Genomic DNA, 57,671 nt, shown 5'->3' on the forward strand with positions numbered 1-57,671 from the left:
GGCTAAAGGCTAAAGGCTAAAGGCTAAAGGCTAAAGGCTAAAGGCTAAAGGCTAAAGGCTAAAGGCTAAAGGCTAAAGGCTAAAGGCTAAAGGCTAAAAATTGAAATCCCCCTTAAACTTAAATGCAAGCTTTTTTTGCCCTTCGCCCTTCGCCTTTCGCCCTTCGCCCTTCGTCTTTCGCCTTTCCACCACTCAAATCCGAGTCGTCTGTGCGCGATTTTACAAACTACACACTTGTTTCTTTGTTAATCAAAAAATAAACCGCCGGAATCACCAGCAACGAAAACAAAGTCGACGCAAAAATACCGAAGATAAAACTCCATGCCAGCCCGGAAAAGATCGGATCGAAGATAATCACAAACGCACCGAACATGGCCGCCCCGGCAGTCAAAAATATCGGACGCAAGCGTATCGCGCCGGCTTCAATCAGGGCTTCCGCCAGCGTCACATCGGCACGGGCGCGAATACGTTCGATAAAATCGATCAGGATAATCGAATTGCGCACCACGATCCCCGCCAACGCAATCATGCCGATCATCGCGGTGGCGGTAAAATAAATCGGGTTCGGGTAACCGGCAACAGGCGCAGCAAATAGGTTAAGCAGCCAGAAACCGGGCATGATGCCGATCACGGTCAGCGGAATGGCGATCATCATCACCAGCGGTACGCTCAGCGATCCGGTTTGCCCGACCAGCAGCACATAGATCATCACCAACGCGGCCGCAAAAGCCAAGCCAAGATCGCGAAACACATCGACGGTGATTTTCCATTCGCCCTCGCCCGCCAATTCGGCTGTATAGCCTTCCGGCAACGGGCGTTCGTCGAGCACGTCATTCAAATCGAAAACCGCTTCCACGGGGCTGCGTCCGGCCATTCCGGCAATCACGTAATTCACCCGTTGCAGGTTCTTGTGGAAAATAACCGGGTCTTCGTGTTCGATACTGGCGCTGCCTATTTCGCTTAACGGTATCAAAGCGCCCTGTCCGGTTTTAACGCGCAACGCCAGTAAATCGGCGACAGACGAGCGTAGTGCGCGGGGCAGTTGCAGGGTGATTTCCAGCGGTTGGCGTTCGCTGTCCAAATGAACGATGCCGACGTTCCGGCCTGCGGCGGCGATGCGCAAGGTTTGGGCAACTTGCTCGACGCTGATGCCGGATAGCGCGGCTTTTTCACGGTCCAGGTGAAAATGCATCTTGTCGTGCTGCGCTTCGGAAAAATCATCGACATCGACCACGCCTTCGGTTTTTTCCATATCGGCCCTGACCCGTTTGGAGACCGCGATCAAGCTGTCAATACTGGCTTCAGGCGGGCCGTAGACTTCGGCGACCAGATCGGAAAGCACCGGCGGCCCCGGTGGAATTTCTGTAATCTTGAGGTTTGCGCCGTATTGTTTACCGATCCGCTCTATTTCGGGCCGTATGCGCAACGCGATTTCGTGCGACTGCTGTTCGCGCCGGTCTTTAGCCAACAAATTGATCCTGACCTCGCCGACGTAACCGCCGCTACGCAAATAATAGTGGCGAACCATGCCGTTAAAGTCCATCGGCGCGGCAAGACCGGTGTAGGTTTGATAATCGGTGACTTCGTTGACGGTCGCAAGATAACTGCCCAGGGCGCGCGCGACTTCATCGGTCTGCTCCAGCGTCGAGCCGCGCGGCATGTCGATCATGATTTGCAGCTCGTTTTTATTGTCGAACGGCAATAACTTGAGCGGAACGGCTCGGGTAACCGCCAGCAGGGTCGAAGCCACAAAAGCCACCAGCACAATCAGCAAAAATAATTTGGCACGCCCCGAGGTTTCAAGCAAAGGCCCGAGTGCGGCGCGGTAAGTCCGGTAGATGAAAGTCTGTTTAAGCTCCAACGGCGCTTCGTCGCTGTGACTGTGATATTCGCTTTGCAGCAGCTTGAAACTCGCCCACGGCGTCACGGTAAAGGCGACGATCAACGAAACGATCATCGCTATCGGCACGTTGAAAGCCATCGGCGCCATGTACGGCCCCATCATGCCGGTGATGAAAAACATCGGCAGGAACGACACGATCACCGTGAAAGTCGCCAGAATGGTCGGCGGCCTGACTTCGTCGACCGCCGTCAACAACGCTTGCAGCGGCGATTCCTTCCGCAGTTTATAGTGCCTGTGGATGTTTTCGACATCGACTATCGGGTCGTCCACCAGCAGGCCCAGCGACAGGATCAACGCAAACAAGGTGACGCGGTTGATTGTGTAACCGGAGAGATAGTCCAGCAACAAAGTCAGCGCCAGGGTCATCGGTACGGCGATGGACACGATGAACGACTCTTTAAGCCCCAGCGAAAAAGCCAGCAGCACCACGATAATCACGATCGCGAAACTCAAATGCTTAACCAGTTCGTTGACTTTATGGTTGGCGGTTTCGCCGTAATCGCGGCTGATGCTCATCAAGACATCTTCGGGGATCAGCGTACCGTGCAGCTTTTCCGCCGTGGCGATAACGGCTTCGGCGACATCGACGGCATTGCTGCCTTTACGCTTGGCGACGGCAATGGTGACCATCTGCCGCTCTTGCCCGGCTTGCGGCTTGTTGCCGGTAGCCTTGCCAACCGTGGGCAAAGCATCGACGGCAGGGCCAAAGCCGATGCGGGTGTAATGATCGACATCGGCCGGGCCGTCTTCAATGCGCGCCACATCGCGCAGGTAAACAGGGCGTCCTGCAACGCTCTTGATGACGGTCGCGCCCACTTCGTCCGATGACTCAAAATGCGGCCCGGCTTCCAGCAGAATTTCACGGTTGCCGCGTTCGATGCTGCCGACTTGCAGATTCACGTTGGCATCGGCCAGGGCTTGGGTTATTTCAAGCAATGTCACATCATGCGCGGCCAGTGCGGCGGGATTGGCGTAAATCGATACCCGCCGCTGTTCGCCGCCGACAACCCAGCTTTTACCGACATCGCCGACGCTCCTAAGGGAAGTAATCAGCTCGTCGGCGATACGCCGCAAGGCCATCGAATCGTAATTATTGTTCTGCGCGGAAAGCGTCAGCAACACGATAGGCACGTTATCGATTTCGACCGGCGACACTTTCCAGTGCGTTACACCCGGAGGAATCAGGTTCTGGTTGGACATCAGCCTGTCCCAGGTCTTGACCAAGCTGTCTTCAAAAGATTGGCCGACGAAATAACGCACGGTAACGACCGCCGCACCGGGCCTGGAAATGGAATAGACATATTCCACGCCTTCAAGCTGTTTGAGCAGAACCTCCAGCGGCGTGGACACCAGCTTTTCAACTTCCTCGCTGGACGCGCCCGGATATTCGACCAGCACATCCATAACCGGCACGACAATCTGCGGGTCTTCTTCGCGTGGCGTCAGGATTAGCGCCGCCGCTCCGGCCAACAAAGAAATAATCAGGAACAGTATCGACAGCTGGGAGGTGGTAAAGATTTCGACAATCTTGGTCGTCAATCCACGCTTGGGATTTTGGTTTTGCAGCTCGTCCATTATTGCGCCTGCTGCGGATCAGTTAGGACGGTCTCGCCGGTATGCAAACCGGAAATGACTTCAATTTGATCGTCGAAGGCTTTGCCGGTTCTGATGTGGCGCATCTGTTGTCGACCTTCCGATAAGACTTTGACGACTTCCAGCTGGCCGATGTGTTGCACTGCACCGGCAGGGATCAATAAGGCTTCATGTTGACCGCAGGCTTGTTCCAGCCAGCCGAAATATCCCGGTTGCAGGCCTTCGATGGCAGGCAGCGCAATTTTGATCAGCTGGGTGCGGGTTTGCGGGTCGACTTCGGGACTGATCTCGTCAATTTGCGCACTTGTTGTTAAATCCAGGGTATCGATACGCACGTTGACGTTCATGCCGATGCTGTAACGTCCGGCGCAAGTGCTGGGCACGCCGGCTTCAAGCCTTAATTCTTCCGGTATCTGCAAAGTGACTACGGGTACGCCGGGCAGCCCCATGTCGCCGGGTTCTTTAAGGCGCTTAACGATAACGCCGTCAAAAGGAGCGACTAACAGCGTATCGGCCAGATGGCTCCTGATTTCCGTTACAGCACTTGATGCCTGATTTGCACCGGCTTGCGCCTCTTTTGCCCTGGCGACTACCGCATCAAAGTTTTCTCGGGTTGCCGCCTCTTTGCTGTATAGGCTGCGGGTGCGTTGTTCGTCTGCTTGGGCGCGGTTGGCCTGGGCGTTGGCTCCGGCCAGCGCGGCCAGAGCTGCATTTTCCTGTGCCTTAACGTCACGTTCGTCAAGACGGGCGATAACATCGCCTTTTTTGACTTTGTCGCCCGCATGGACCTTAATCTCGATAATCCGGGCCGTCATTTTAGGGGCGATATTGGCAACGGTTCTCGACTTTACCGTGCCGGGCCAGGCAAGAATATCGTCAACCTGCTTCTTTTCGACTACAGCCGTGCTTATTTGGGCGTTTGAATCGCCGGGCAACGGACTTGATCCGGGCGACACTTTACCGACAAAACTGCCTTGCATATAAAGCAACAATAGGATCAAAGCAAAAACGGCGGCGGAAATAGTGACGATTTTATTGGTATTTTTGAATTCGATGTGTGACATGAGATTTCCTTTATTTCCAGTCGCCGACAGCTTTTTTCAATGCAGCCTCAGCACTCAAAGCATCGTAATGCGCTGCAATCGTATTGGCGTGAGCTTTATTCCTGGCAACTTCAGCTTCGATATAGCGGGTGACGGTGACTGTTTCTGCCCGCCTTTCCTCATTAACGAGCCTTAAGGCTTCGTTAGCAGCCAGCACGGATGCTTCGGTGACGCGCAAACGCGCCAAGGCTTCTTCAAGTTTTAAATGAGCTATCTTCACTTCCTGTTCAACAGCCAGCTTGGTTTTTCGCTCGGTTTCACGGGCTTCTGCGGCTTTACGTTCCGCAGCGCTGACGCGGTTTTTGGTTTCCAACCCGGAAAACAAAGCCATTTCAACGCTGACTCCGGCGGTGACATTGTCTTTGTCGCTGGAAAAACCGGGATTTTGGCTATCTTGGCCGTAACTCACATAAGCATCGGCTTTAGGCAGATAAGCGCCCTGCTCGCTTTTTAACTTGGCCTGAGCTATTTCTACCTGATTGGCGGCCGCTTTAACTTCCGGGCGTTGGGTCATTGCGAGTCCAAGCAGGTCGTTAAACGATGTTGTCAGTTTCGGTTCCGGTAATTTTGAAGATGCGGGCGCAACCGTAAACGCTTGATCCGTTGGCAGACCGAGCAAGGTGGCGATGCCGGTTTTGGACAGCTCGATGCCGTTGGCTGCCCTGATCTCGGCGCTCTGCGCCTCAGCCAGCTGCACTTCCAGCGATAAAACATCGGATTTAAGTACGGTTCCCGCCTCGTACCTCAATTTTGTCTGCTTTAGCTCACTGGCGATTGCCAAAATGGAATCCTGGGCGACTTTATGCGCTTCCTGCGCGGCCAAGTAGGCGTAATATGAAGCGCTTACGGCTTCAATCAACGCATTGCGCACGGTTGAGCGCTCGAATTCAGCAGCGTCTATGCCCAGCTCCGCCGCTTTACTGTTCTGATAATCCTGCCCGCCGCGAAACAGCGACAATTTTCCTATGATTTCTGGGCGGAAATTTTGCCGGTATCCGGGATTGTTGATGTTTTGATCGGCGCTGTATTGCCTTTGCGCCACAATCATCGAAAAGACTTGTGCGGGATTATTGGAATGCTCATAGCCGACTTTGGCGATAACTTGCGGATAAAACGCCGACAGGGCTACGCCTAATTGGGCTTCTGCTTGGCCGATGCGTTCCGTGGCGATTTGCAGGTCAGGGTTGTTGGATAAGGCGTAATCAATAGCCTGATCCAGCGTAAAGGATTGGGCGACTGATTTTTCCTGCGCTACTTTATCGGCAGTTTTTTGAGACGACAGCTCCGCCAGGGCTGAACCGTTCGATAGCATGATTATCGGTAATAGAGTTAATGCCAGTTTGTTTTTAATGTCTTTAAGCATAATCTTCACTTACCTGTGCCAGGTTTAACACAATACCCATTAAGGTTTTTTATTCACCACGAAGAGCACGAACGACTTGCATGGATGCAGGAGGTAGAGCAATGCATGGAGCAATTGCCGAGAGCACGAAGGATTATGTTTTTCGCTTCCTATTTAAGGATGGACAAAAGTGGGGCCTAACCTGATGTCCCTCTATAAATTGGTAACCTGTTTTTCTTCGTGCCTTCGTGGTGAAAATAAACTATCCGCAATCAGAATGCACTGCCCGGCTTAACACCCAATTTTTTAAGTATGATTGCCATCGGGCAAAATCCCGTAAATGCCGATTGCAACAGGTTAGCGCCGACAAAAGCGGTGAACCATAACCATAATTCCGAATGATAATGCGCCAGCAGTAAACTGATCAAAATAAAACTGCCGGCAACGGCGAAAACCACGCGTTCAATAGTCATCTTACTTTCCTTTTAGCCGGACTACGCCTATTAATTTGAGCATTGCTCTTTCATAAAAAGGCTCACTGATGCCTTTGCGTATCTTACGCATGAAATATTTCTCGAAAATGATTTTAGCCAGATGCACCCATTTACCTTCGGCCGACCAGGTGACGTTACGCGGTGGGATTTGCGGCTTGGCTAGAAACGCCACCCCGGAATCGCCAAAATCGGCCAGACATAAAGCGTTCAGCGTTGCTTTGTGTGTCGGCTCTTTGCCGGCCAATTCATCGGCAATATTATGCGCGGTGGCGGTCACCATCGATTCGATCATATAGCCGGTTTTCGGCGCGCCAACCGGTACCGGCGTCGGTTCAATAGGCGGTATCGCAATGCAAACGCCGACGGAATAGATATTTTTAAAGGTACGATTGCGCTGGTGCTCATCGACTAAAACAAAACCGCGCGGATTGACCAAGCCTTCAACGCCGACATTGCGCACCGCATCGACGCCGGTAAAAGCCGGCAACATCATTGAATGTTTAAACGGCAGCTCATGTTTTTTCTTGTCTTTTCCGTCATCATCGACTTCAGTAACAAACATCATGCCGGGCTCGATTTTGTCGACCTTGGCGTTGGTTATCCATTTGATGGTCTTGTCACGCAAGGCGCTTTCCAGCATACCTTTGGTATCCCCGACACCGCCCAGGCCCAAATGGCCTATATAAGGTTCTGCGGTAACAAAAGTCATCGGCACTTGGTCGCGAATATTCTTTTTGCGTAATTCCGCTTCGAGAATCATTAAATATTCATACGCGGGGCCGTAGCAGGATGCGCCCTGAACCGCGCCGATCACAATCGGGCCGGGATTTTCCATGAACTTTTCCCAGTCTCCGACCGCAACCGCCGCATGATCGACATGACAAACCGATGAGGTATAACCGTCCGGCCCTAAACCGGGAACTTCGTCGAAGGCCAGACGCGGCCCTGTCGCAATGACCAGGAAATCGTAAGGAACAGCTGAGCCATCTTCCAGCTGCACCTGATTATTCACCGGATCGACTTTCGACGCCGCTTTTTGGATGAATTCTATGCCTTTCTTTTTCATCACCGGAGCCAACTCAATCTTTAAGTCCTCCGGTTTACGCCATTTGGGCGGAACCCAGGGATTTGACGGAACAAAATGGAAGGTCGGCGTATCGGAAATCACGATCACATCATGATTTTTTCCTACCGTTTCCTTCATTTCGTAGGCCATTGGTACGCCGCCAATGCCTGCACCTAAAATTACAATACGCGCCATGATACTCTCCTCATTCGATGTTATTACTGCATGCCTTGTGTTTTGCAATTGCCTTGGAGTGCTCTGCAACCTTTAACCGGTACAAACTGAGCAGCAAAAATAAACCGTAACCGATCAGGCAAAAGTACCGAAAAACTTAAAAAATAACTTTGTATATTAGGAAACATTAATAGACAATAACACAACCCAATCTTAGCACACAAGATTAATTGTTAGGGTAAAAACAAACTTAAAGTTTGTATTGTTTCTCCAAGTGTAATTTGTTCTAATCCAAGTTGCATTGGTTTACTTTGTTTTCAACGCCATTCATCTCAAGTTCTGATCTACAGAACTGCAACCCATAGGGGAAATTTATGATTTCAGAAGCCGTGGTTGATTTATCCCGCTGGCAGTTTGCAGCAACTTCTCTATACCATTTTCTGTTTGTTCCGTTGACATTAGGCTTGTCGTTTCTACTGGCGATTATGGAATCGACCTATGTGATGACCGGCAAGGAAATTTACAAGGATATGACCCAGTTCTGGGGGAAACTGTTCGGCATCAATTTCGCGCTGGGCGTCACCACCGGCTTGACCATGGAATTTCAATTCGGCATGAACTGGTCGTATTTCTCGCATTATGTCGGCGATATTTTCGGCGCGCCGCTTGCGATCGAAGGCTTGATGGCGTTTTTCCTGGAATCCACCTTTGTCGGCCTGTTTTTCTTTGGCTGGGACAAGCTAGGCAAAGGACAACATTTGCTGGTGACCTGGCTGGTTGCATTGGGAACCAACTTATCCGCCTTGTGGATTCTGGTCGCCAACGGTTGGATGCAAAACCCGGTCGGCGCGGAGTTTAACTATGAAACCATGCGCATGGAAATTTCCAGCTTTGCCGATCTGTTATTTAACCCGGCCGCTCAGGTTAAATTCGTCCATACCGTTGCCGCAGGCTACACCACGGCTTCCGTTTTCGTTCTGGGCATCAGCGCTTATTACATGCTCAAGGGCCGCGATGCGGCTTTTGCGCAACGCTCTTATACCATCGCCGCCGGTTTTGGCCTGGCTGCGATCCTGTCGGTCATCGTGTTGGGCGATGAAAGCGGCTATACCGACGGCGAAGTGCAAAAAGCCAAACTGGCGGCTATTGAAGCCGAATGGCACACTGTAGAACCGCCCGCCGCATTTACCGTCATCGGCATACCCGACCAGGAAACGATGGAAACCCATTACGCAATAAAGATTCCCTGGGTATTGGGCTTGATCGGAACCCGTTCCATCGATGAGCCGATTACCGGTTTGTCGGAAATACTGGAAAAAAACCGCCAGCGCATTCGTGACGGCATCAAGGCCTACTCATTGCTGCAACAATTAAGACAGGGTAGCAAAGACCCGATTGTCCGTGCCGAGTTCGACCACTACAAGCAGGACCTGGGTTACGGCCTGTTGCTCAAGCGCTATACCGAAAACGTGGTCGATGCGACCGATCAGCAAATAGAACAAGCGGTGCAATATTCGATACCCCGAGTCGTGCCTCTATTTTGGACCTTCCGAATCATGGTGGCTTGCGGCTTCATCATGCTGGCGATATTTATTTTTGCGGTCATAGCCAGCTCGATTCGTAAATGCAGGCAGAACTGGCTGTTGCGTTCCAGCCTTTATATTATGCCCTTACCCTGGATTGCCTCTGAAATGGGTTGGTTCGTAGCCGAATTCGGTCGTCAACCCTGGACTATTGCGGAAATCTTACCGACCTTCTTGAGCACATCATCCCTAACCGAACTGGACATATACCTGAGCCTGGCAGGCTACATCGGCTTATATACGGTATTTTTGATCATCGAAATGTTCCTGATGCTCAAGTTTATCAAGTTAGGCCCCAGCAGCCTGCATAAAGGCCGTTACCATTTTGAAATCGCCACTGGAGCATCACTATGATTTTCGATTATGAAACCCTGCGCCTGATCTGGTGGGCTTTGTTAGGCGCGTTACTGATCGGCTTTGCCATTACCGACGGCTTTGACCTGGGCGTGGCGGTCCTGTTGCCCTTTTTAGGCAAAAACGACACCGAACGCCGCGTGATTATCAATTCCATCGGAGCGACCTGGGAAGGCAACCAGATTTGGCTGGTAACCGGCGGCGGCGCGTTGTTTGCAGCTTGGCCTCTCGCCTATTCCGTGGCGTTTTCGGGATTTTATTTCGCCTTGCTGCTGACCTTGTTCGCGTTATTCTTAAGACCGATAGGCTTTGATTACCGCAGCAAACTGCCCAGCCCAAAATGGCGCAGCAACTGGGATATTGCGTTGTTTGTCGGCGGATTCGTACCGGCGCTGATTTTCGGCGTGGCGTTCGGCAACTTGTTGCAAGGCGTGCCGTTCCACTTCGATAACGATATGCGCATCTTTTATACCGGTTCGTTCTGGGCCTTATTAAACCCTTTCGCGTTGGCTGCTGGATTGGTGAGCTTATCGATGCTGGTTATGCACGGTGCGGTCTATTTGCAGCTAAAAACCGAGGGCGACATTAACCGGCGCAGTAAAAAAGTAGTCACTGTTTCTGCAATCACAACGCTGGCCGTTTTTGCTGTGGCGGGCATCTGGGTTGCCAATATCGACGGCTACCATATCACCACTGAAATCCTCCCTAACGCGCCGTCCAACCCGCTGACAAAAATGGTTTCTAAAGAACCGGGATTATGGCTGGATAACTATGCTCATTGCCCTATGTTGTGGGTTATTCCTGCACTGGCTTTTATCGCCGGAGCGGCAACCATCGTGCTGTCAAAAGCCGACCGCACGGGTCTGGCGTTTATAAGCAGCTCATTAACCTTGGCTTCGGTTATTTTAACGGCGGGCGTATCGATGTTTCCGTTCCTGATTCCGTCAAGCTCTGCTTTGAACAGTTCCTTAACCGTGTGGGACGCCAGTTCCAGCCTCACCACCTTAAAAATCATGTTCGGAGTGACGGTAATTTTCTTACCCATCGTTGTTGCTTACACCACTTGGGTATTCCGTGTATTGCGCGGCAAAATCACGCTGGAACACATTCAACAAAACGATCATACGGCTTATTAGGAGATTGCTATGTGGTATTTCACCTGGATACTTGGATTATTGCTGGCCTGCTCGTTGGGCATTATCAACGTACTGCGGCTGGAGGCTCAAGAAACATGGGATAGAGAACATATCCCCTTAGACCCGTTAACCCAGTTAATGACCAAGGACATGATGCTGGGACGGTTAAAGGAAAAAGTCGAGAACTCCAAACGCAACGGTTTTCCTTTTTCCATTCTCTTTATCAGCTTAAAGGATTTTAAAGCTAAAAATAATTTACCCGCTTTTGAAATGGACGCCATCTTACGCAACGTGGCCGACTGTTTTCAAGGAGACATCAGGGCGGGCGTCGATATTGCGGCAAGAATGGATGAACAGGATTTTCTTATTGCGATGCCGGGTTCTCCATTGAAAAAAGCCGAGGAAATCGCGGCGCAGATTAAAAATGAGATTTCAAAATGTATTAAAGCACCCGGCCTGGCTGTTGAAATAGCTACAGGAGTTGCGGAATATTCCGCACCCTCTGAAGAATCGGCAGCAACAACGGACGAAGTGGATGAATTGATCAGAATTGCAACGGCAAAAAGCGGCTCATAAATTAAATTCCAGCCTTTTAACAATGCGGCGGCAGAAGCACGCATCGCGGACGGGTTCACAACAACCCGTCCGTTTTAAGGTAACCTCATTGGACGATTATTCATGCGTAATAAAACCATTCTGATTCATAAATTCGGCGACATACTGGTCGACAGTTTTCACTATCTCGCATTATTCGGCATCGGCGCCACAATAGTCTGGTCAGCTGTTCATGATTATTTGGACATGATGCGGGCGGGGCACGCTCGTTTGGAAGAGATACTGCTGTTATTCATTTATCTTGAATTAGGCGCGATGGTCGGTACTTATTTTAAAACGCGTCGGCTGCCGGTACAGTTTCTGATTTATATCGCCATCACTGCATTATCACGCCATTTAGTCATTGATGTGCAAAAAGTAGCGGATATTTTCCATCTTTATTTATTGCTTAGCATAACCGTCTCGATTGCCATACTCAGCGGTTCTATCTTGATATTGTCTTACACTGCCAAACATTACGGTTGCCCCGAAGACAGTGAAATTAAAGACGAAAAGTAGAAACCTGTTTCGATTTATTTGTACGATTCATACAAAACGCCCCGTTCCATACTATAAACCACATCGACCACCCAATCCGGCCTCTCGGTGAGTCACCATGATCACGGTTTTATCCCTGGCAAAATCCGCAACGCTGTAAATACATCCCGCTCCGTATCACCATCCAAGCCTTCGGTCGGTTCATCCAGGATTAATACCGGCGCATTTTTAAGATAAAGCCGCGCCAAGGCGATACGCCGCGCCACCCCTCCCGACACTTAACCGATAAAGCTCTCCAACCCTGCGGCCTTAACGGCAGCATTCAGTTAATGTAGGCGGGCGACAGCTTTCGTTGCCCGACATTTTAACGCCAGAAGATGGAACGGCGGCGGTTAAGCCCAAAATTCGTCATCTTATTGAAGCTTGAGAGCGTCGGGCATAAACAGCATGCCCGTATCTACGGAACTAATAAATCGAAGTATGATTGTGATGGTTCGTAACGAGTAAGAATATGCCTGCCATATAAATAAAATACATATGATTTTCTTATATCTTCAACAGGATAATTGATTAATAATTCATGTAATCCTTTTGCTTTATTATTTCCTTCGACGTCAATAATTGCATGATTCGAAACAGTAAAATTATTAAGATCAAATGGAATATGATCAATATCTGATTGAACATCTTCTGTTTTCTTGAACTCCAAAATTGTTTCTATTATTTCAAAATTAATAGTTTGATGAAGCGTTGTCATATTTTATTTTCTGCAAGTTACAAGTTCAATTGAACCAGAAATCTTGATGCCTGGAAATAAAGGGGCAGGTCTTGCCTTGTGCATTTTTGTTTTTTGAGGAGATAAACCCCATACTTCGTATTATCAAATCATACCAGCTCATGTTTGATACACCTCATCATGACTACCCACATTAACCAAAATAATTTCCTGTTCGGTGATGATCATTTCCAGGGTTATCCGATAGCTGATATTGATCGATACCGAATGCAAAGCCGCCAACTTGCCTTTTAGAGGATGCAGTCGCAGTGACGGATGGTAAGGATTTTGGGCCAGCAACAGCAAGGTTTTGCGGTATTGCTCTTTCAATTCGGGGTGTTGCCGTGCAAAGCGCTTGGCGCGTTTTTTATAGCTGTCGGTAAAGATTAAGGCGTAGCTCATTCGGCGAATAGTTCGGCTACATGTTGATCCACGCTGTCTTTGCTGAACCGGCCCGCTGTAACATCCTGTTGCGCCTCATATAGCGCTGCTTCCAGTTCCATTTCGCGCAGATAATGGTAATGTTCGATTTTCATCACCACAAAGCTTTCTTTGCCGCGCACGGTTATAACGGCTTCCGGCTGATTCGCAAGGCTCTCTTCTAAACAGGCGATGCCTTTGGTTTTTAAGTCGTTTGCTGTAATCATTTTAATCACCCGATAAATAGTGCGATTGACTATATTCTTGAGAGTATTGTTTGTCAAATACCCCCTGTAAAAGTAAAAAGTTACAGCTCCCGCAAAACGCCCTGCTCCATGCCATAGACCACATCGACTAAGCCTAAGCCGGCCTCACGGTGAGTCACCATGATCACTGTCTTGTCCCTGGCAAAATCCGCCAACGCTGTGAATACATCCCGTTCCGTATCGGCGTCCAAGCCTTCGGTCGGTTCATCCAAGACCAATACCGGCGCATTCTTAAGATAAAGCCGCGCCAAGGCGATACGCCGCGCTTCCCCTCCCGACACTTTCACGCCGCTTTCGCCTACCCAGGTATCAAGACCTTCCGGTAGATAAGCGATAAAGTTTTCCAGTCCGGCGGCTTTAATCGCAGCATTCAATTCTGTTGCCGAGGCGTCCGGTTTGGCAATCAACAGGTTTTCTTTAATAGTCGCGGCAAACAATTGGCTGCGCTGGGACAACACGCCGAAACAGCTCATCAACTCATCGGAATCGAATTGCTTGATATTTTGTCCGCCTAATAACACACTGCCCTGCTCTGGATCGTAGTAACGCATTATTAGCTGCAACAAGGTGGTCTTGCCCGAGCCGCTAGGGCCGACGATGGCGATTTTACCGCCCTGCGGAATAGTCAGGTTGATGTTTTTCAGCACCCGGTCCTGCTGATCCGAATAGCGAAAGCTCACATCGTTTAACTGCAAACCATAACTGTCCGGCAATGCTATTGCCTGAGTTGGTGGGATAATTGTCGGCGGCATTTCTGTAATCTGCCTGATACGCCGCGCGGCTTTTTGGGTTTTCGCCAGCATTTGCATGGCTTGCGGCAACGGCGTCACCAGCTCGAAAGCCGCTGTCACGCAAAAGACAACCAACGCGGAATCCGCTCCCGATAACAGGCCGTCTTGAAATGCAATCGCCGCAAGCACCAGCGCCATCAATAATGTCACCTGCGACAGCAATAAGGTGAATGCCGATGAAACCGCCGACAAACGGTTGTTCCGGCGCTGGATGTCGATCATCAAATCGGAAAACTGCCCGAGCTTATCGCTAAATCGCCCGTAAGCCCGGTTGGCGATCAAATCCGCCAAGCCTTGGATCATATCGAGCTGCCGAATCCTGAAGTTTGCGGCCAATACGACGATTTCTTCCGCTCCTGCACGTCCTAGACGGTTAAAAACCCACGGCGTCCACACCGAAGCAATCACCAGCATCAAGCCGGTAGCCAAACTGATGACCGGCGCATAAAAAGCCAAAAAGACGGTAACGGCGGTTACGCCGATTGCCGCAACAATGGCTGGGGCCAACAATCGCAAATAAAGCGCGTCCAAAGCGTCAATATCCGCCGTCATCCGTGACAGCAAATCGCCGCTACGCATAGTCGACAAACGACCCGGAACCAGCGGAATAAGCTGCCGGAAAAACCAGCAGCGTATGCCCGCCAACACTCGGAAAGTCGCTTCATGGGTGACTACCCGCTCGCCGTAACGACCCAAGGTGCGGGTGATTGCCAGAGCGCGGATTTGCGCGGCGGGCAGCATAAAATTGAAAGCCAGCGTATTGCCGTCAACAGCGACCAATCCGGCAATCGCCGAAGCGCTGATAAACCAGCCTGACAGTGTCAGTAACGCGACAGAAGCGAATGCGGTCAGCAATGACAGGATAATCCCGCCTGATAACCAGCCGCTATGCGGTTTGAACAATTTCAGGAAAAACCATAAATCTTTCATGACACCAGCCGCCCTTGCTGCAATGCTATCCGCCTGTTCATTCGCTGAATCACGTCCGGGTCATGGCTGGCGATGATCAGAGTTTTATCGGCAAACAATCGGTCGATCACATCCAACAGCAGCGCTTTGTTGGCGGCATCGAGATTGGCGGTCGGTTCATCAAGCAGGATAATGTCGGCATTCTTTAAAAACACCCTGGCCAGCGCGATTCGTTGCACCTGCCCGCCTGACAGGCCATAGCCCCGCTCGCCGATCGGGGTCAGCAAGCCTTCCGGCAATTGCGCGCTGAATTCGGTCACTCCGGCCGCCTGCGCAGCATCAATAACGCGTTGTTCTGATGCATCCGGGTCGGTCAGCGCGATATTGTCTTTGATCGTGCCGTGGAAGATATAGGCGTTTTGCCCCACCCAGGCAATGGCTTTTGCGGCACACTCACGGTTAACGGGTAAGCCGTTAAGCAATACCCGGCCTTCGGTTGACGCCTCAAAACCCAATAACAGATTTAAAAGCGTCGTTTTTCCGGCGCCCGATTCGCCGACCAACGCAATTTTTTCACCGGCTGCAATGCGCAGATTGATGCCGGTTAAGACCTGCCGCTTGCCGTAAGATTTACTGACATTGTTAAATTCGATGAGATTCGCTAGTTCCCAAACTCCAGCTTGGGAACTAGGTGAGAGAAGCTCCAGCTTCCCGTCTCGCGAAGCTGCGACTTGCATGGATGCAGGAGGTAGAGCAACGCAGGAGCGGTTGCCGAGAGCTTCGCCCTCTGGGTTCCCAAGCTGGAGCTTGGGAACCAGCGTACAATCACTATCACTCGACGCCTCGGCGTCTTGCTCCAGTATCGCCAGGATTGCATCAGCCGCACCCAAAGCCGCAGCCCGGTCATGGTAATTGATCGCCAATTGCCTGAGCGGCATAAAAAACTCGGGGGCCAGCAGCAGCACGAACAGCGATTCGCCTAAGCTAATCTGCTCGGCCGGGCCGAAATGAACCAGTCCCAACAAGCCCAGCCCGACATATACGGCCACCAGCGCAACCGCTACCGCACTGAAAAACTCAAGAATCGCCGACGACAAAAACGCGATTCGCAATACCGCCATCGTTTTTTCCCGAAAACCGTCGGCGATCTTGTTGATGTTGGTTAACTCCCGGGTAGCCTGGCCGAACAGCTTTAATGTCTCCAACCCTTGCAAACGATCGAGAAAATAACCGCTCATTCTCGCCATCGCCAAAAACTGGCTGCGATTTGCGGAGGCGGCCCCCATGCCGACTAAGGCCATGAAAACCGGCACCAGCGGCCCGGTCACTAAAAAGATCAACCCGACCACCCAGTTGACCGGCATGACCACGCCAATCATGATCAGCGGCAATACCCCGACTATCATTTGCTGCGGCAAATAACGCGAAAAATAATTTTCCAGCGCATCGACCTGTTCCAAGGTAACGGCCGCCAGCTCGCCGCTTTGCCGTTGCTTGATCGCGGCAGGCCCCAGCGTTAAAAACCGGTCGAACAATCGTTGTCTTACCGACGCCCTGACTTGCGCCCCTGCCTCAAATCCCCAGGTTTGATGCAAATACACGCACACGCTACGCAGGATGAAAACCGCGGCCAACACCATGAACGGCGTGATTAAAGACGTCCACGGTAGTTTGTCGATAATGACGGCTTGCAGGATAAAGGCAAGCGCCGCCGATTGACCAATTACGCCCAAGCCGTTGGCAATGCCCGCAGCAGCGGCCAATAAAACAGGCTTGCGGACGGCTTTGCCTTGCTGTTTTAACCAAGCGGCGCAGGCTTTCTCTCTGGCCTTGTGTTTATCGAAATAGGCTTGATTTTCTGTTTCTGTCAGCTGCACTGGTTTTGCCACTTGTTTTGTTGAAAGACAAGCATAACACAGCGGCTTTGCATCTAACGTCCCTGTCACTAAGGATCGTGCATGAAATAACTTGAGCAAATTTTATTTTTAAACCATGAAGCGCATGAAGGACATGAAGGATTTAAGTCTTCATGTCCTTCATGCGCTTCATGGTGATTGCTTAAATTAATTTATGCATGCTCCTAAGTTAGACTTGTTCCGTTCGCCCTGAGCCCTTCGACTACGCTCAGGAGAGCCTTGTCGAAGCCTGTCATGAGCTTGTCGAATGAGGTGGGCGGAACACAAGTCGTTAAGCCATTCATGGTTCGACCGGGCTCACCACGAACGGCTTAACTTAATGCCAATGACGCTCTCCGACGACATAATTTGTTAAGGGCGTTATATAATGCCGATAGGATTTCTAAAACCAAGACCGCTTAAACCGACTCCATAACAACTATACAATTTCATCATGACAGTAAACCGCCCCGTTGTGCTTTCATTTTCCGGCCATGACCCCAGCGGAGGAGCGGGCGTTCAGGCCGACATTGAAACCCTGGCCAGCCATCGCTGCCATGCCGCCAGCGTGATCACCGCCTTAACCGAACAGGACACCCGGAATGTCAAAAAACTGCTTCCGCAAAGCCCGGAAGCCATTATCAGCCAAGCCAACACCCTATTGGACGACCTCCCGGTCAAGGCGTTTAAAATCGGCTTGATCGGCCATCATGAAACCGCCGCCGCGATTCATGCCGTATTAAAACAGCACCCGGATATTCCTGTGGTTTTGGACCCGGTGCTGGCGGCAGGCGGCGGTGCCGAGCTGTCTAACGACCGGCTGATAGCAACCGTGATTGATTTGCTGCTGCCCTGCACTACCGTGTTGACGCCGAACAGCGAAGAGGCTCGCAAACTGGCCGGACTGCCCGATCTTAACGACTGCGGCCTGGCATTGCTGGAAAAAGGCTGCGACTATGTGCTGATTACCGGCAGCCATGAAGACACGCCTTCGGTCGGCAACCAGCTGTTCCATGACCGTCGCAGATGGGAAACCTACACCTGGGACAGGTTGCCGTTCAGCTATCACGGCTCCGGCTGCACGCTGGCCGCCAGCATTGCGGCATTGATCGCGCACGGCCTGGAGCCGTTGCAAGCGGTCATCGAGGCCCAGGAATACACCTGGAATTCATTGAATACGGCTTACCTGCCGGGCCAAGGCCAACACATTCCCAATCGATTTTTCTGGATGGATGACGAGTGATTAAATTTCCTATGCGCGGACTTTACGCGATCACCCAAACCGAAAACAAATCCGGCGACGCCGTCATTAACGACGTTGCCGCGGCAATTAGAGGCGGTGCGGCCATCGTGCAATACCGGGACAAAAACCCGATCGACGCGCCCTTTCTTGCCCGTGAACTGGTTAAACTCTGCCACCGGCATAACGTGCCGTTGCTGATCAATGACGACATCGAACTTGCGGCGCTGGTAGGCGCTGACGGCGTCCATCTCGGCAGAGAAGACGGCGCGGCGGCCCAGGCAAGAAAGCGCTTGGGCAACGACGCGATTATCGGCGTTTCCTGCTACAACTTTGTCGAACTGGCTATCGCCGCCCAGACGCAGGGCGCCACCTATGCGGCTTTCGGGCGGTTTTTCCCGTCTTCGTCAAAACCGCTGGCAGCGCCTGCCGATATTGAAACACTGCGGCAAGCAAAACTTACGCTGACTATCCCGATTGTTGCGATAGGCGGCATTCTGCCGGAAAACGCCCCCCAGTTACTGGCGGCAGGAGCCGATTTGCTGGCGGTCATCGGCGGGCTATTCGACCGCGAGCCGGAACAATCTGCCAGGGCTTATCAGGCCTTATTTCATCATTAACGCTTTAAATCACGCCGGGACCAGCCATTCATGACCGACAACCGCAGGGCATTCATCAAGAAGTCTGTCGCTTTGGGCGGTTACTCGCTTATCGCCACAGGCGGACTGCTTGGCTCGTCCGACGCCAACGCAGAATGGCTGCCCGATACCTCGATACTGCAACAGACCTTAAAGCGCCTGTTCAAAGCCCAGGACATCATCGCATCCGACAAAATCGCCATCCAGATTCCGAAAACTGCGGAAAATGGCGCAGCCGTACCGATCACGGTCACCAGCAGCCTGAACAATGTTGAAAGCATCGCCATACTGGTCGAAAAAAACCCGATACCTTTGGCCGCCAAATTCGAGCTATCGCCAGACCTGGAGCCTTTTGTCTCGACGCGTTTGAAATTAGCCGAATCCTCGGTCGTCATGGTCATCGTAGAAACCGGTGAAGGCTTTTACAGCGCCGGCGAGAAAGTCATCGTCACCGTTGGCGGCTGCGAGATTTAATATGTCGAGCATTAAAATCCGCAGCAAACGCATGGACGGCAAGACGCAAATCAGGATGCTGATAGCCCACCCGATGGAACACGGACGCAATCGGGACGCCAAAACCGACTCATTAATCCCCGCGCATTTCATTCAGAAACTAACGGTAAAACATAATAAAAACGTGATTATTAGCGGCAACATCGGCGCCAATGTTTCCAAAGACCCCTACTTTGCTTTCATGCTAAAAGGCGGCAACATCGGCGATAAAATCACCATCAGCTGGGTCGATAACCTGGGCAACAAAGATACCCAGGATCATATTGTGAAATAAATGTGAAGTCCTGTAGGCCGGAAACATCCGTCCATCGCTACGCCTTTGCGCCGGCTACCGGCTCATAGTGCAACACCGTAGGAAATGGGTCGTAAAAATGATGAAGCAGCTCTTTCCACTGTTGATATTGCGACGACTGGCGAAACCCCACTTCATGGTCTTTGAGGGTTTGCCAGCGCACCAGAAGGATGTATTCGCCATCCCGCTCAACGCAACGCTGTAGTTCATGCGAGACGTAACCCGGCATTGAAGAAATGATGGCTTGCGCCTTGTCAAAGGCTGACTCGAATTCGGCATATTGACCGGGGCGGACTTGCAACAGAGCGACTTCCAGGATCATAGATCAGACTCAAAAACATAAATCGAATAGCCGTATTCCAGTGTTTTTTAAGAATGCCTTAAATATAAACAGAGAAACCAGTGCGGCCATGTTATCGCCTACAAGCCGGCGCGTTCCACTTGGCCTTATTGTTGGGCCTTGCTCAATTGAGTGCATATCTTTGGTGCTGTTTCGTACAAGCATGAATAATGAGATAGACCGTCCAATACTTCGACATGTGAGCAACTCGGAATCGCCGATTCTAAATATTCAGCCATAAATTTTGGCGACCAATTGTCCTCTGCTCCGTGCCAGATATGCGTATTGACGGAAATCTCAGGGAGCGTGGTTTTCCATGGATGCACATAAGCCTTAATATCTCTTGTGTAGCCTTGGACGCGACCAATAAAGCACGACCTCAATGTTTTAATGATGCTCACTTGAAACTCACGGTTGACGACCAATGCTTTATCCTCACCAGCGGTATTTGCAAACAACAAGCGAAATAACGCATTGGGAAAAAGCAAAGCGAGCCCCCCTTGCCAATAAGATAAAAGAACGAATAAGACGGGAAATGCTTTTGCTAATTGAAAAACGTGCTTCCCTGCCATTGCGCTAAGAAAATCGCCCGCTTCTAGCGGCGCAGCAGCAGAGACTAAATGCAGATTTTGAACTTCATTGGCCATATAGCGGCATGTCTGTAGTGCAATGAAAGCGCCAATTGAAAATCCAATGACATCCACTTTTTCCCCAGCGGCTTTCTTTAAAATCTCTTTTGCCAAAAACTGGTAATACGCCTCACCGTCTATTGAAGCATCTACAGAAAACCGATCAAAACAAATAAACGTTAAGCTATTTTCTTTTCCATAAATATCAAAAATGGCGCATTCTTCTAGTGCGCCGGGCGCACCATGAAAATAGATAATTAGCCGCCCATTATCGGAACCGAACTGGCTAAATTTCAACGGTTGTCCCATCTGATGCCTAACGTCAACTTGCCCCCTGCTTATGTGATTTTTTCTGCTTCAACTTCAATCATTACCATAGCCACATGCGCTTTACCGTCTGCTGCTAGCGGCACTTTATCGAGATATTTCGAACAAACCTCTTCGATAAAACCTTCCCTCTGTTCTGTTGGAATGCGTAGCGTATAAGGCAACCATGTTGTCCGAATCCATCCTTCCAGCCCTGATTTTCCATCATGCGTCATGTCTTTTGGCATGAGTTCAACACGCTTTATAGAAAAGCCGGCTTCTTTCAATAGCACTTGATAGTCATCGACACCCAGAAAAGTAAAGGGGAATTCAAAGCCGGTAAAATACTGCGCCCATTTATTTGCCGCTCTAACCTCGTTCATAACCGAAAGTATCCCTTCGGCATCGCCTTTTCCGCCCATTCGCAGCAGAATCTTTCCTCCAGCCCTGAGGCTGTTATATAAGCCCTCAACGACAGGTTGATGATTTTTGACCCAATGCAGCACCGCATTTGAGAAAACCAGGTCAAAACAGCCTTCAAACGACAAATCGCTCGCATCCATGACTTGGAACGAAAGATTAGCATGCTGGTTTTGCGAATATTTTTCCTTTGCCAAGTCTATCATCTGCCTTGAGTTATCAACGCCGACCACCGAGCCATCGCCTACTAAGCCAGCGATTTCCGCCGTTACTTTGCCATCGCCGCACCCCAAATCAAGAATGTCTTCTGCGCCTGTTAAATTCAGATTTGCAATAAGCTCCCTTGCCCATTTTTGTTGGGCTTGTGAGTTTCTCTGATAATCCTTGGCATTCCAACTATAGGTATTCATATTTTCCTTATCGCATAACGTAAAGCTAACCGGGCGCGGCTTATTTTTTATAAAACTTTTTGGTGTAGCAGGCCATAAGCAGCCCCTTGACCGTTGCAATATCACTTTGTTGATAAATCTTGCTGTCCTTATCGCTCATGGTCGGCATCAGGCTTTTTGTTTCATCGGAAATGTCTCTGTTGCTAAACACCGCATCAGCTGCGCAATCACAATAAGATTTGGCCTGTTCCGCAGGGCGTGTGGAACTTTCCTGCTGTATGCAGTTATTAATGTAAGCCGATTTAACCAGGTTTGCCTTATCCTTTTCACCACTGCATGCCGATAAGCCGAGGCATAAAGCCGCGATAATCACTAAAATTTTCTTATTCATTTTGTTCCTTATTATCGATTATTGTTATGGGGTTACGTCGGACAAAACCTATTTGGATAGCGAAAAGGTGCAAGCCAAGCCTCACTGCTGAAAACAAGCGGTTACACGGATTTCCTTACCCTCTGGTGAAGCTCCAAATCCACAGAAGATTAATAACAAAGCCGATTTCTGCCGCCGGCTTTTGCTTGAAACAGATTACTATCGGCTACTGCCAGCATCTGTTCAAAACCGTCAAAACTAAGATCGCCATTCAGGCCTATGCTCATGGTAACCTGTAGATCAGGATGTATCGCTGACCAAGGGAAATTTTCAATCTTTTTACGCAGTCTTTCGCATTGTTCCACTGCTTGCATCAACGGCGTTTCAGGAAAAATAACGACAAATTCTTCACCGCCATAACGGGCGACAACATCGCTTGCGCGTATGCCGTCATTCAATATACCGGCAACTGCTTTCAGCACTTCATCACCGATAGCGTGAGAAAACTTGTCGTTTACCTGCTTAAAATGATCAATATCGCCAATCATAAAACTCAATGGATGCTTATATCGTTTCATCTGGTTGAAAAGCTTATTCGCCTGTTCATTAAAGTAGCGGCGATTATAGAGTTGAGTCAATTCATCGCGAATACTCAGCTCCTTTAAAAGCAAGGCCTGCTCGCTAATGGTGCAGTTGGACTCCTTCAGTTTCTCATAAGCATGGGCAAGATCGGCACTCATACGATTAAATGCTTCAGCAAGGATAGCTGTTTCATCATTACCATGCACTGTCACCGTTTGGCGGAGCTCCCCTTGGCTCATGGCTCTGATAGCCGTTGTCAGTTCATGAAGCGACTTGCTTAAGCGTTTACTGAACAGAAAACCGAGAAAAATCGCCAGTGCGCCGGCAATAACAAATGCATAGATCAGAGCTTCCCTGATTATCGCCAGATAATTCCGGTCTATCGCAGATAAATTGGGCTTGCCCTGTGGAATCGCCAATGCCAGCACCTGATTTTCCAGCATAATGGGAGTCACTCCCAAACGGGCCGACACCGGCACAAATTCTCCATCTTCATATTTTCCGCCACCCAGTAACACCTTACCCTGCGGATCGAGCAATATGAACAGGAACGGCGGAGCCCACTCAGGCTCATCCGGCATCGGCGGCTTTAATCGCCGCCCGGCAGGCTCTATCCGGTCTTCTGGCCCGGAAAAGAACGGCTCATCAGGAAGCGCGCCTGTTAACGCGCGCTTGCGTCTGACAAACTGGCCAAACCGTTCGACCTGTCGCGCCTCGTTCCAAGACCCGTAAGAGGCAATATAGGCCGTAACATCCGCTTGAAAATTTTCAAAAGCGCGTTCCATCGCCATCTGATCAAATCGTGTCGACACCCGCCACTGGGCAATAATACCGACAACGATGACGGCGCTCATGCTGGTGATGATAAGCGCTAATGAAAATTTAAACCGGAGTGAATGCATTATTGATCGATAGGGTATGCAATTTGATTTTATTCATGATTATAACTGATGTTATGCAGTCTTTATTGTGGCAGCTCAGAATAAGCCATCTGATCTGCTTTAATTGGCAGCTTTGCCCGTAAGGCATTACAACTTGAATACGGCATAAATTGCCATAAATGGGTTGTTTTGTGTCGTGCCGGTTGGGGATTTTGCCAGTCCTGCATTGGCTTTCAGCCCTATAGGGGGCGCATCGCGCCCCTTTTCGGAATCCCAACATACAAGGAATCTTAATGCTTGAAATGGATACCCGTTAGAATATTTTAAAAAGCCCGGCCATTTTAATATTCGTAAATGGTGCGCGATGCGCACCCCTACCTGGCTTTCTTATTCATTTTGTTCCTTATTATCGATTATTGTTATGGAGTCACGTTGGGCAAACTGTTTATGCCCGATATTCATATACATCAAAATATTGGGCAACAAAAAGATGTTGTCCGACACGTCTGGAACCCCAACGGGGTTTAATCCGTTAGCCGGGGGTTGAGCGTAGCGACACCCCCGGATGGCATGGACAAAGAACCTTGACCCCGGCAGGGTCGCAGGTCGCAATAATCCGGGCTACAAATAATCCAGATTATAATCGACACCGGATTTTTCCAGCATTTCAACCAACTCATCCCGGAACGATTTCATTTTATGGTGTTGTTCCTGATTGGCGATATATTTCGCCACAGCGTCCAGCCCGGACGCACTAACGGTGAAAGCCGCATAACCTTCTTGCCATGCAAATTGCTTTTCTCCTAATGTATCATGAACCCACACGGAAGATGATTTCTTCAACTCCCGCATCAGATCGGCAAGATTGTGCGTGGATTTTAAAGACACCAGCAAATGCACATGGTCATCGATTCCACCAATTCGTTTTGAAAACCCGCCCAGTCTATGGACAATTCCACCGAGATAATCATAAAGCCGGGGACGCCATTTTGCATCTATGACGGGAGCACGGTTTTTAGTTCCAAATACGATATGGTAATGCAGACTAAGATAGGTGAATGACATGGTGTATTTCGCTTAGATGTTGTGTTTCTGCGACCCCGCTGGGGTCGGGAGGTTTGTTTCATGCCATCCGGGGTGTCGCTACGCTCAACCCCCGGCTAACGGCTTGAACCCCGTTGGGGTTCCTGACGCGTTGGGTTTCAGCTTCGCCTAAAGCGCCTGCTGTCGGTATCGTTAACCCAATATTTTCGTGCGAATGTGTTGGGTTGCGGAAAGATGCAACTCAACCTACGATGCTAGCGCGAATCTGCCTTACTGCTTTCATCCTTAGGCGTAGGCCGGAATAAGGCCATCCAAGCGCGTAGCGCGAGGTGGCGTTTCCGGCGAATTTGGATGGATGTTTGCCGGAAACACCAGTTCTCGCTGCCTACAAGCCGGACGGGGCATGTTGCCCCGTCCGAAACGTTTTGTGTTGATTAAGCTCAACCACTTTCTAGGCATTGTGGAAACGTTAGGAGCGGGGTTGCAAACCCCGCCCCGCTTGAGGAAGCGCCTACTGTTGGTATCGTTAAACCAATATTTTTGTGCGAATGGGTTGGGTGGTTCGGGTTACGCTACGCTGCTATCCGGCTGTATTTGCCATCATTTTTGTAAGCTCCTCAATTGTAAATGGCGGGTCTTTTTTATGTAGCATAGCGTGGCAGTTCGGACAAACTGGAACCATATCCAACTCTGGATTTACGATATATTCTTCGGCGATATTCGAAAGCGGAATTTTATGGTGAATATGAATATAGCCTTTCCCAATAGAACCATATTTTTGTGCAAAATCGATTTTGCATGCCGCACATGTATATCCAAGTTTTTTTATACAAATTTCTCTAGCAATAATGCTTCTCTCGTATCGGTTAGATATAGCTGCTTTTTTTGATCCTTCTGTTATTGTAGCTTCAGAAGTTGATGCATAGAGTTCATTTGTATGCTTAAGAATTACTTGTTGTGCCACCTGCACCCCTTGATTTGTTAGTGTCCATACGCCTTTACTTGCTGGCATCATGTATCTAATATATACAGAGTTTTTTGCTCTTTGCACTAAGGTTCTCCAATAAATCGCGTTTCTTCCATTTTTGTATATATCATCATACGTTCGCGTCCTTTCTATTTCAGTTAAATTGAAATAATCTGCTAGCGGTTCATAAGTGTCTTTAGCTTTGACAGCATGAACATCTCCACCATTTTCGTATATAAAGACAAGCAAAGGTTCTACAATTGCAAAAAAGTAAGGATAAGAAATTATTATTTCCCCAATATCTGATATTTTTCCTGATTTAATATCAATTGTTTCTTGTTGCTCCATCTTGGTTATTTCCTGAATTTTTTGATTATGTGGGAACTTAGCAGAGGATTGGCCTAATATAATATATACGACATCAATTGCCGTATATAAAAATTGTGCTTTCGTATATTCTTCATAAAGCCATCTAATTATTTGTTTTAATTAAGCCAACATACAGCAACAGGTCTGATGTGCAAACAAATAAGCACAGGCTCAGGTCTTGCAATCACTCATCCGATCTAACCTTAGCCCAGCCGGGCATACTGTTTATACCTGCCATCAAAAAAACGCCTTCAATACCAGCGATATAACGCCGGCCAATAATGCGCCGAGCATCCATCTGTTTAACTTTAATTCGCCGTCAATACGCTCAAAACGAGAATCCAGGCGTAATTCCGTTTCTTTTAAGCGGTGGTCTAATGTCAGATTAGAAACTAAGGTATCTTGCGCCTCGGAAATTACCCGCACAACAGCCTCTGCTTGTGCCTGCGGGAAACCGGCAGATTTTAGCTTGGCTACCAGTTCAAGGGTATCAAAGGTAACGGTGGTCATGGTATTGACTCCTGCTTTTAGTTTAACGCTCAGTCTACCACGACCTGACAGACGCCGGAAACTTCAGCCGACATGGTTAACCCCGGCGTCGACCAATGCGGCCATTGCCGCCGCCTCGCTTTGCCCGCCGGCATTCAGCCCTTGAACAACGCTACGCCGGTTTTGCGGCGGTTGATTTTGACTGACTTTCCACTTGCCGATTAACCGGGTGATAACCATTTCAATACCGACCACAGCCTCAATCAGCTTTCCGGTAAAATCCTCCGGCGCATCCGACACCGCCCACGGCTCGGGGAAAGCCGCTTCCTGTTGCTGCGTTAACGCTTCAAGCTGGGCGCGAACCCAAACAGCATCATCGATAATCCGCAAAGTACCGTAAGCATGAACTACCGCGTAGTTCCAGGTCGGAACCACCTTCCCTGCTTCCTGTTTGGTCGCATACCACGACGGGCTGATATAAGCGTCCGGGCCGTGGAATATGGCCAGCATTTCAACATCCGATGCAAGGTCATGCCAGAGCGGATTGGCCCGCGCTATATGGCCGCGTAACACGCCAAACGGTTCGGGTGCCGGTTCAAGATGCAAGGGAATGTGATTGGCGTTAATGCCGTTTGCGCCGAGCGTTACCAATGTCGCAAGCGGCCGGTTGCGGATCAGCTCGTGCATGACTTCAATATCGGGCTGTTCAAACTGTGACGGTATGTACATGGGTCTACTGAGAAATAAGAACTTCGCTGATTTGAATAACCGGCTCTATGTCCGTGTAATTGGGCATGTCGCCTTGCAGCATTGCGGCAGTCGAGGCGAACAGGGCCGCGTGGGCTTTTTGGCAAGTCCGGCAATGGCAATGAGCGACAGGCATATCGATGCTGTCGATTTCGTACTCAACGGCTCCGCATAAACAGCTACCTTTCATGTTAGTCCCCCCGTTACTTATCAACTGTATGACTATGAACGCACTACAGCTTCCAGAAAAGCCGTAACCAACGGATGCGGTCCTTCAGGCGCAGAGCGGGCTTGCGGCACGAACAACGTACCGATAAAAAACGGATGATCGGGGTGCTCAATGACGCGGATTTCACCCTCGGCATCGGCGCCCGAGACATTCAACGGCCCTTGCTTCAGCTCGTCAATGCAATCGGGGTTGACCCCGAAGTTGCAGTAGTAATGCTCTTTCGCTGACAGGCTTCCGTAGATTGCAGCTACCTGGGAGTCCGGTGCAAAATTAAGCTGCATCTCGCGGCCTGCCAGCGAACAAGCCAGTTGCGAAATAAACAGGCTTGAGGCGTAGGGATCGTACTCGGCATGTTGCGCGTCCTTAAAGCCTAAGACGTTCCGGGCATACTCGATCACCATATGCTGAAACCCGCCGCAGGTGCCGAAACAGGGGATTTTGTTTTCCCTGGCATAGCGAATCGCCCACAGTGTAAGCTCCATGCTTTTGTAAGGGCTGCCGGGCGCAACCCATATGCCAGAATACTGTTCAAACAGCGTGGGGCTTATGTCTTCAGTTGAAACCCAATCAACAGCCACCTCCACATTGAGCAGATTCCGGGCATGCCGGATGGCCGCATCGGTGGAAATATGCGGCGGGAATGTCGGCGTGTATTCGCCGAGCAAAGCGATAGCTTTAATCATGTCGTTTATTTTCCTATGGCGTGACAATCAGTTTTGATGTCCGCACCTTTTATGCTCAGGCCGGTCGGATGCGAACAGCAATGCGAGCCCCAAACAAATTGATGCACAAACCTGCAATAACCAGAGCGGCGGCGTTTATCTTCCAATCGAACAGAGGCTCCCTCAAGGCTAATGTTGAAGCCGCAAACCCGAATATCGGCACCAGCAAGGTAAACGGCGCCACTGTCGCAGCCGGATAGCGGCTCAACAACCAGCTCCATGCGGCAAATCCAAGCAGGGTCACCGGATACACCATATAGCCAATCGCGCCGACAGTCAGCCAGGAAATATGCGAAATGATTTCAGCATTCCAGCTGTTTTGTTCCAGAAAAAACGACAGAACCAACAGCGGCGGCCAAGCGACGAGGCTTGCCCAAACGACCAGCGCAAACATATCGACTTTGCCGAGTTTCTTGGAAATCAGGCTGCCTACCCCCCATGTGGCCGCTGCGGCGATAATCAGCATCAGGCCGTAAACCGAAATTTCACCGCCACTATTTGAAGCGACCAGCCCGATTCCCGAAAATGAAACCAAGGCGCCGGCGATTTGCCAAATGGAAGGTTTTTCGGCCAGGAATAAGACGGCCAGCAAGACCGTGAAGAACACCTGCATCTGTAGTACCAACGACGCCAGCCCCGCTGTCGTCCCGGCGTACATGCCGGAAAACAGCAACGCGAACTGAAGCGCAAACATCACCAAGCCGAAGCCGACAACCATGCGCAATGGCGCGGCGGGGCGCTTGATAAAAAAGATAGCCGGAAACGTACAGAGGAAGAACCTGAGTGCGCAAAGCAGAATGGGCGGAATTTCTTTAAGGCCGACTTTGATCACGACAAAATTGACTCCCCAAATAGCGACGACCAATATCGCCAACGCCATGTGATGTAAACGCATAGTTCTCCAGTGGGTCTGTTATAGATAACCTCGCATTTCGACAAGCTTAATACGGACGGCTCTAGGTTCTGTTGACGTTTCATCTCAGCCATAAAAGTACCGAAGAAAACGACAACATCCCCATGTAATTAACAGCTTTTTTCTCATATCGAGTGGCAATTCTGCGGTAGTGCTTGAGCTTGCCAATCGACTACATGCCGCTCTTTATAATAGCACTCAATTGTTTCTTTCCGATTCGATTTTGGCGGGATGACGGCTTTTATTCCCCGGCATTCCAACCGCTCTCAACTCGTTTGTGTCGTAAGCCTTGTCCGCTAAAACGGCAGAGGCTTTAACGTTTTCAAGCAAGGGTATCGCTTGCTTGCATTCAGCTTCCTGGCCGCCTGTCGGGATATACTTAATCGGCATGCCTAAAGCATCGCAGAGCGCGTGGATCTTACCGCTAAAACCACCTTTGGAACGGCCCAATGCCTCATTGTCGGCAGAGCTGTTTGCCGCCCCAGCCGCGCTGGCATGCGACCTAACCACCGATCCGTCCATAGAAACATCCTGTAAATCCGAGGCTTCAGAATAATGGCCGAAGAGTTTCTCCCAGACGCCATTGGCACGCCAGCGTGAAAAACGCTTGAATATGCTATTCCACTTACCTGCGTTGGCGGCAAAACCCGCCACTGCGATCCCTAACGTAATATCCACAAGCACGCACTAATAAATTGTCTGCACGTGTCTGGCTGACCGACATGAATGCCTGTTAATTTCTTTAAGTTTGCCAATATTCGCAGCCATTCTTCATCGCTTAAATTTATCCGGTTCATTCCACTCAAAATGATCGATTCTACCGGATTAGTGGAACGTCAACAGAACCTAGCGTTGCGGTCTTCAAAACGCAACGTTGCAACTTGCGTCTAGTTATCCAGTTGTTCAGTAAATTATTCATGGTGTACGAAACATAACGTAAAAGCAAACTCGATATAAATCAATGACTAGGTTAACCGATGTCACGCACGGATAATTTTTGTCCTGTTTGTCGTGCTGCATTCCCACGTAGCGTTAGGAAGGGTTCTGGAAAAAATAAAGTTTAAAATATGCGTCACATACAGGTCATACGCTTGATAAAGTCCTGCAGGCTTTGACCTTCGATGTCTATAAATGTCGCATTTTCCGATTGGATGCTCTGAATTCTATCCAGCCGGAAATTGCGAAAATCGTCTCGTAATTCACACCAACCGACCAAGGTCCAGACGTTTCCCCAAAAATAGAGCCCCAATGGGCGGATGCGGCGCAGGCTTTGCTCGCCGTCGGCACGGCAATAGCCCATCTGTAACAAGCGTTTGTCGTCTATGGCTTTACGGCAAATATCCAAGTTAACATCCAAATCTTGGCGCTGAGAGAAGCGTAAGGAAAACAGTTTGCTGTCTTCAATCTTGGTCCTTAGTTCGGCGGGAATGACGGCGGTAATTTTGTCCAGCGCCGATTGCGCCGAGTAACCCAGTTCGGTTCCCGCCCAAGTCTTTACCATCCTCGCACCGACGACCAATGCCTCGATTTCGTCCGACGTAAACATGATCGGCGGAATGTCGATGGAGTGCCGCAGCATATAGCCGACGCCGGCTTCGCCCTCAACCGGAACGCCGGACAGACTGAGATCCTGAATGTCCCGATAAATGGTGCGCTCGGATACCTCCAGGCGTTCGGCAAGCGTCTTGGCGGTGACCAGGCGCTTGTTGCGCAGGATTTGTACGATTTGAAATAAACGGTCGGCGCGTCGCATGTTTTTGGGTAGGAGGCGGCCGATGCTCCGGCCGCCTGTTGATCAATTATGATTAGGACGCTGAATACAAACCAAGCCGGTTGCCTTCGCTATCCAAAAACATCGCGAAGTAGCCGCAGTCGCCGTCATGAATCGGCGTTTTGGGCATGAGCACACTGCCGCCGTGTTGAACGACCCTATCCAGAGGAACGCTTAAATCCTCGCCGCCGTTGAAATAAATCACTGCGCCGGTTTGGCTGGGTTGGTAATGTTCTCCCTGCATTAGCATACCGCTGACGGCGCCTTCTTCGGCGTCGAAAATCGCCAATTGATAACCGCCCATTTCCTCGTCTTTAAAAGTGGCTTGCAGAACATTTTGGTAAAAGTCTTTAGCGCGTTGCATGTCGGTGACCGGAATTTCAAACCAAGTTGCTACATTGTTCATTTTTATCTCCGTATTTTAAGTGTTAACGAGCGGCTATGGTATGACAGCCTTCCTGACAGCGTGGTGTCAGTAGTGTTTACATGTTTGACAATTTCTTAAGCGATCCCGGATCGAACCCTATGCGGCCCAGAATTGCCATCATACTTGTTCGCTCAGGCTGTCCCAATGCCCGGCATGGCGATATAACCGGGTAAGTTTTCCACCCTTTTTAGCCATGCCCGAACCGACGGATAGGCGTCCAGAGCGATTCCGCCTTCCGGCGCCAGCGCTACATAGGGATAGCAGGCAATGTCGGCAATTGTCGCCCGTTCGCCGGCCAGCCAGAGATGGCCGGATAAGCGCTGCTCTAATACCCTCAACCCTTGTTTGCCCAGTGCTTGGGATTGCTCGATGTCCCAGGGTCTGTTGAATTTTTTCGCTGCCCGAGCCCTGGCGAGTCCGTAGAGAATTTCGTTTTGCGACAGACTCAGCCACTGCATGACTTCGGCCATGGCTATGGCGTCAAGCGGAAGCCAGCATTCCCCGCCATAGCGGCGCGCCAGATACAGCAAAATAGCCGACGAGTCCCAGATAACCGTGCCTCCGTCATCCAATACCGGCAGCTGGCCGCGCGGATTCAGTTGTAAGAACGCGGCGGTTTTATTCTCGCCTTGCCCTAAATCGACCGGCGCCGATTCGTAAGCCAATTCGAGCAAGGCGCACAACAATCTGACTTTGTAGCAGTTGCCGGACAGTTCCATATCGTAAAGTTTCATCGTTTGTCCTTGATCATGGTGGATCGATAGTCGTTATTTCACGTCCAGTTGCCGAGGCGTTAACGGCGTAGATCGCTGAATAGTAACTGGGCGCTTTTCTTGTATAAACTAATCGCGCATCCGCGTCAAAAACAATACCGCTGGCATGTCAATTGCTACGGAGTTATCCGTGAATAACCGCATTTGAGGCGTCCCCGATGGAAATCAAGCCCTATACAGCCCTTACAATTATCTCTAGTTCGCCACAACAGCGGCAAGTTTCCGCCGGTGCTACGGAAACATCTGCCGCTTTTACGGCCAGCCTTGCCGACAAGGCCACTATTTCCCAAGCCGCACGAGACCGATTAGCAGAAGAAGCCAAGGGTGAGCGCACCTACGATTTCACCAATATAGCGCCGAACGATATGTTGAACGCCATCAACAGTCTGATAAAAAATGGCGAGATGTCGCTGGATGAATCCAGCTCACTCTTGGCTTTTGCACCGCTGACCGAATTGAATGCCGCGATGGGCAAACCCGGCAGCACAAATCAGCCAATAAATTTATTCTCCGGTTTGGAAAAAATGATTGCCTTTAATAAGTCTATTCATAACGACGCAGGCGCCATTTATGCCCAGAAAGCACTTTCTGCGCTTAAGCGCCTTGACGGTGAGTATTGATAGGTCGATTGCCTTGTGTATGGGGAGGGAATGCTGATTTTCATTGTTGCCTGAATTAACTGGAAAAGTCTTCACGATAGCTTGACCAAAGCAATCATAAGTAAACGAAGTCCCTTGAAACACCAATAATGACGCGCTACAAAATTTCTTGGCGCCATTTTGTAATCAAAATCAGGAGTCTGATATGTCAAATTTAAATGTAAGCAACGCAGCTACTGCTTCAACTGTAACATCGGCAAGTAACACAGCAATGAATGGCCAACAAAAAGTGACTACTGATTTTCAGTCAACCTTGGAAAAAGCAATGCAAGCCGAAAATACAGCACAGACGTCCTCTGATCTCAAAATGAGAATGAAGGATGGCAAAGTCGTTGAACTTAAGAATTATCGGCGTTTAAATTTTGAGCCCGTGACTGTTGAGTCGGTACAAAAAAAGCTAGGCCTTAGCCAAGAAGAGGCGGAAGCGGAATTTGCAAGAATGGCGGCTGAGCATAAAAAATTGTGGGCCGAGCATGACAAACTTGAAAAAGAACATGCGAAAGCAGCGGAGGAAGCAAGTTCACCTGAAGGACAGAAGAAATACCTGATGTCCAAAGAAGTAGAAGCGGTGGCGCGCGATGCTACAGGCAATATAGTTGCAAAGCTCTACAAAGACGGTAGTTTTTTTTGCAGTAACCGGTTAGCTGGGGTTGTAAGTGAATTTTTGGACGGCCGTTCGCATGCGCAAGCCATGCAGAAAATAGCAAAACAACCGAACGTGGTTGTCACTCATTACAAAAGCAAGGTAACGGACTTCGATCTTTTGCCGGAGCAAATTGCTAACGACAGAAAACAATATCTGCTTTATCCAGAGTTCTATCGTGAACATAGGGCTTCAATAGAAGAGGTTATGGCGTTGAGAGAGCGTATTTTGGCCCTTTAAAAACTGATCGTCTGAAAAGGAACTTACAATATTTTCCATTCTCGGCAGCTGTTTTTCCAGTTAAGGGGCGGTCAGTGAGCATTCTAAAAACAGTCGTGCAAAGATTGCATGCCGTCCAACAATCAATACGATATGAGTGTCTGTTTGGCGATTTTTTACATTAAATAATGAAACTTGAACAGTCTGTTTCAGGGGAAATACCCGTCAATATTGACGGACAGCGTTGCACTCTTGCGCGGCCTGCCGAGTTCACGCCGTGCCTCTAAACCTAAACCAAAGGATAATTCATTCATGCTGGAACTCTACATTGCTAACAAGAACTACTCATCCTGGTCATTAAGGCCGTGGGTGCTGATGCGCGAACTCGAAATCCCGTTCGTTGAACATTTAGTGCCTTTCAGCGACAACCAGAGATCAAACGCGTTTCGCACTTTTTCGCCCAGCGGAAAAGTGCCGTGCCTAATTGACGGCGCTACCGTCGTCTGGGATTCATTGGCTATCGCTGAATACTTGGCAGAGAGGACGCCGCAAGTCTGGCCGGCCGATACGACGGCACGGGCTTGGGCGCGCAGTGCGACTGCGGAGATGCACTCGGGGTTTCAGGCCTTGCGTAGTTTCTGCACGATGAATTGCGGCCTAAGAGTACGCATCGACTCGAACTCCCCAGCTTTGAACAAGGATCTGGCTCGGCTCGACGAACTATGGCGCGAGGGTCTTTCCCGTTTTGGCGGTCCGTATCTAGCGGGACAATCATTCACCGCCGTGGATGCGTTTTTCGCGCCTGTCGCATTCCGCGTACAGACTTATGGGCTGTCCATGATTGATGGCTCCCTGCTATACGCCAAGCGCCTGCTGGAATTGCCTTCCATGCAGGATTGGTATGCCGCAGCCCTGAGTGAAACGTGGAGGGACGATGCGCAGGAGGAGACGGCGCGAAATGCCGGAATTTGGTTGAACGATTACCGTGCAATTGATGCGTAGTGTACGATAAATAGGTTAGGCGTCCGGCCGGGTTTGTTGCATCGAATAAAGACACGATTGGGTGTCTCGAAAACTTGTTCCGTCCATGCTCTCCAAATTAACAATTTAAAATCAAAGGGCATATATTTAAAGTCCTTCGACCGCGCTCAGGAGAGCCTTGTCGAACCATGAGCGAAATCAATTTATTCGGCGCTTCCCTAACGAGCCAACACTCTTCATTTTAGAGCCGGTCGCGGCATGAAGTACAGCGCAGTGCTCAGGCATCAGCGCATGTTGAAACGGACTTATGGGCTACAGGACTGGAAAGCCGCGCCGAACGGGTTTACTATTGGCTTGAAGACAGGATGCAGGGGCGTTAATTTAAGCCTCGTTTACACCAAACTCAGGACAGCAGCCGATGAACAACAGGATTATGTACCGGAGCGCCAAGCAATACACAGCCTGTGCAAGCCGATGGTAAACCCTAAAAAACACAGGCTTAGACTTCCGGTATTTTCTACCGGCGGGAAAGTTGTTTTTATTATCTCCCTGTTCGTACTGATTTCGGTATTGCTGGGCGGCATGATTTTTTGGTACGGCAATATTTTCGACGGCGTGCGCTCCTACGTCAGGGGCGAAGGCTTGTGGGCCAAAGCGCAAAAGGATGCCGTATTCTATCTGGACAGTTATTCCTATAATCACGCGGAAACCGATTACAACGCTTATCAAGAAGCCCTAGAGGTCATCAAGGGCGATAAAAACGCCCGATTGGCATTACTGGAATCGCCCCCAAACTACGAAGAAGCCAGAAAAGGCTTTCTGCTGGGACAAAACCACCCGGACGATATCGATTCAATGATCGGGTTCTTTTTAACATTCCAGCGTATTTCCTACATGCGCGACGCTATCGCTACCTGGCAATCCGCCGATCAAACCATCGACGAATTGAAGCGGCTAAGCGGGCAAATTCGAACTGAAATCAACGCACCAAACCGCAATACAGGGAAAATATCCGAATTGAGGCAACGCTTGCAGCATCTCAACGACCGGCTTCATCAGCTGGAAAACCGCTTTTCGCTGATTCTGGGTGAAGGGGCAAGATGGGTCAAACAAACGACATGGCGCATTACCGTGCTGGCACTGCTTATCTTTACCGGTATCGGACTATGGGTCAGCCGTCAGATCATCAAGGGAATCACCAAAGCGGAGCAGCAGCTGACTATCAGCGAATTGCGGTTCCGCAGGCTCAAGGAATCGAATACGATCGGCATTATTTCCTGGAGAATGGACGGCAGTATCGAGGAAGCGAACGATCTGTTTTTAACTATGCTCGGCTATGACCGATCGGATATTTCGGCCGCCGCCATCAACTGGCGGGAGATTACGCCGGTTGAGTTTCAGCGCCGGGATCAACAAGCCGTCAATGAGCTGTTAACACAGGGGCGATGCGAGCCTTTCGAGAAAGCCTTGATCCATAAACAGGGACATTGGGTGCCGGTATGTATTGGCGCGGCGATGCTCGACAACAATCAGGAGCAAGGCGTCGCCTATGTGATGGATCTGAGCGAACATAAAAAAGCGAAGCAGCAGTTACAATTGGCGGCAACGGTTTTTGCCAGCAGCAGCGAGGGGATTTTGATTACCGATTCATCGGCCCACATCGTTTCGGCCAACCAAGCGCTTTGCGCGATGACCGGATACGACGAAAGCGAATTATTGGGCCAGCCTCCGTCGATCCTGCAATCGGGTTATACCGCCGACGAAGACTATAACCGAATGTGGGAATCGCTGAATCAAACCGGCCAATGGCAGGGCGATATTATCGACCGGATGAAAAACGGCGACTTAATACCGATGAGAGTCAGCATTAATCAGGTAAAAAACACCGATAACCAAATCACGCATTATGTCGCCATCATGTCGGATATTTCCGAACACAAGGCAAAAGAAGAGCATTTGCGCCATATCGCTTATCATGACCCTTTGACCGGATTGGCCAACCGGGTGCTGTTCGACGACCGGCTTGAGCATGCCATTAAAGTGGCGGCGCGCAACAACACCCAATTTGCCGTGTTGTTTCTGGACTTGGATAAATTCAAGCCGGTTAACGATCTATTCGGACATAAGGTCGGGGACCGGCTATTGCAAAAAGTGGCCGACCGACTCACCCGCAGCGTCCGCGAAACCGATACGGTCACCCGCTTGGGCGGCGACGAATTCGTCATACTGCTCGAGAATGTCAGCAACCGGGAAATGGTGGAAAAACTGCTTAACCAGATTATCGACACAATAAGCAACGCTTACCGTATTGATGATTACGATATAGAAATTGGCGTGAGCGCCGGAATCGGCCTTTATCCGGGCGATGGAACCGACGCTAAAACGCTGCTGCAGCATGCGGATACAGCAATGTACGAAAGAAAAGGGGCAAAAGGATCGTGCGCTTAAACATCCCTGCCAATTATAAAATGCCGGTATCGCCTAACCATTGAGCAAGCCCTTCAAAATCGAATTGATTGACCCGCTCCGACAACACATCGGCTAACGGCGCATCCAGTGCTTTAACTTGTTCGATTACCGCCAAGCTGTGCTCTATATCCAGGCACATGACCGCTTGCCGCAATTCGGACAGCAGCTCTTCGGGCAACTGCTTCAAGCACTGGCTATACGGCTGAGTCAACAATTGCTCGGCAGCGTTTTTCTCATTAACCGGCTCATCGTAAATAAAACGCACGCCTAAATACGTTGCCATGGCATCGAAAATCTCGGCATCGCGATAGGGTTTACCGACAATGCCGTTGACGCCCGCATTTAAAAACTCCTGCCGTTGTTCCGCAAAAATCGATGCGGTAACTGCAACAATTTTCACTTTACCGCCATCCGGCAAAGCGCGGATTTTTTGCGTGGCCGCCATGCCGTCCATAATGGGCATGCGTCTATCCATCCAAATAAAATCCGGCTTCCAGCGCTTAAATTGTTCTACGCCTTGCTGACCGTTCACCGCTTCCCGCACTTGAAAACCGACCGCTTCCATCAACCTTTTCAGCAACAGCCGATTTTCCAATTGATCCTCGACAACCAGAACGCGGTAAACGGGCTGTCCCGCCGCTAATCCCAGCACTCGCTTACCATCGAAAACGGATTTGTTGATAATCTCCGATTCGCCGACCTTGGCGACGGGCAAGGTCAAGATAAAAGACGAGCCCTTGTCCAATTCACTGGTCACGGTAACTTGGCCACCCATTAATTCAGCATATTGCTTGGTAATCCGCAAACCTAAGCCGCTGCCTTGCTGATCGGATTCCCTGCCGACCTGGACAAAGGTATCGAAAACAAACGGCAGATCCTGCTCGGCAATGCCGATGCCGGTGTCTTTAACCTCGCAGGTGAGTATGCATTGCCCAGTATCGGGCGAGTTTTCAGCCGTTAGGCGCACAATAACGCGGCCCTTTAATGTGTATTTAATCGCATTACCGACCAGATTCAGTAAGATTTGCCGGAATTTTGCCTCATCGCTATTCACAAAGCGCGGAAAACTGGACGATTGGTCCAGCAACAATTCCAGGCCTTTGGCTTCGGCGCGTTCGTGCATCATGTCAATGGTGTCGCGAACTAACGCACCCAGGTCAAAATTACCGTTTTCGATAATCACACGCCCCGCTTCAATTTTCGCCATATCCAGCACATCGTTAATCAGCCCCAGCAAATGCTTGCCGCTGTTGTTAATGATGTTCAGCGTCTCGCGTTGCGTTGGGCTGAGGTCGCTGTCTCTTTGCATCAGCTGAGAAAATCCCAACACGGCGTTCATCGGCGTGCGTAATTCATGGCTCATGTTAGCCAGGAATACACTTTTGGCCCGGTTCGCCGCTTCCGCTTCATTTTTTGCGGCGACTAAGTTCCGCTCGGTTTGCTTGCGAATGAGGATTTCTTGCTGCAATAGATTGTTGACGTGTTGCAGACGGGTGTATCCGAGAATCTCGTTTTTCAATACCAGCGCGGCGTAATTAAAAAACAGCGGCAATTGGCTGTACAAATCGCGCATAGCGATATGCAGACTTTCTATTTTAAACACGCCGATCACTACCGAACCGACTTTGAGCGGATAAATCCATGTATACGCATGGGTAAAAGCCGGCGTCAGCATTTGGGTATCGTTAAAATCATGCTGATATTCGCTGGCGTCGCCGGTGGCGAAAGCGCTGATAACACGCTCGTCATCCGGTTGTTGCAATTGTTTTTTCACGCCATAAACATCGGCATAAAAAATATCGGCATCGATTTTGTAATACAGGACCAAGTTGGCTCCGCCGATGACATCGACAATCGAACGCAACATATTGTCGATGACATTTTCCAAGCCCGAGGCTTCACTCATTTTGCTCATCAACTGCATGACCAGTTGTTGATTGGATTTGTCCAAAGCGAGTTTGGTCGCGCGTTGTTTAAGTTTATTCCACTCGGCAGCGGGGATGGTGATCAGTTCATTGGGCATGCAGGCTATCCAATTTACGGCTGATGGCCGCTTGCAAGACGTTTTCGAGATGATCCAAGCTTACATCGCGCCATTGCAAAGGCAAGTCCAGCATGGCGCTGATGTGCAGGGCTTTTTGGCTAAAATCGCCGGATTGCGGCGTGCGCAGGCACAACAGGTAACGGTGCTGGTCATGAAAAATATCGCGGATTACATCGATATTCGAGCCGAAGGTTTTGGCAATAACGGCATCCCAATTGCGCGCCCAGTCATCCAATAAAAAGTACGCGCCTTGAGTCAGTTCCCGATTGAATTCTTCCGCCCCCAGCAGCATTTCGATGCAGTTTTGTCCCGCTGTTCGCAGAGTGCGCGCCTCATTCAGCATAGTATCCATTCCCGGATGGCAGGCCCCGTAAAAGACAATGGTTTGTTCATCCGCATGCCTGGCTAAGCCTGTGTGTAAAGCGCCGGCCAAGCCTTTGAAGTCAATGTGCAGAGAAGCGGGCAGAAAATCCGTTGCCAACGGCCAGTTATTTTTTGCAATTAAATAACCGACTTCTTTTTGCAAAATGCCGCAGCCGACCAGGCTCAGTGTTGATGTTGACATATACAATTTCAGCCGCAGATCGACAGATAAGGCGAAAGGCACAGGGCTAAAGGCGAAAAAATCCGAGCGTCAACACGCCCGCCCTTAGTCTTTCGTCTTTCGCCTTTCGCCTCACTCTTGATAATGTCCATCCGCGTAATCCGTGGCCGAACAATTAACATTGCCCAAACTCATAAACAGTATCCAACATTGCCCGAATATTGCGTTCAGGAATTTTGTACGGCATCAGGATCGTGCCGAAAAGGAATTTACCGCCCGCCATGCCCGCCTCCAACATGCGTTTCACCTCTTGCCTGATTTGCTCCTCCGACCAATCAATCAGCTTAATGTCATTGATAACGCCGCAGGTCAGGCCGCGGCCGTTGATGATTTGTTTTCCTGCCGCAATATCATCCAAAGGGCTTAAATAATAAGTCTCGATGCCGATTTGCGAAATAATGGCTTCTATGACCTGATTAAAACGCGCCCCGCCGCAGTAATAGACGATGCCTTGCGTGCCTGCGCTTAAATCCTGTTTCATCCACGGTATGCCCGTTTTGATGATGTATGGCAGCGGCACAAAATCGGTGGAACCGAACGGGTTGGCGTAAACGATCACATCGACGCCCAATTCCCTCAATGCGGCGATATGACGCTGACAAAATAAGGAACATTTGGCCAATAGCTCATCGCGCACTTCCGGCGGTCCCATGAACAATAACTCAAACCATTTATCCATGCCCATTAATAAGGCGGGCAATGCCATAGCGGCGGTCACATAACCGCAAATCGGATAACGCCCGCCCACTTCCCGCTTCAGGATTTGCAGGCATTTCAGTTCCTCGACAAAAACGGGGTGATGAGTAATATCGTCAGGAATTTCCAGCCGGTGAATATCGTCATAAGACTGAATGACAAAATGCTCAACATTCGGCGGGCCGTCGGGCGAAAACAAAATCTTTCGACAGCCCAATAATTCCGCCTCCTTGCCGACATAAAACAAGCTCCATACGTTATCGTAACCGTATTTCTCGCGCATTTTCAGTTGCCCTTCGGCAACGTATTCACCGCTTTGATAATAATCGTACAAAGAAACCAAGCCCAGTTCTTTAGCGCCTTGATCCAGCAAATTGCAAAACACGGGAATCCGATCCGCCTTTTCGCCCTTTATTGCCGCGACCAATCTATCCATTCCAGTCATCATTTGTGCATCCCCTCGATTAAATCTTTAATGACTTTTCCTGCTGAAATACCGTCGCTTGCCCAAGCGTCCGCCCGGACAACTTTATAAAGTTCCGTATCCCATGTGTAAGGCGCGCCGCCGACAATGATTTTAATGCGGTCTTCTAATCCGCGTTCTTTGAGCAATTGCCGTACTGCAAGACAGCCCCGTTCACTGCGGGCTGTATGCACCATCATCGAAGAAATGGCGATAATGCCTGCGTCATGTTCCAGCGCGGCAGCGACAAAGCGCTCGGCGCTGACATTAACGCCTAAATCAATCACATCAATCATCAACGAACGCAAACAGCCGCTGACAATGCGTTTACCCAGCGTGTGCAGATCAGCATACGATGTGCCGATGACGACACGGCCAATGGTTTCCGGGCTTGTTTGAAACCGCGCGACCATTTCGTCGGTGACTTGCGAGGCGATTTGAGAAGCCATGAAATGCTGGGCGAGATTGGCGTCAAAATCTTCGCTGATGGCTTTAATCATCATTTCCATCGAAGGAATCACCACTTTAAAAACAATCTCCTCGGGCGTAACGCCTTGGGCGATTGCGTCGTGAATGACCTCGAACGCTTTATCTCGATCCGTATCGAAAACGGCTTCGCTATAAGCTGCGATAACTTTTTCCAGCATCATAAAACTCTCGGTTAAGCTAACAGCATCGGCTGCAAATAAAGATTATCGACAAAAACATCTTCATATCCGTCAACTTGCGACAAATTAACTATTTCAACGCAACGCTTCAATTCATTTAACTGCTCATCCCGATTAGAACTTGAAAGCAATTGCTCGCATCCCATTAACGCCGTATTGCCGCACAATTCGACTCTTTCAGGCGCGCAATCGGGCAATAAACCTATGGCCTGAGCCTGTTGAATATTTAGAAACCGCCCAAAAGACCCCGCAATGCACAACCGGGTTAAATCCGCCGATGTCGCGCCTGCGATGCCAATCAGTTTACTGATACCGGCTCCTGTGGCCGCTTTGGCGCGCTGAAAAATATCAATATCCTGTTTTTTAACAGTAACACGATAATTCAGATTGACTAACTCGATTTCCAATTCCGAATCCGCCTGAACAAAGCGGCCGTTTTTTTTCAGTTGTCCCGATGCCAGCAGGCATGCCATCACATCGCATAAGCCCGAACCGCATAATCCTTTAATCTCGCTGGTATCGTTTACTGTACCGATTAATTCACCGCGAAACTCGCCTGTCGCGGCGTCATAATTAACATGACTAATCGCGCCCTGCTCGGCGGCAACGCCGCAGCTAATGCCGCAACCTTCAAACGCGGGGCCGCCGGGAACTGACGTGATCCATAATTTGTTCCGATGCCATAAAGCCATCTCGGTGTTGGTGCCAAAATCAACAAACAACGCACTCCCCTCACTCTGCGCTAAACCCACAGCCAATAAGCCAACTAACAGATCGGAACCGACAAAACCCGCTACGGGCTGAACGACGGAAATAGGAATTTGCGTTTGCCCCAATGTCGAAAAATCTAAGGAGCAATCGATGGCTTGCGTCCAGTACGCCGGCTGTAATAATTGCTCAACATGCTTGTTCGCCAACAACACCAACATCGCGGTATTGCCGACCAGCAAGATTTCGGTAATGCTCAATTGATTAGTGTCTGCCCACTCCGTGAGCACACTCTCCACCGTGTCCTGTATCAGCTCGCTCATCGCCGTCCCTGCGGCCTTATCCGTCGCAGCGGCGTTCAAGCGGTTGAGTATGTCCGTGCCGTAATAAGCTTGCGGATTAAATCCGCAATAGCCTGCAATACGGCGTCGATGGACGCTATCCCATAGGCTGATTCGCAACTGCGTTGACCCCAAATCGACTGCCGCAGCATACCGGGCATTAGCCGCCAGTGGCGAATGCACGGTCAAGTTATCCAACGCATCGATAGCCAGCGGATTAATCAGGGTAACGCTTGCGTGGTCAAACAACCTGATTTGACAGGCCAGACGGATGCCTTGAGCGATCTGGCCGGCGCTAAGCCGCCGATGTTCATACTGTGTCAGCTCGCCGGTCCGGCCCTGGTCGATACGCACCAGACACAGGCCGCATGTACCCTTGCCCTGACACGCTGACCGTACCCGTGTATGTTCAGACATCGCCAACAATTTGAATACGTTGGCAGAGGATGTAAAGGGAATATCGGCGATGTGTTGATGGTTTAAGGCAACGGATAGTATGGGCATTTTGCTCGGCTATTCAGCTGTCGTATATTTGTTTCGGATAACGATAAAGTCATCCAAATGGTCAAAAAACAGCGTAACCATATCAGGGTCAAAATGCCGGCCGCGTTCTTGTTGAAAAATCTCTAAAATCTCTTCCAAACTCTTCGACGGCTTATAACAGCGCATAGCCCCCAGTGCGTCGAACACATCGGCGACCGCGGTAATGCGCCCGGCCACGCTGATTTCTTCGCCTTTAATGCCATAGGGATAGCCGGTACCGTCCCATTTTTCATGATGTTCCAGCGTAATCGTCGCGGCCAGTTTAAATAGGGGGCGTTGCGACACACTGAGCATCTGATAACCCAAATGGCTGTGCGTTTTCATGGTCGCCCATTCTTCGTCGGTCAACGCTCCCGGCTTATTCAAAATGCTGTCGGGAATAGCGACTTTACCGATGTCGTGCATGGAAGCCGCCTGTTTCATCAGGTCTAACTGTTCAAAACCGTATAATTTTGCCAATAAATACGAATATTCGGCGACACGTTTTACATGCTGCCCCGTTTCGTGCGAACGGGTTTCGCAAACCTGCCCCATCGTAAAAATAAGTTCTTGCTGGGTATCGATGATTTCCTGATTCAAGCCCTCGATTTCGCGAATGCCCAGCACTATTTGCGCTTCCATGTCGTCTTCATAGGCTTTTAAACGCAAATGGGTGGCGACCCGGGCTTTTACTTCTTCAAATTGAAAAGGTTTATTAATGTAATCGAGAGCGCCCACATTAAAGGCCTGGATTTTATCGGCAACATCATTTAAGGCGCTGATAAATAGCACAGGAATATTCTTGGTTTCAGGATTATTTTTTAACGCCGCGCAGACCTCATAACCGCTCATTTCAGGCATTTTAATATCCAGCAGGATCAAGTCCGGCTTTTTTGCCGCAACCGCTTGCAGGGCCATAGCGCCGTTGCTGGCGGGGCGTACTTTATAGCCTTCTTCTTTCAAAAGCGTCGATAATAGCTGCAAATTCGCCAATGTATCATCGACAATTAAAATATCCGCTGCGTATTCCAAAGGTAAACCTTTAACCATAATCTTAGTAAGCCTAAAAATTTTTTATGAAAAATAACACGTAGCGCGGAAACAATAAACCAACTTGATGAATCAATATTTTTCCAAAAGCAAAAAACCTTCATTTTCGTGAGCGATTGACAACCTCACGTCAAATTGTCTGACAAGAATGGCGCGTTAAAGCCCCCATACTGTAAATAAATGCCGATAATAATATCGGCAACAAACCGGCCGCCTGAATTGATTACGATAACGGGATGACTAAACCGGCATTAAATCGGTAAAATAGCGGTTTTTCATTGTCCAGCTCCTTAAAACATAATGCGCACTACTCAATTCCCGCTCAATACCGTTAAAGAAACGCCTGCTGATGCCGAAATAGCCAGCCACCAACTGATGATCCGCGCCGGCCTGATCCGCAAACTGGCCGCCGGTCTTTACACTTGGTTGCCCTTGGGACTGAGGGTCATGCGCAAGGTCGAAAAAATCACCCGCGAAGAAATGGAAAAAACCGGCGCGCTGGAAGTGTTGATGCCCGGCCTGCAACCGGCCGAACTGTGGCAGGAAACCGGACGCTGGGAACAATACGGCCCGGAACTGGCGCGGTTAAAAGACCGTCATGACCGCGATTTTTGCTTAGGGCCCACTCACGAAGAAATCATTACCGATCTGGCGCGCAACGAGATCAAAAGCTACAAGCAGCTGCCGATCACTTATTATCAAATCCAATCCAAATTCCGCGACGAAATCCGTCCGCGTTTCGGTGTGATGCGTTCGCGCGAGTTTATCATGAAAGACGCCTATTCCTTTCATTTGGATCATGAATCGTTGCAACTCACTTACGATGCGATGCATCAGGCTTATACCAACATCTTTAATCACTTAGGTCTAAAGTTTCGCGCGGTAGTCGCCGATTCCGGCTCTATCGGCGGTGCGGTATCGCATGAATTCCATGTATTGGCCGATTCCGGCGAAGATGCGATTGCGTTCTCAACTGGCAGCGGCTATGCGGCCAATGTTGAAAAAGCCGAAGCGGTGATGCCCGCAGGTTCTCGCGGCGCAGCTACCGAAGCGTTGACGCTGGTTGACACGCCCAACCAGCACAGCATCGAAGAAGTCTGCGGTTTTTTAAACATCCCCGCCACGCAATGCCTTAAGACTCTGATCGTTAAGGGCGAAGAAGACACGTTGGTTGCGCTGCTGTTAAGAGGCGACCATAACCTTAATGAGATTAAAGCGATAAAAATCGACGGCATCGCCTCTCCGCTCGAATTCGCCGGCGACGAGCAAGTCCTCAGCGCCTGCAACTGCAAACCCGGCTCTATCGGCCCAATAGGCTTGAACATCAAGATCATCGCCGACCGTAGCGTGACCTTGATGTCCGATTTCGTTTGCGGCGCGAATCAGGACGGCAAGCATTATAAAGGCGTTAACTGGGAACGCGATTTGCCTGTACCGGACCACATTGCCGATCTTCGCATGGTGGTCGAAGGCGACCCCAGCCCCGACGGCAAAGGCCAAATCACGCTGGCTCGCGGTATCGAAGTCGGCCACATCTTCCAGCTGGGCACCAAATACAGCGAGGCGATGAAAGCCGGCGTCATCAACGAAGGCGGCAAAAACCAGATTATGACTATGGGCTGTTACGGCATCGGCATTTCCCGCGTGGTCGCAGCCGCGATCGAGCAGAACCATGACGATAAAGGCATCGTCTGGCCGGCCAATCTTGCGCCTTTCCAGGTGGCGCTCTGCCCGATGAACATGCACAAGTCCGAGCGCCTGAAAGAAGCCTCGGAGAAGTTGTACCAAGACTTGCTGGCTGCCGGAATCGATGTATTGTTCGATGACCGAAAAGTCCGCGCCGGTTTTATGTTTTCCGACATGGAACTGATCGGCATCCCGCACTGCATCGTGGTAGGCGATCGCGGCCTCGATTCCGGCACGGTTGAATACAAGGCCAGAACGGCCGAGACAAACGAGGAAATCCCGTTTGCGGAGGTTATTGATTTCTTAAAGGCTAAGCTGGCTTAAAAATTGGCAATTGTTCACCACGAACGACCGCACGGATGCGGGAGGTAGAGCAATGCAGGAGCAATTGCCGAGACACAAAGTTTTTATCTTAAGCTTTTCTTCGTGAACTTCGTGTCTTCGTGGTTGATCATTCAAATTTAATTATTGCCACTGAATCAAATTCAGCGTCCTTTCCGGCAGATTTTCCGTAGTCTCACCTTCCAGATGCAAGCGCGCATCTTCATGGACGGTCGTCATAAACCGGATTAGCTGCATCTCGTGCTGCATTTTCTGTTCAAAATCCTCCGCTTCCCACATTTTATTCAGCAAATATTTCGCATGATGATGAATGGTAAAGGCGACCGCCTCAGGCAGATGGGTATAGCTGGCCTGAATTGAAGATTTGAGCTGATCCAGCGCCGCCAGGTACTGTTTATAATCCTTAACATCCTGCTTGCACTTGGTTTTAAACATCGACAGTTCGGCGTCATGTTTGGTCTTCAGCAAACTTATATCGTGCTCCAGCTGTACGCTTTTCTTTTTTAATTCGGCTTCCAGGGCTTTTTCGGCCAGGACGCGGGCATGCTTGAGCTTGGTCTGGTCGCCCTGATTAGCCAGCCGCCATTTCAGATTTTTATCTTTAACCGAATGAAGCAGACTAACCGCATTTAAAACCCAGTTTTTTACAAGAGTCATAGGCTAAACAAGGTCGGATATTTGTTGCTGCAATTTTAACAATGCCTCGATGTCCTGCCGGTTGCGATGGCGGGCATTGTCTTGTTGCAGTTGCCGGTAAGTCGTTTCCGGCAATTTGGTTTTATTCGACAACAGATCCTTGTCGATGGCTTTGGACAACAACCGGATGTGCTTGCGGTTGTTAAGCTTTAACAGGCGTTCTCTGCTGAGTTCATTAAAATACTTTATTTGTTTTGTTTTGAAATAAAACAAGCGCTTAACCTGATCTTGTCTGGCCTGCCTAAACCATAGCCGACGCTGTACCCGCTGTTTGGCCGAAAAATAATCCAAAACAGAACGGGCGGTTATTTTAACAACACCTAATAACCCGGCGATTATCAACACCGTAAACGCGCTTAACAGCATCGCAGCTCCCAGCATGGTTAATGCACCCGGCAAGCCGGACACGGCCAACCACGACAACAGCTCTACCAATAAAAACACCGGTAATGAAGCCAGAACCAACAACAGGGAAATTCTAATAATCAAAATAAACGCCGGAAACTAAGAAATCTGCCTTTGTAGAGGTACTGAGTATTGTACTTAACTTTTATCCCAACCGGAAAAATCAGCAACACGGCGCATCTTCAGTCATCGAAACGAGGTCCCCGCTATCCCTGACTGACCACCGCAGCCAATTGTTCATCATAAAGCGCGGCGATTAAATTGGCCTGATAAACCATGCCTACCAAGCGATTTTCACCGTTGACTATCGGAATCTGCCGATAGCCTTGGGTAGACATCAATGAAACAAGGTCGGCGATATGGGTGCATTCAGGCAGCACGACAACCGACCTGCTCATCATGTGACCGACCGACTCCGGTTTATCGGTCGATATATCCGGGGTACGCCGTATAAATGCCCGGAATTTATCCTGAAACCTGTCATAAGGTCTCAGGTCAATAAACTTAAAGAAATCATTCCAGGTGATAATGCCAATCACCCGCCTGGCCCTGTCAATAACCGGCATCGCCTTGAGTTTTTGCTTATGCATGATATTCCAGGCTTCCTCGACTTCCGTCCCGTATTCGACGGCCGGCACATCCCTGAGCATAATGTCCGCACAGGTAATGCAGCCCTTAAAGCGCTTAAAGCTTCGCGCCTCTGCGTCGGCAAGCAGTTTGCGCAGATCTCCCGACGAAACATCCATGAACATGTCCATGCTTTCCAGCGCCAGCGTCAAATCCTGGTCCGAAATACCGGTTTGCTGGGTAGATTTATCAATAGCATCCGCACCGGGAACTGTTGGATATTGATGCCGCAACACCCAGCGATTAATGACTATCGCCATCGCCAACAGGATCAGCGCATTCAAGCCCACCGGCATTAGGACAAAACCGTAACCCAAAGAAGTATCGAACAGAATCGGTGCAATCGCGGTCGCAGCACCGGGAGGATGCAGGCAACGCAGCAACAGCATCGCAAAAATGCTGCCGCCAACGGCACATGCCGAGGCTGTTGCCGTATCGGCAATCCACTGGGCGCATGCGACGCCGATAATAGCGGAAACCAATTGCCCGCCAAAAAACGGCCAAGGTTGCGCCAACGGACTGTGCGGCATAATAAACAGAATAATCGCAGAAGCGCCCATCGAGGCAACGATAACGGGCTGAGCCAAGCCCATGCTTAATTTCTGCGTAAGCAAAGCCATAATCAATATGGCGCTGAAACCGGAAGCAACAGCAAGGAGCTTGCCTTTAAAACTTAAGTTTACCGGATCAACAATAAGAAAACGAAGGAACCGACTGATATTCACCATTAAACTAGACTACCTCGTGCATTGAAAACGTTCTCGGCCTGAACCTGGAACCAAGTATGCGCCCTTTGGCAAGTGACCGTATTTTATTAATGGAAGATTTTACCGGCAGGGACCAAAGCGGGCGGCGAATTATTCGAATAAAGACTGCAACGGCAGAAGAGCCGATTTTGTGGGCTGCTGGATTTTATGGCCGGAAAAGAAAAACTAATGGATTGCGAAATCGATTCTTTATTACCTTATTAAGGCGAAAGGCGCAAAGCGAAAAAACAAACTCCCGCTCTTCTTTGCCTTTCGCCTTATACCGTTCGCGGTTTTTACCTACGCTTTTTTGATTTTCTAAAGTTATCTACCTTGGTGGCGGCCTCTTCAAACGACTTGGCGGTATCGTCAAACGATTGGGCGACGCTGCTAAATGACTGTGAGACTTGCTCAAACCGCTTAGTCTCCGGGTCCAGACGCAGAGCAAAACCCGGCTCGTTACTTGAGACTGCATCGCCAGACGATTTTTTCCCCGAAGCTTCGCCTTTGTCGCCGCCCAACTCATCTTCAAAACCGTCTACATCCGAATACGCCTCAGCCTTTCCGTCCGTCGCCAGGTTATTACGCCATTGCAAGAAGGATTCGCGCGTAAATACATAAGGGTCTAACGCGGCTTCATCGATGAATTTCAATGCGCCTTCCGCACTGGCTCGCGCATTCAACATAGAGACCAATTGCACCGGCAAACCCACATAACTGGAAGGATTTGCCGCCGTATCAAATACCGCCCCCGGGATACCGCGAGACGTTGACGGGCCTAAAAAAGGCAGCACCAAATAAGAGCCTTGAGGCACACCCCATACCGCTAAAGTCTGATCAAAATCCTCTTCATTTTGTTCCAGTCCCACATGTTTAGCCACATCAAACAGGCCACCCAAACCTACTGTGGTGTTGATCGCAAGCCGCCCGGTATCTTCAGCGCTTTGCGAAAATTTAGCCTGTAAGACATCATTGATTACCACATTGACATTCTTCAGGTTATTAAAGAAGTTGAACACACCCGTTTGCATAAATTGCGGGGTTATCCATTTATAGGCATTTGAAATAGGCTCAGCTACATAATTATCAACGTGATCATTAAAAACAAACATTTTCCTGTTGAAGTTCTCATAAGGATCAGTCTTGTTCGCTACGGTTGGCTGGTCAACGACTTCTGTTGTCGCACAGCCGCCCAACGCGATGCTGGCCCCAATCAGTATGCTTGAAAATGTGTGCCGCATTTTAATGCTGCGTTTGCCATTGCATGGTCTGTTCATTGGCATAAAACCTACTGTTTTGAATAATTATCAATTTTTTCGTTAATCTTGGCCATTAAAGCATCAAAACCTTCGCGCTGTAAGATGGTGGTGTATTCCGATCTTTTCAACGCCAAATCGCTCACACCATTGGCGATAATATTGATAATCCGCCAGCTGCTGCCCTTTTCCTTTAACATGTAATCGAATTTAACCGGCTTGTCGCCAGGAATAACCAGATGAGAATGCAAAACAACGCCGCCTCTTGTCGTTTCTTCTTCCGAATCGAATACAAATGATTCACCCGAATAATCTTTAAAGTTGTGCGCATAAGAAGCGATACTTAATCGGCTGAATACGTCGACCAGCTTTTGTTGTTGCTCCTCGGATAATTTCTCCCATTCCTTACCGACAACAATGCGGGCGATTTTATTCAGTTCGTGACTGTTGGAAATAGGATCTTTTAGTTTTTCATACCTTCCGGCATAACCTAATTTTTTGCCTTCCTTCATCACATTGATCAGGTCGGCCTGAAATTTCTCTACTACTTGCTTTGCGGTTGCCGCACCTTCGTCCATAGCAAAAGCGCTCGTTGTCCCAAATAAAAAGAACGCAAATGCAATAGCTAACCTCACACTTTTGAAAACCATAATCAAAAAACCTCGAAACACCAATATGTATTTGAATCAGGCAAAAGGTGAAAAACCGGCTCCCTTTAGCCTTTAGCCTTTAGCCTTTAGCCTAAGTAAATTTTAATCGACAATCTCTACTCTGACAGGAATGCCCGCGATAGTTGACGACAATTTTTCTTTTGCATACTCAGGCGTAGCCTCAGGCACCATCTCACCCTCGGTTTTTGGGCCTCTAAGAGATGTGAGCAATGCCTTCACCGGATGCGCCAACATATCTTCAACAGCTGTCGCCTCATAACCGCAATGCGCCATGCAACTCGCGCATTTTGGGTTATTGACCGTGCCGTATTTGTCCCAAGGCGTGGTATCCAGAAGCTCCTGAAAACTCGACACATAACCTTCATCAGCTAATAAATAGCAAGGTTTTTGCCAGCCGAACACGTTACGAGTTGGATTTCCCCAAGGCGTACAATCGTAATTTTGATTACCGGCCAGAAAATCCAAATATAGCGTCGAATGGTTTAATTTCCATTTGCGGTTTTTACCGATTTTAAAAATGCCGCGGAATAAGTCCTTGACGTCGCTGCCTTTAATAAATACATCCTGCTGGGGAGCATGTTCATAACTGAAGCCGGGGGCAATGGTGACGCCCTCTACGCCCAGCTCCATCGCATAATCCAGGAAATCGGCAACTTCTTGGGAGCTTTCGCCTTGAAACAGGGTGCAATTTACGGTGACCCTAAAGCCTTTGTCCAGAGCCAGTTTTATGGCTTCAACGGCGCGCTCAAAAACGCCTTCCTGACAAACGGATGTATCATGCCGCTCTTGCATCCCATCCAAATGGATTGAAAATGTCAAATAAGGAGACGGCTTATAATCGTCAATTCTCTTTTTCAACAAGAGTGCATTGGTACACAGGTAAACGAATTTCTTCCGCGCAATAATACCCTCAACGATTTGCGGCATTTCTTTATGGATAAGCGGCTCCCCGCCCGGAATAGACACCATCGGCGCATCGCACTCGTCTACAGCCTGCATGCATTCTTCAAATGAAAGACGCTTATCGAGAATATCATCAGGGTAATCGATTTTACCACAGCCTGCACAGGCCAAATTGCAACGAAACAACGGCTCAAGCATCAGTACCAAAGGATATTTTTTAACCCCTTTCAACTTTTGCTTAATCAAATAACTGCCTACAGTTAACTGCTGACGTAAAGGAACTCCCACGAGCAAACCCTCCAAAAAACTTCGATAAACTTAATGGCGCACATATAAATATAAACGCCCTGAAACCACACACTGCGAAACGACAAACCTGTACCAATAAAGCAACAAGCCGACAATATTCACCAAAATACAACTACCTACTACTTTTGAACGGCAGAAATCAAGGCATATTGACAAGCCTGTTATATAATACAATCGCTTATCTATTGTTGACTAGAATACTATCTTTTAACTGACGACTCCAGTTTTATAGTGTGCATGTGCAAATATCGACGTAGAGCGCCACTTATTGCCATCAACATAAATATGACAAAAAATCATATAACAAATTGTTTTTAATTATAAAAAACAATTTTCAACGACTACAGGGTTATCATATTTGCAACAAAACAACATTGCTTTGCAAAATACCAACAAACAGTCTATTATTGCCTGCAATTACCCTAAATTAAACTTGTAGGCCGGCATTAAAAATATCATGAGTGAAACTCAAATATCTCTGGATAACCCAAAATCGCTCAGCCAATGTTCTGACGATGAATTTCAAGCTCTCTTACTTGAGGGTGTCTCCAGAACATTTGCGCTGACCATTCCCCAATTGCCGGAAAAGTTATACGGTGCAGTCGCCAACGCTTATTTGTTATGCCGTATTGTCGACACCATAGAAGACGAAGTCTCCCTGTCCCCCGAACAAAAAAAATATTTTTGCTCCGAGTTTATTCAGATCGTAAAAACCGGCATCAATTCAGAGCCGTTTGCCGTGGAACTTGCACCATTGCTGTCCGCTCAGACGATTCCCGCGGAGCACACCTTAATTCATGTATTGCCGCGAGTTATCCAAATCACCCACAAATTTGATCCCGATCAAATCGAGGCGCTGGCCACCTGTGTAGAAACCATGGCTGAAGGCATGCCGATCTTCCAAGCCCAGGATCTGCATGGCGGCCTTGAAACACTCGCCGACATGGACAGGTATTGCTATTACGTTGCCGGTTGCGTCGGTGAAATGCTGGCCAAGCTTTTTTGCCATTACTCACCGGAAATTGCACAACACAAAGAGGAATTGCTTACCCTTTCGGTGTCCTTCGGCCAAGGTCTGCAAATGACCAACATATTAAAGGATATTTGGGACGATGCCGGACGCGGCGTTTGCTGGTTACCTCAGGATATTTTCACCGAAACGGGGTTTGACCTTAAAAAGCTGACACCGGAAACTAATGACGAAAGCTTCAGAAAGGGCTTGGAACACTTAATCAGCATTGCTCACGGCCATTTGCATAACGCGCTGAAATACACGCTGTTGCTGCCCAGCCATGAGACCGGTCTCCGCAACTTCTGTCTTTGGGCATTGGGCATGGCTGTTTTAACCTTGAAGAAAATCAAGCAAAACCTGGATTTTACCGATTCCGATCAAGTCAAAATCACCCGCAACAGCGTTAAAGCGACTATTTTAGCGACCCGATTAACAGGACGTAGCAACACCATGTTGACCTTACTTTTCAACCTGACAAGTCGTGAACTCAAAACGCCCGACTGGACATATTCAACACCATCCTCAAAAGCCAAGATAAAACTTTAAGGACGTAACTTATGTTTAATGAAACCAATTCAGAAATAAATACCGGCAGCCACATTTCGAGTTCATCGAACACTGTTAATAATTATTCATTGGATCTCAATCGAGCCATTAACAAAGCGCAGGATAAATTATTAAGCCTGCAGGACAAAGACGGTTATTGGGTATTCGAACTGGAAGCCGACTGCACGATTCCATCCGAATACATCATGATGATGCACTATCTGGGTGAAATTGATGAGTCGCTGCAGGCCAAAATAGCCAACTACTTAAGATCACGCCAATCCGAAGACGGCAGCTACCCGCTGTTTACCGGCGGCCCCGGCGACATCAGTTGCAGCGTTAAAGTTTATTATGCGTTAAAAATGGCCGGCGATGCTATCGACGCGCCGCATATGGTCCGTTTAAGAAGCTATATCCTCAGCCAGGGCGGAGCGGCAAAAGCCAACGTCTTTACCCGTATTGCGCTGGCGACCTTCGAGCAATTGCCTTGGCGCGGTGTTCCGTATATTCCTGTCGAAATCATGCTGTTCCCCAGCTGGTTTCCGTTCCATCTGGACAAAGTAGCTTACTGGTCAAGAACCGTTATGGTGCCGCTGTTTATTCTTTGCACTTTAAAAGCGACGGCAAAGAACCCCAACAACATCAATGTGCTGGAGCTTTTCGTCACTCACCCCGATGAAGAAAAACACTATTTCCCTGAAAGAACTCTGTTAAATAAACTTTTCCTGGGCCTGGACAAACTGGGCCGGGTAACGCGTCCGTTAATCCCGAAAAAAGCGCATGAATTGGCGATTCAAAAGGCCAAAGACTGGTTTATTGAACGCCTGAACGGCGAAGACGGCCTGGGCGGAATTTTTCCGGCGATGGTCAACGCTTATGAAGCCATGCTGTTGCTGGGCATGCCTAAAGATCATGAACATGTCGTCACCGCGCGTAAAGCCATAGACAAATTACTGGTCGTCAATGAGCATGACGCCTACTGCCAACCTTGCTTGTCCCCGGTTTGGGATACGGCGCTGGCCGCACTGGCCTTACAGGAAGCCGACAAGGCGGGCAACAGCCAAAACCTGACTCGCGCTTACGACTGGCTTAAAAGCAAACAGCTATCTGACGAGCCCGGCGACTGGCGTATTTCCAAGCCAGATTTGGCAGGCGGCGGCTGGGCGTTTCAATTTGAAAATCCGCATTATCCCGATGTCGACGACACTGCAGTCGTGGCTTTCGCGATGGCGGAATCGAACGTGCCCAACCTGGACGAATCGATACACCGGGCAACCCGCTGGATAGTCGGCATGCAATCCAAAAATGGCGGTTACGGCGCGTTCGATGTCGATAATACTTACTATTATTTGAATGAAATTCCTTTTGCGGATCACGGGGCGTTATTAGACCCCCCTACAATCGATGTCAGCGCGCGTTGCGCGATGCTGATGGCCAGAGTGGCTCAGGATCACGCCGAATATTTGCCGGCGTTAGAGCGCACTATCGAATACATCCGTAGCGAACAGGAAGCTGACGGTTCATGGTTTGGCCGCTGGGGTACTAACTATATCTACGGCACTTGGTCGGCACTGCTTGGCCTTGAGCAAACCAGCCTGCCTAAAACCGACCCAATGTACACCAAGGCCACAGCATGGCTGAAAAGCGTACAGCGCGGCGATGGCGGCTGGGGCGAAGACAACTACAGCTACCACGATGTAAGCCATAGCGGAAAATATCATTTCAGCACCGCATTCCAAACAGCCTGGGCCGTTTTAGCATTGATGGCGGCCGGTGAAGCTCACAGTCCCGAAGTGAAAGCGGGTATCGATTTCATCCTGCGCAACCAGAAAGCGGATGGCGTATGGAACGATGAATGCTTTACCGCTCCTGGCTTCCCCAAGGTTTTCTACCTCAAATACCACGGTTACGACAAGTTCTTCCCGCTATGGGCGCTGGCTCGCTACCGTAACGAGCTCCTCAGAAAGTGATCACCGGCATTGTTGTAGCTTTGCCGGAAGAACTCAGCACCCTGACCTCAAAAAAAATTGATAAAGGGTGCTGTGTTTTTATTACCGACGCAATCGTCCTCGTCTATGCCGGCGCTGGCCCGGACAATGCCCGCGCGGCATCTGAGTTATTGATTGCACAAGGCGTCACCAAACTGATCAGCTGGGGTTGCGCGGCCGCCCTCTGCGAAACACTAAAACCTGGCGATCTGGTCCTGACCGATACGCTGATAGATATCGAGTTGCTTGAGATCAGCATTCACGCTGAATGGCACAGCCATACCCATAACTTGCTGTCATCCCATCTACCGGTCCACACCGGCAGTTTAGCCGAAAGCAAAGGCATCGTAGCAACCGGCAGGCAAAAAAAGCACCTATACGCACATACCGGGGCAATCGCATTGGACATGGAGAGCATCGCCATAGCCAAAGTCGCCCGGAAAAACAACCTGCCTTTTTTAGCGATCCGCGCCATCGCCGATCCGGCTCACATGGATTTGCCCAAAGCCATCAATCATTCGCTTAATGATCACGGCGACATTGTTTTGCGTAAATTGTTATTGTTTATCGTGCTCAACCCTTCCGAATTACCGGGACTTATAAAACTGGGCCGACATTTTAATGCCGCCAAAAACACGTTAAAATTGATTGCCAAACAGCTCCATCATTTGACCGCATTAGCCAGCCACGAGCAATAAACAGCATGTCATCCTTTTTCAACACCCTTATTGGCTGGTGCGAACGGCAAATCATGCGCTGCCCTTGGACGCTGTTATTGTTGTCGCTATTGCTCTGCGGCGCCACGTTCGTTTACACCCTTAAAAACCTGGAAATTAACACCAACACCGCTGAAATGCTGTCCCCCGACTTGCCTTTCCAGCAGAACCAGGCGCATTTGAATCAGGCATTCCCCGAGGATGCCAATACCATTATTTTTGTGGTTCAGGCCGAAACGCCGGAAGAAACGGCTCAAGCCGCCGCCAAGCTCGCCGAGCAATTAAATAAAGCAAACGATCGCTTTGATTCCGCCTACATCCCCACGGACAATGCTTTTTTCAGGCAACAAGCCCTGCTCTATCTCAATCAAAACGATCTGGATAAACTGGCTAAAAAACTCACCGACGCCCAGCCTTTCATCGGCCACCTTGCTCAGAATTATCACCTTGAAGGCCTGTTCGGCATTATCGGTCAAGCGCTTAACCGGCATGACAACGCCTTGCCTATGGACTTGAATCCGATACTCGTCGCTATCGACGATATTCTGAAAAACCAGTTAAACGGCACGTCGCACTATGTGTCCTGGCAAAACATACTGGCTGAAAACAAGCCGAATACCGACGATTACAAGGATGCAGGCGCGCAAACAAAATTTAACCGGAGCATCGTCATCGCCAAGCCTAAAATGCATTTTAATGAAATGCTGCCCGCCGATGTCGCGCTCTCGGCAGCGCGTGAAATCAGTCACGGCATCATGGCCGAAAATCCATCGCTCAGCATCCGCATAACCGGCGAAACCGCCCTGGAACACGAAGAACTTGAAAGCGTGACCAAAGGCGCGGCTTTCTCCGGCATGTTGTCGCTGATTTTAGTCTGCGCAGTCCAATGGATAGGTTTGCGTTCAATAAGATTACTGGTTACGACCTATGTCGTTCTGGTCATGGGCTTGATATTCACCGCCGGATTCGCCGCCGTCACCGTCGGGCATTTAAATGTCATTTCCATCACCTTCGCCAGTTTATATATCGGACTGGGGGTCGATTACGCGATCCATATCTGCCTTCATTACCGAGAAGGCAAGGCGGACGGTCTGTCAAACAGCGAAGCCATCCTGATCAGCATCCGCGATGTCGGCTCTTCCTTGTTTTTATGCGCCCTGGCCACTGCGATCGGTTTTTTTGCGTTCATCCCGACCGATTATGCCGGCGTATCCGAGTTAGGCGTTATTTCAGGCGGCGGGATCTTTATCGGCCTGATTATTTCGCTGACCGTGTTACCGGCCATATTCTGCGTTTTTCCGGTCAATAATGTAAAACCGATACGTTCGCCGTTAACCCCGGCCTTTATCATCACGTTTCCGTTCCGCTTTTCGACCGGTATCAAAATCGTATCCATATTGCTGGGCATCGGCGCCTGTTTCGTATTGGCCGATTTCACCTTTGATTACGACCCTATCAACCTGAGAGATCCAAACAGCGAATCGGTCGTGACCATTAAAGAACTGCTGAAATCAAAAACCGAATCCCCCTTCGCGCTGACCGCGCTGGCAAACAACCTTGAAGACGCCGGCAAAATCACCGCCCGACTGGAACAGCAGCCGTCGGTACATGAAGCTATCACCTTGGCGAGTTTTGTCGCCAAAGACCAGGACGATAAGCTGACAACTATTGAAGATTTGAATCTGATGCTGGGCGGTCAAATTAAAAACTTCGACAGCACTCTCAATACCGCGAACCACAACCAGCAAGCCGCA

At 49.5% G+C, this 57,671-nt stretch carries 57 protein-coding genes and 1 pseudogene (1 of these 58 running past the window's edge); 18 read left to right on the forward strand and 40 right to left on the reverse strand.

Features of this window, described 5'->3' with window-relative positions:
- Positions 1 to 226 precede the first annotated feature (226 nt).
- The 5 genes from B0F88_RS10655 to B0F88_RS10675 form a co-directional block, all read right to left on the reverse strand.
- Positions 227 to 3,478, reverse strand: a complete 3,252-nt coding sequence (locus B0F88_RS10655) for an efflux RND transporter permease subunit (protein ID WP_181049882.1) — start codon at positions 3,476 to 3,478, stop codon at positions 227 to 229.
- Positions 3,478 to 4,560 (reverse strand): efflux RND transporter periplasmic adaptor subunit, encoded by a 1,083-nt coding sequence (locus B0F88_RS10660; protein WP_104423927.1) that lies wholly within the window; start codon positions 4,558 to 4,560, stop codon positions 3,478 to 3,480. The genes B0F88_RS10655 and B0F88_RS10660 overlap by 1 nt, the downstream gene beginning before the upstream one ends.
- 10 nt (positions 4,561 to 4,570) lie before the next feature.
- Positions 4,571 to 5,962, reverse strand: a complete 1,392-nt coding sequence (locus B0F88_RS10665) for a TolC family protein (RefSeq protein ID WP_104423928.1) — start codon at positions 5,960 to 5,962, stop codon at positions 4,571 to 4,573.
- Between the two features lie 251 nt (positions 5,963 to 6,213).
- On the reverse strand, positions 6,214 to 6,414 hold the full coding sequence (locus B0F88_RS10670) for a YgaP family membrane protein (RefSeq protein WP_104423929.1): 201 nt from the start codon (positions 6,412 to 6,414) through the stop codon (positions 6,214 to 6,216).
- A 1-nt stretch (position 6,415) separates the two neighbouring features.
- The gene (locus B0F88_RS10675) at positions 6,416 to 7,696 is read right to left on the reverse strand and encodes an NAD(P)/FAD-dependent oxidoreductase (protein WP_104423930.1); all 1,281 of its coding nucleotides are present in this window, start codon (positions 7,694 to 7,696) and stop codon (positions 6,416 to 6,418) included.
- Between the two features lie 353 nt (positions 7,697 to 8,049).
- Here B0F88_RS10675 and B0F88_RS10680 point away from each other — a divergent pair, with 353 nt between their 5' ends.
- From B0F88_RS10680 to B0F88_RS10695, 4 genes are all read left to right on the forward strand, one after another.
- Positions 8,050 to 9,612, forward strand: a complete 1,563-nt coding sequence (locus B0F88_RS10680; protein WP_104423931.1) for a cytochrome ubiquinol oxidase subunit I — start codon at positions 8,050 to 8,052, stop codon at positions 9,610 to 9,612.
- On the forward strand, positions 9,609 to 10,748 hold the full coding sequence (gene cydB, locus B0F88_RS10685; protein WP_308472031.1) for a cytochrome d ubiquinol oxidase subunit II: 1,140 nt from the start codon (positions 9,609 to 9,611) through the stop codon (positions 10,746 to 10,748). Before B0F88_RS10680 ends, cydB begins: the two co-directional genes overlap by 4 nt.
- Before the next feature lie 9 nt (positions 10,749 to 10,757).
- Entirely contained in the window at positions 10,758 to 11,324 is a 567-nt protein-coding gene (gene cydX / locus B0F88_RS19360; protein WP_104424078.1) for a cytochrome bd-I oxidase subunit CydX, read from the forward strand.
- Between the two features lie 102 nt (positions 11,325 to 11,426).
- Complete coding sequence (locus B0F88_RS10695; protein WP_104423933.1) at positions 11,427 to 11,861, forward strand: phosphate-starvation-inducible protein PsiE; 435 nt, start codon at positions 11,427 to 11,429, stop codon at positions 11,859 to 11,861.
- Positions 11,862 to 11,962: 101 nt separating this feature from the next.
- Here B0F88_RS10695 and B0F88_RS10700 read toward each other — a convergent pair whose 3' ends face one another.
- The 6 genes from B0F88_RS10700 to cydD form a co-directional block, all read right to left on the reverse strand.
- Positions 11,963 to 12,106 carry a hypothetical protein gene (locus B0F88_RS10700; RefSeq protein ID WP_219820831.1) on the reverse strand — a complete coding sequence of 48 codons (144 nt, stop codon included), beginning with the start codon at positions 12,104 to 12,106 and terminating at the stop codon, positions 11,963 to 11,965.
- Between the two features lie 191 nt (positions 12,107 to 12,297).
- Entirely contained in the window at positions 12,298 to 12,597 is a 300-nt protein-coding gene (locus B0F88_RS10705) for a hypothetical protein (protein WP_104423935.1), read from the reverse strand.
- Positions 12,598 to 12,735: 138 nt separating this feature from the next.
- A complete protein-coding gene (locus B0F88_RS10710) occupies positions 12,736 to 13,017 on the reverse strand; it encodes a type II toxin-antitoxin system RelE/ParE family toxin (protein ID WP_104423936.1) in 282 nt (93 codons plus the stop codon).
- A complete protein-coding gene (locus B0F88_RS10715) occupies positions 13,014 to 13,262 on the reverse strand; it encodes a prevent-host-death protein (protein ID WP_104423937.1) in 249 nt (82 codons plus the stop codon). Before B0F88_RS10715 ends, B0F88_RS10710 begins: the two co-directional genes overlap by 4 nt.
- Positions 13,263 to 13,342: 80 nt before the next feature.
- Positions 13,343 to 15,022: a thiol reductant ABC exporter subunit CydC gene (cydC, locus tag B0F88_RS10720; protein WP_104423938.1), complete on the reverse strand. Its 1,680-nt coding sequence runs from the start codon at positions 15,020 to 15,022 to the stop codon at positions 13,343 to 13,345.
- Entirely contained in the window at positions 15,019 to 16,878 is a 1,860-nt protein-coding gene (cydD, locus tag B0F88_RS10725) for a thiol reductant ABC exporter subunit CydD (RefSeq protein ID WP_181049883.1), read from the reverse strand. The genes cydC and cydD overlap by 4 nt, the downstream gene beginning before the upstream one ends.
- Positions 16,879 to 17,350: 472 nt before the next feature.
- Here cydD and thiD point away from each other — a divergent pair, with 472 nt between their 5' ends.
- Genes thiD through soxZ form a run of 4 tightly spaced genes read left to right on the forward strand, consistent with a single transcriptional unit; the run spans position 17,351 to position 19,561 of the window.
- Positions 17,351 to 18,139, forward strand: coding sequence for a bifunctional hydroxymethylpyrimidine kinase/phosphomethylpyrimidine kinase (gene thiD / locus B0F88_RS10730; RefSeq protein ID WP_104423940.1), 789 nt, complete (start codon positions 17,351 to 17,353; stop codon positions 18,137 to 18,139).
- Positions 18,139 to 18,756 carry a thiamine phosphate synthase gene (thiE, locus tag B0F88_RS10735; RefSeq protein WP_104424079.1) on the forward strand — a complete coding sequence of 206 codons (618 nt, stop codon included), beginning with the start codon at positions 18,139 to 18,141 and terminating at the stop codon, positions 18,754 to 18,756. The genes thiD and thiE overlap by 1 nt, the downstream gene beginning before the upstream one ends.
- A gap of 30 nt (positions 18,757 to 18,786) precedes the next feature.
- Complete coding sequence (gene soxY, locus B0F88_RS10740; RefSeq protein ID WP_104423941.1) at positions 18,787 to 19,248, forward strand: thiosulfate oxidation carrier protein SoxY; 462 nt, start codon at positions 18,787 to 18,789, stop codon at positions 19,246 to 19,248.
- Position 19,249: 1 nt separating this feature from the next.
- Entirely contained in the window at positions 19,250 to 19,561 is a 312-nt protein-coding gene (soxZ, locus tag B0F88_RS10745; protein ID WP_104423942.1) for a thiosulfate oxidation carrier complex protein SoxZ, read from the forward strand.
- 37 nt (positions 19,562 to 19,598) lie between these two features.
- Here soxZ and B0F88_RS10750 read toward each other — a convergent pair whose 3' ends face one another.
- From B0F88_RS10750 to B0F88_RS10825, 17 genes and pseudogenes are all read right to left on the reverse strand, one after another.
- Positions 19,599 to 19,901, reverse strand: a complete 303-nt coding sequence (locus B0F88_RS10750; protein WP_104423943.1) for an antibiotic biosynthesis monooxygenase family protein — start codon at positions 19,899 to 19,901, stop codon at positions 19,599 to 19,601.
- 125 nt (positions 19,902 to 20,026) lie between these two features.
- Positions 20,027 to 20,857 carry an alpha/beta fold hydrolase gene (locus tag B0F88_RS10755; RefSeq protein WP_258076620.1) on the reverse strand — a complete coding sequence of 277 codons (831 nt, stop codon included), beginning with the start codon at positions 20,855 to 20,857 and terminating at the stop codon, positions 20,027 to 20,029.
- Between the two features lie 29 nt (positions 20,858 to 20,886).
- A complete protein-coding gene (locus B0F88_RS10760) occupies positions 20,887 to 21,684 on the reverse strand; it encodes a methyltransferase domain-containing protein (RefSeq protein WP_104423944.1) in 798 nt (265 codons plus the stop codon).
- 40 nt (positions 21,685 to 21,724) lie between these two features.
- Positions 21,725 to 22,054 carry a hypothetical protein gene (locus B0F88_RS10765; protein WP_104423945.1) on the reverse strand — a complete coding sequence of 110 codons (330 nt, stop codon included), beginning with the start codon at positions 22,052 to 22,054 and terminating at the stop codon, positions 21,725 to 21,727.
- Between the two features lie 149 nt (positions 22,055 to 22,203).
- Positions 22,204 to 23,469, reverse strand: a complete 1,266-nt coding sequence (locus tag B0F88_RS10770; RefSeq protein WP_181049884.1) for a GGDEF domain-containing protein — start codon at positions 23,467 to 23,469, stop codon at positions 22,204 to 22,206.
- Between the two features lie 110 nt (positions 23,470 to 23,579).
- A pseudogene (locus B0F88_RS20000) lies at positions 23,580 to 23,733 on the reverse strand (IS701 family transposase); the annotation flags it as partial.
- A gap of 384 nt (positions 23,734 to 24,117) precedes the next feature.
- Positions 24,118 to 24,561 carry an IS200/IS605 family transposase gene (tnpA, locus tag B0F88_RS10775; protein ID WP_104423947.1) on the reverse strand — a complete coding sequence of 148 codons (444 nt, stop codon included), beginning with the start codon at positions 24,559 to 24,561 and terminating at the stop codon, positions 24,118 to 24,120.
- A gap of 559 nt (positions 24,562 to 25,120) precedes the next feature.
- On the reverse strand, positions 25,121 to 25,855 hold the full coding sequence (locus B0F88_RS10780; RefSeq protein ID WP_104423948.1) for an HNH endonuclease: 735 nt from the start codon (positions 25,853 to 25,855) through the stop codon (positions 25,121 to 25,123).
- Positions 25,856 to 26,113: 258 nt separating this feature from the next.
- A complete protein-coding gene (locus B0F88_RS10785; RefSeq protein WP_104423949.1) occupies positions 26,114 to 26,386 on the reverse strand; it encodes a DUF1640 domain-containing protein in 273 nt (90 codons plus the stop codon).
- Positions 26,387 to 26,449: 63 nt separating this feature from the next.
- The gene (locus tag B0F88_RS10790) at positions 26,450 to 27,094 is read right to left on the reverse strand and encodes an FMN-binding negative transcriptional regulator (RefSeq protein WP_104423950.1); all 645 of its coding nucleotides are present in this window, start codon (positions 27,092 to 27,094) and stop codon (positions 26,450 to 26,452) included.
- A gap of 4 nt (positions 27,095 to 27,098) precedes the next feature.
- Positions 27,099 to 27,302 carry a GFA family protein gene (locus B0F88_RS19730; RefSeq protein ID WP_258076622.1) on the reverse strand — a complete coding sequence of 68 codons (204 nt, stop codon included), beginning with the start codon at positions 27,300 to 27,302 and terminating at the stop codon, positions 27,099 to 27,101.
- 32 nt (positions 27,303 to 27,334) lie between these two features.
- The gene (locus B0F88_RS10800; protein ID WP_104423951.1) at positions 27,335 to 28,024 is read right to left on the reverse strand and encodes a CTP synthase C-terminal region-related (seleno)protein; all 690 of its coding nucleotides are present in this window, start codon (positions 28,022 to 28,024) and stop codon (positions 27,335 to 27,337) included.
- 55 nt (positions 28,025 to 28,079) lie between these two features.
- Positions 28,080 to 28,958, reverse strand: a complete 879-nt coding sequence (locus tag B0F88_RS10805) for an EamA family transporter (protein WP_104423952.1) — start codon at positions 28,956 to 28,958, stop codon at positions 28,080 to 28,082.
- 216 nt (positions 28,959 to 29,174) lie between these two features.
- Complete coding sequence (locus B0F88_RS10810; RefSeq protein WP_258076623.1) at positions 29,175 to 29,654, reverse strand: IS5 family transposase; 480 nt, start codon at positions 29,652 to 29,654, stop codon at positions 29,175 to 29,177.
- Between the two features lie 394 nt (positions 29,655 to 30,048).
- Positions 30,049 to 30,729, reverse strand: a complete 681-nt coding sequence (locus B0F88_RS10815) for a helix-turn-helix transcriptional regulator (protein ID WP_104423954.1) — start codon at positions 30,727 to 30,729, stop codon at positions 30,049 to 30,051.
- A gap of 52 nt (positions 30,730 to 30,781) precedes the next feature.
- Positions 30,782 to 31,153 carry a VOC family protein gene (locus B0F88_RS10820; RefSeq protein ID WP_104423955.1) on the reverse strand — a complete coding sequence of 124 codons (372 nt, stop codon included), beginning with the start codon at positions 31,151 to 31,153 and terminating at the stop codon, positions 30,782 to 30,784.
- A 152-nt stretch (positions 31,154 to 31,305) separates the two neighbouring features.
- Positions 31,306 to 31,908: a glutathione S-transferase family protein gene (locus B0F88_RS10825; RefSeq protein ID WP_104423956.1), complete on the reverse strand. Its 603-nt coding sequence runs from the start codon at positions 31,906 to 31,908 to the stop codon at positions 31,306 to 31,308.
- Positions 31,909 to 32,105: 197 nt separating this feature from the next.
- Here B0F88_RS10825 and B0F88_RS10830 point away from each other — a divergent pair, with 197 nt between their 5' ends.
- The 4 genes from B0F88_RS10830 to B0F88_RS10845 all read left to right on the forward strand — a co-directional run bounded on the left by B0F88_RS10830 (position 32,106) and on the right by B0F88_RS10845 (position 36,897).
- Positions 32,106 to 32,567: a hypothetical protein gene (locus B0F88_RS10830; RefSeq protein WP_104423957.1), complete on the forward strand. Its 462-nt coding sequence runs from the start codon at positions 32,106 to 32,108 to the stop codon at positions 32,565 to 32,567.
- Between the two features lie 184 nt (positions 32,568 to 32,751).
- The gene (locus tag B0F88_RS10835) at positions 32,752 to 33,489 is read left to right on the forward strand and encodes a hypothetical protein (RefSeq protein WP_146083345.1); all 738 of its coding nucleotides are present in this window, start codon (positions 32,752 to 32,754) and stop codon (positions 33,487 to 33,489) included.
- A 291-nt stretch (positions 33,490 to 33,780) separates the two neighbouring features.
- A complete protein-coding gene (locus B0F88_RS10840; protein WP_104423959.1) occupies positions 33,781 to 34,470 on the forward strand; it encodes a glutathione S-transferase family protein in 690 nt (229 codons plus the stop codon).
- A gap of 237 nt (positions 34,471 to 34,707) precedes the next feature.
- Positions 34,708 to 36,897, forward strand: coding sequence for a sensor domain-containing diguanylate cyclase (locus tag B0F88_RS10845; protein ID WP_258076624.1), 2,190 nt, complete (start codon positions 34,708 to 34,710; stop codon positions 36,895 to 36,897).
- A 13-nt stretch (positions 36,898 to 36,910) separates the two neighbouring features.
- Here B0F88_RS10845 and B0F88_RS10850 read toward each other — a convergent pair whose 3' ends face one another.
- From B0F88_RS10850 to B0F88_RS10875, 6 genes are all read right to left on the reverse strand, one after another.
- On the reverse strand, positions 36,911 to 38,941 hold the full coding sequence (locus tag B0F88_RS10850; protein WP_104423960.1) for an ATP-binding protein: 2,031 nt from the start codon (positions 38,939 to 38,941) through the stop codon (positions 36,911 to 36,913).
- Positions 38,931 to 39,527: a DUF1638 domain-containing protein gene (locus tag B0F88_RS10855; protein ID WP_104424082.1), complete on the reverse strand. Its 597-nt coding sequence runs from the start codon at positions 39,525 to 39,527 to the stop codon at positions 38,931 to 38,933. Before B0F88_RS10855 ends, B0F88_RS10850 begins: the two co-directional genes overlap by 11 nt.
- A gap of 154 nt (positions 39,528 to 39,681) precedes the next feature.
- Positions 39,682 to 40,698, reverse strand: a complete 1,017-nt coding sequence (locus B0F88_RS10860; protein ID WP_258076625.1) for a uroporphyrinogen decarboxylase family protein — start codon at positions 40,696 to 40,698, stop codon at positions 39,682 to 39,684.
- Positions 40,699 to 40,706: 8 nt separating this feature from the next.
- Positions 40,707 to 41,375 carry a cobalamin B12-binding domain-containing protein gene (locus B0F88_RS10865; RefSeq protein WP_104423962.1) on the reverse strand — a complete coding sequence of 223 codons (669 nt, stop codon included), beginning with the start codon at positions 41,373 to 41,375 and terminating at the stop codon, positions 40,707 to 40,709.
- An 11-nt stretch (positions 41,376 to 41,386) separates the two neighbouring features.
- Complete coding sequence (locus B0F88_RS10870; RefSeq protein ID WP_104423963.1) at positions 41,387 to 42,946, reverse strand: ASKHA domain-containing protein; 1,560 nt, start codon at positions 42,944 to 42,946, stop codon at positions 41,387 to 41,389.
- 9 nt (positions 42,947 to 42,955) lie between these two features.
- The gene (locus B0F88_RS10875; protein ID WP_104423964.1) at positions 42,956 to 44,014 is read right to left on the reverse strand and encodes a response regulator; all 1,059 of its coding nucleotides are present in this window, start codon (positions 44,012 to 44,014) and stop codon (positions 42,956 to 42,958) included.
- Between the two features lie 300 nt (positions 44,015 to 44,314).
- Between B0F88_RS10875 and B0F88_RS10880 the strand changes: the two genes are divergently transcribed.
- Positions 44,315 to 46,024 carry a proline--tRNA ligase gene (locus tag B0F88_RS10880; protein WP_104423965.1) on the forward strand — a complete coding sequence of 570 codons (1,710 nt, stop codon included), beginning with the start codon at positions 44,315 to 44,317 and terminating at the stop codon, positions 46,022 to 46,024.
- Between the two features lie 141 nt (positions 46,025 to 46,165).
- On the opposite strand, the gene B0F88_RS10885 is transcribed toward B0F88_RS10880, so the two are convergent.
- From B0F88_RS10885 to B0F88_RS10895, 3 genes are all read right to left on the reverse strand, one after another.
- A complete protein-coding gene (locus B0F88_RS10885) occupies positions 46,166 to 46,699 on the reverse strand; it encodes a hypothetical protein (RefSeq protein WP_104423966.1) in 534 nt (177 codons plus the stop codon).
- Positions 46,700 to 46,702: 3 nt separating this feature from the next.
- Entirely contained in the window at positions 46,703 to 47,227 is a 525-nt protein-coding gene (locus tag B0F88_RS10890) for a hypothetical protein (RefSeq protein ID WP_104423967.1), read from the reverse strand.
- Between the two features lie 122 nt (positions 47,228 to 47,349).
- On the reverse strand, positions 47,350 to 48,498 hold the full coding sequence (locus tag B0F88_RS10895; protein WP_104423968.1) for an HPP family protein: 1,149 nt from the start codon (positions 48,496 to 48,498) through the stop codon (positions 47,350 to 47,352).
- A gap of 56 nt (positions 48,499 to 48,554) precedes the next feature.
- Here B0F88_RS10895 and B0F88_RS19215 point away from each other — a divergent pair, with 56 nt between their 5' ends.
- Positions 48,555 to 48,830 (forward strand): hypothetical protein, encoded by a 276-nt coding sequence (locus tag B0F88_RS19215; RefSeq protein ID WP_146083346.1) that lies wholly within the window; start codon positions 48,555 to 48,557, stop codon positions 48,828 to 48,830.
- Here the strand turns inward: B0F88_RS19215 and B0F88_RS10900 are convergent.
- The 3 genes from B0F88_RS10900 to hpnH all read right to left on the reverse strand — a co-directional run bounded on the left by B0F88_RS10900 (position 48,813) and on the right by hpnH (position 51,634).
- Positions 48,813 to 49,793: an MlaA family lipoprotein gene (locus tag B0F88_RS10900; RefSeq protein WP_104423969.1), complete on the reverse strand. Its 981-nt coding sequence runs from the start codon at positions 49,791 to 49,793 to the stop codon at positions 48,813 to 48,815. The genes B0F88_RS19215 and B0F88_RS10900 overlap by 18 nt on opposite strands.
- A gap of 11 nt (positions 49,794 to 49,804) precedes the next feature.
- On the reverse strand, positions 49,805 to 50,422 hold the full coding sequence (locus tag B0F88_RS10905; protein ID WP_104424083.1) for an ABC transporter substrate-binding protein: 618 nt from the start codon (positions 50,420 to 50,422) through the stop codon (positions 49,805 to 49,807).
- A 102-nt stretch (positions 50,423 to 50,524) separates the two neighbouring features.
- On the reverse strand, positions 50,525 to 51,634 hold the full coding sequence (gene hpnH / locus B0F88_RS10910; protein ID WP_104423970.1) for an adenosyl-hopene transferase HpnH: 1,110 nt from the start codon (positions 51,632 to 51,634) through the stop codon (positions 50,525 to 50,527).
- 478 nt (positions 51,635 to 52,112) lie between these two features.
- Between hpnH and B0F88_RS10915 the strand changes: the two genes are divergently transcribed.
- The 4 genes in view from B0F88_RS10915 to B0F88_RS10930 are tightly spaced (at most 11 nt apart) and all read left to right on the forward strand, a layout consistent with a single transcriptional unit that may run on beyond the window.
- Positions 52,113 to 53,213 (forward strand): phytoene/squalene synthase family protein, encoded by a 1,101-nt coding sequence (locus tag B0F88_RS10915; RefSeq protein ID WP_104423971.1) that lies wholly within the window; start codon positions 52,113 to 52,115, stop codon positions 53,211 to 53,213.
- Between the two features lie 11 nt (positions 53,214 to 53,224).
- Positions 53,225 to 55,183, forward strand: coding sequence for a squalene--hopene cyclase (shc, locus tag B0F88_RS10920; RefSeq protein WP_104423972.1), 1,959 nt, complete (start codon positions 53,225 to 53,227; stop codon positions 55,181 to 55,183).
- Positions 55,180 to 55,899: a phosphorylase family protein gene (locus tag B0F88_RS10925; protein WP_104423973.1), complete on the forward strand. Its 720-nt coding sequence runs from the start codon at positions 55,180 to 55,182 to the stop codon at positions 55,897 to 55,899. Before shc ends, B0F88_RS10925 begins: the two co-directional genes overlap by 4 nt.
- 5 nt (positions 55,900 to 55,904) lie before the next feature.
- Positions 55,905 to 57,671, forward strand: the 5' portion of a protein-coding gene (locus B0F88_RS10930; protein ID WP_258076626.1) for an MMPL family transporter. Its footprint extends 873 nt past the window's final position; the window shows 1,767 of its 2,640 coding nt (coding positions 1–1,767); the start codon lies at positions 55,905 to 55,907; its stop codon lies beyond the right edge, outside the window.

This window comes from Methylobacter tundripaludum (genome assembly GCF_002934365.1).
Taxonomy (GTDB): Bacteria; Pseudomonadota; Gammaproteobacteria; order Methylococcales; family Methylomonadaceae; genus Methylobacter_A; species Methylobacter_A tundripaludum_A.

Excerpts from the sequence above, each read along its gene's own strand:
- B0F88_RS10860 (WP_258076625.1), bottom strand. The coding sequence starts at position 40,698 with ATGGATAGATTGGTCGCGGCAATAAAGGGCGAAAAGGCGGATCGGATT.
- B0F88_RS10755 (WP_258076620.1), bottom strand. The coding sequence starts at position 20,857 with ATGGGACAACCGTTGAAATTTAGCCAGTTCGGTTCCGATAATGGGCGG.
- B0F88_RS10680 (WP_104423931.1), top strand. The coding sequence starts at position 8,050 with ATGATTTCAGAAGCCGTGGTTGATTTATCCCGCTGGCAGTTTGCAGCA.
- B0F88_RS10905 (WP_104424083.1), bottom strand. The coding sequence starts at position 50,422 with ATGGTTTTCAAAAGTGTGAGGTTAGCTATTGCATTTGCGTTCTTTTTA.
- thiD (WP_104423940.1), top strand. The coding sequence starts at position 17,351 with ATGACAGTAAACCGCCCCGTTGTGCTTTCATTTTCCGGCCATGACCCC.
- B0F88_RS10805 (WP_104423952.1), bottom strand. The coding sequence starts at position 28,958 with ATGCGTTTACATCACATGGCGTTGGCGATATTGGTCGTCGCTATTTGG.
- B0F88_RS10895 (WP_104423968.1), bottom strand. The coding sequence starts at position 48,498 with ATGGTGAATATCAGTCGGTTCCTTCGTTTTCTTATTGTTGATCCGGTA.
- B0F88_RS10835 (WP_146083345.1), top strand. The coding sequence starts at position 32,752 with ATGTCAAATTTAAATGTAAGCAACGCAGCTACTGCTTCAACTGTAACA.
- cydX (WP_104424078.1), top strand. The coding sequence starts at position 10,758 with ATGTGGTATTTCACCTGGATACTTGGATTATTGCTGGCCTGCTCGTTG.
- B0F88_RS10825 (WP_104423956.1), bottom strand. The coding sequence starts at position 31,908 with ATGAAACTTTACGATATGGAACTGTCCGGCAACTGCTACAAAGTCAGA.
- cydB (WP_308472031.1), top strand. The coding sequence starts at position 9,609 with ATGATTTTCGATTATGAAACCCTGCGCCTGATCTGGTGGGCTTTGTTA.
- B0F88_RS10915 (WP_104423971.1), top strand. The coding sequence starts at position 52,113 with ATGAGTGAAACTCAAATATCTCTGGATAACCCAAAATCGCTCAGCCAA.
- B0F88_RS10865 (WP_104423962.1), bottom strand. The coding sequence starts at position 41,375 with ATGATGCTGGAAAAAGTTATCGCAGCTTATAGCGAAGCCGTTTTCGAT.
- B0F88_RS10900 (WP_104423969.1), bottom strand. The coding sequence starts at position 49,793 with ATGAACAGACCATGCAATGGCAAACGCAGCATTAAAATGCGGCACACA.
- B0F88_RS10670 (WP_104423929.1), bottom strand. The coding sequence starts at position 6,414 with ATGACTATTGAACGCGTGGTTTTCGCCGTTGCCGGCAGTTTTATTTTG.
- B0F88_RS10870 (WP_104423963.1), bottom strand. The coding sequence starts at position 42,946 with ATGCCCATACTATCCGTTGCCTTAAACCATCAACACATCGCCGATATT.
- B0F88_RS10660 (WP_104423927.1), bottom strand. The coding sequence starts at position 4,560 with ATGTCACACATCGAATTCAAAAATACCAATAAAATCGTCACTATTTCC.
- B0F88_RS10750 (WP_104423943.1), bottom strand. The coding sequence starts at position 19,901 with ATGATCCTGGAAGTCGCTCTGTTGCAAGTCCGCCCCGGTCAATATGCC.
- B0F88_RS10850 (WP_104423960.1), bottom strand. The coding sequence starts at position 38,941 with ATGCCCAATGAACTGATCACCATCCCCGCTGCCGAGTGGAATAAACTT.
- B0F88_RS19730 (WP_258076622.1), bottom strand. The coding sequence starts at position 27,302 with ATGAAAGGTAGCTGTTTATGCGGAGCCGTTGAGTACGAAATCGACAGC.
- B0F88_RS10880 (WP_104423965.1), top strand. The coding sequence starts at position 44,315 with ATGCGCACTACTCAATTCCCGCTCAATACCGTTAAAGAAACGCCTGCT.
- shc (WP_104423972.1), top strand. The coding sequence starts at position 53,225 with ATGTTTAATGAAACCAATTCAGAAATAAATACCGGCAGCCACATTTCG.
- tnpA (WP_104423947.1), bottom strand. The coding sequence starts at position 24,561 with ATGTCATTCACCTATCTTAGTCTGCATTACCATATCGTATTTGGAACT.
- B0F88_RS10695 (WP_104423933.1), top strand. The coding sequence starts at position 11,427 with ATGCGTAATAAAACCATTCTGATTCATAAATTCGGCGACATACTGGTC.
- B0F88_RS10875 (WP_104423964.1), bottom strand. The coding sequence starts at position 44,014 with ATGGTTAAAGGTTTACCTTTGGAATACGCAGCGGATATTTTAATTGTC.
- B0F88_RS10675 (WP_104423930.1), bottom strand. The coding sequence starts at position 7,696 with ATGGCGCGTATTGTAATTTTAGGTGCAGGCATTGGCGGCGTACCAATG.
- B0F88_RS10885 (WP_104423966.1), bottom strand. The coding sequence starts at position 46,699 with ATGACTCTTGTAAAAAACTGGGTTTTAAATGCGGTTAGTCTGCTTCAT.
- B0F88_RS10770 (WP_181049884.1), bottom strand. The coding sequence starts at position 23,469 with ATGAGCGCCGTCATCGTTGTCGGTATTATTGCCCAGTGGCGGGTGTCG.
- B0F88_RS10820 (WP_104423955.1), bottom strand. The coding sequence starts at position 31,153 with ATGAACAATGTAGCAACTTGGTTTGAAATTCCGGTCACCGACATGCAA.
- B0F88_RS10760 (WP_104423944.1), bottom strand. The coding sequence starts at position 21,684 with ATGAATACCTATAGTTGGAATGCCAAGGATTATCAGAGAAACTCACAA.
- B0F88_RS10830 (WP_104423957.1), top strand. The coding sequence starts at position 32,106 with ATGGAAATCAAGCCCTATACAGCCCTTACAATTATCTCTAGTTCGCCA.
- B0F88_RS10855 (WP_104424082.1), bottom strand. The coding sequence starts at position 39,527 with ATGTCAACATCAACACTGAGCCTGGTCGGCTGCGGCATTTTGCAAAAA.
- B0F88_RS10655 (WP_181049882.1), bottom strand. The coding sequence starts at position 3,478 with ATGGACGAGCTGCAAAACCAAAATCCCAAGCGTGGATTGACGACCAAG.
- B0F88_RS10840 (WP_104423959.1), top strand. The coding sequence starts at position 33,781 with ATGCTGGAACTCTACATTGCTAACAAGAACTACTCATCCTGGTCATTA.
- B0F88_RS10785 (WP_104423949.1), bottom strand. The coding sequence starts at position 26,386 with ATGACCACCGTTACCTTTGATACCCTTGAACTGGTAGCCAAGCTAAAA.
- soxY (WP_104423941.1), top strand. The coding sequence starts at position 18,787 with ATGACCGACAACCGCAGGGCATTCATCAAGAAGTCTGTCGCTTTGGGC.
- B0F88_RS10765 (WP_104423945.1), bottom strand. The coding sequence starts at position 22,054 with ATGAATAAGAAAATTTTAGTGATTATCGCGGCTTTATGCCTCGGCTTA.
- B0F88_RS10710 (WP_104423936.1), bottom strand. The coding sequence starts at position 13,017 with ATGAGCTACGCCTTAATCTTTACCGACAGCTATAAAAAACGCGCCAAG.
- B0F88_RS10845 (WP_258076624.1), top strand. The coding sequence starts at position 34,708 with ATGAAGTACAGCGCAGTGCTCAGGCATCAGCGCATGTTGAAACGGACT.
- B0F88_RS10800 (WP_104423951.1), bottom strand. The coding sequence starts at position 28,024 with ATGATTAAAGCTATCGCTTTGCTCGGCGAATACACGCCGACATTCCCG.
- B0F88_RS10665 (WP_104423928.1), bottom strand. The coding sequence starts at position 5,962 with ATGCTTAAAGACATTAAAAACAAACTGGCATTAACTCTATTACCGATA.
- soxZ (WP_104423942.1), top strand. The coding sequence starts at position 19,250 with ATGTCGAGCATTAAAATCCGCAGCAAACGCATGGACGGCAAGACGCAA.
- B0F88_RS10790 (WP_104423950.1), bottom strand. The coding sequence starts at position 27,094 with ATGTACATACCGTCACAGTTTGAACAGCCCGATATTGAAGTCATGCAC.
- cydC (WP_104423938.1), bottom strand. The coding sequence starts at position 15,022 with ATGAAAGATTTATGGTTTTTCCTGAAATTGTTCAAACCGCATAGCGGC.
- B0F88_RS10780 (WP_104423948.1), bottom strand. The coding sequence starts at position 25,855 with ATGGAGCAACAAGAAACAATTGATATTAAATCAGGAAAAATATCAGAT.
- B0F88_RS10705 (WP_104423935.1), bottom strand. The coding sequence starts at position 12,597 with ATGACAACGCTTCATCAAACTATTAATTTTGAAATAATAGAAACAATT.
- B0F88_RS10715 (WP_104423937.1), bottom strand. The coding sequence starts at position 13,262 with ATGATTACAGCAAACGACTTAAAAACCAAAGGCATCGCCTGTTTAGAA.
- B0F88_RS10815 (WP_104423954.1), bottom strand. The coding sequence starts at position 30,729 with ATGCGACGCGCCGACCGTTTATTTCAAATCGTACAAATCCTGCGCAAC.
- B0F88_RS19215 (WP_146083346.1), top strand. The coding sequence starts at position 48,555 with ATGCGCCCTTTGGCAAGTGACCGTATTTTATTAATGGAAGATTTTACC.